The sequence below is a fragment of the Bacteroidota bacterium genome, from assembly GCA_005882315.1.
Taxonomy (GTDB): domain Bacteria; phylum Bacteroidota; class Bacteroidia; order Chitinophagales; family Chitinophagaceae; genus VBAR01.
In genome coordinates this window covers 2,364,528-2,422,198 of the sequence record VBAR01000001.1, presented here as the reverse complement: position 1 = coordinate 2,422,198, position 57,671 = coordinate 2,364,528, and the positions used below count along the sequence as shown (strand labels likewise).

Genomic DNA, 57,671 nt, shown 5'->3' with positions numbered 1-57,671 from the left:
AATGGTGTATTGGTGAAACACATGCTTTGAATAGGCAGCCCTGAAAGGAGTAATTATTTTTTCATTGCCAGCAAAAGCCTTGTCGTAGAAATCAGCTGCCTTTCTTCTTTCATCAGCATATTCATCGAGGTGTTTCAATTTAATATTCAATACAGCTGCCTGGATGGAATCGAGCCGGCTGTTGCAACCAACCACGTCATGGTAATACTGTTTGCTCTGCCCGTGATTAGCAATCATTTTCATTTTAGCAGCTAGTTCATCGTCGTTAGTGAACAAGGCCCCACCATCACCAAAACCACCTAAATTTTTAGAAGGATAAAATGAAGTAGCGCCTACATGACCAATTGAACCGGTTTTCTTTTTAGTTCCATCTTTAAAAATATATTCACTGCCGATGGCCTGGGCAGTGTCTTCTATCACAAATAAATTAAATTCTTTTGCAATTGCCATTATTTCTTCCATTGGTGAAGACTGTCCGTATAGATGAACCGGTACAATTGCTTTTGTTTTTGGTGTGATTGCTTTGCGGATAGAGGCTGCTTCTACACAGAATGATTTTTTATCTACCTCAACAAAAACCGGTGTAAGCCTCAATAAAGCGATCACTTCTGTTGTAGCAATATAAGTAAAGGAAGGAGTGATAACTTCATCGCCGGGTTGCAAACCGAGAGCCATCATTGCAATCTGCAAGGCATCGGTTCCGTTAGCGCAGGGTATTGTATGTTTTACACCAACATAAGCAGAAAGCGCCGCTGCAAATTCATGAACAGGTTTACCATTAATAAAAGCCGAGCTTTCGATTACATCTAATACAGCCCTATCCACTTCAGATTTAATTTTCTGGTACTGGGTTTTTGTATCTACCATCTGGATCGGTCGCATTGGAATGGGTTGTAATTTAAAGTGCCGCCTGCCCGTACCGAATCATTAATACGCATCATTTCCTAAATTGGTACGTTCGGGCGGGCAAAAATAGTAAAATACAGGTAGTTTAGACGTTTGCTTTTACTTTTGCCGGATATCTAAATACACCCCTATTGTTTGTTTTTCTCTACAATATTTTCTTACTGCTGTTCCGGGCCGGTACTCATATCGCCTCGCTATTTAATCCTAAGGCAAAAAAATGGGTAAGTGGGCGGAAAGATATTTTTGAAAACCTGGAAGCTGCTATTCCAAAAGATGAGAAAATAATCTGGATGCATTGCGCTTCGTTAGGTGAGTTTGAACAAGGAAGACCCGTATTAGAAAAATTAAAGGAACAAGGTACCGGACACAAGATTTTGCTTACTTTCTTTTCCCCTTCAGGGTATGAAGTGCAGAAGAACTATAAAGGCGCCGATTGGGTTTTTTATTTGCCAATGGATGGTGCCAGTAATGCCAGGCAGTTTCTTGAGATCGTTCATCCTTCGTTGGTGATTTTTGTGAAATATGAATTCTGGTATTACTATTTGAAAAAAATAAAGTACCGGGAGATTCCCTTCATATTGGTTTCTGCTATTTTCAGAAAAGATATGAGATCATTTAAATGGTTTGGCGGATTGCAGCTTAAAATGCTTTCACGTTTCAATCATATTTTTTTACAAAATGAAAGTTCAAAACAGATGCTGGATGAACTGGGGGCCGAGAAAAATTATTCAGTCGCTGGTGATACACGGTTCGATAGAGTGATTGAAATTGCCGACAATTTTAAACCTATTGAAAATATTGAGCATTTTTGTAAAGGAAAAAAAGTTTTAGTAGCAGGCAGTACCTGGCCGGAAGATGAAATAATACTTTCTACAGTTACAGAAACTTTAAACAGCAATGATATAATGTTGATCATTGCCCCGCATGAAATAACAGAAAATCATTTAGCAGAAATAAAAAAATTATTTCCCGGGTCCATCAACTACTCTCATCTCACAACTGACAACCCGATAGCTATCGGGTCACAACCGGCAACTCAACTCATAATCGACAATGTAGGCATGCTTGCAAGACTTTATCACTATGCACATATCACATTTGTCGGTGGCGGCTACAAACCAACCGGTGTACATAATGTAACCGAAGCAGCAGTATATGGCAAACCTGTTTTAATGGGTCCCTATATTTCAAAATACATAGAAGCGGTTGAACTGGTAAAAACCGGTGGCGGTAGTGTAATAAAAAATGCTGATGAATTAAATAAGGTAATTAATGAATTAGTGCTGGATAAAAATAAATACCATCATTCATGTGAAGCTTCATTTAAATATATAAGGGAAAATGCCGGGGCAGTAAAAAAGATACTCAACTATATTCAGGTAAATCGCCTTTTAACCAATTGATAGAAATGTGCAGCAGTTTCGCTGTCATCATTCCAGCCCAGTTTTACTTTTAATTCACGATTGATCCAGTATTCAGCCTCAGGATAGATATTAAAACTGTTGATCGTTTTAATGCAGCGTTCATACATGTTTTCATCTCCCCTGAATAATTCATTGATAAAAAGAAACCGGTCGTTGATACCAACTGCCTTTCTCAAATCTCTAACAGGAGTTTCCTTCAGAATTTGCATAAGCTCTGTTTTCCCATATTTCAATTTATCATTCAGCGATTCAGGCCCATTCAACATCGAATCATTTATCTCCTTTTCTTTTGGCTGGTGTGACAAAGTCGGTATTTCAGTCATCGGATCAAATACCATATCAAGCTGACCGTTTTTCTGCAATTTGGAAATCGCCCCGTTATCAACCAATATTGTTTCTTTTACTTCATGCACTAACGGTTTATCCTGCACAGGTTTAGGAAAATATCTTTCATGTTCGGATGGCATGGTAATAACCGGTGTTGTACGGGGGAGCATAACAGCTACTTTAGGCGTACCCAGCATTTGCTCTTTTCCTGATTGCATCGATTGAAGCTCAGCCGAAAGGATCTGAATAGTGATGAGCATCTGGTCAGGTGTGGCATTTTGTTCTGCCTGTTCTTTTAATTTATTTATTAAAGAATCAATTCGCTCCATTATGCTACATTTGAAACCCGTTAAAATATTTAAAACGGCTTTTAAAATTACAAACAGTTTGCCAATATATGCAAACTGGTTTTGATGATATCAATTCTTAACAATGTTTATTGAACCTAATTTCAGACCTGAACGCCGCGGATGGATAGAAGTGATTTGCGGAAGTATGTTTAGCGGTAAAACAGAAGAACTTATACGCCGGCTGAAGCGGGTAAAAATCGCTAACCTGAAAGTCGAGATATTCAAACCCGGTATTGATGTGCGATACGATGCAATAAAGATCGTGTCGCATGATGAAAATGCTATACAATCCACGCCAATTGATAACTCACAAAAAATACTATTACTGGCGCAGGATGTAGATGTAATAGGTGTGGATGAGGCCCAGTTTTTTGACAATGAGATCGCTAATGTTTGCGACGAACTTGCCTACCGTGGCATTCGTGTTATTGTTGCTGGTCTTGATATGGATTATCTCGGCAACCCGTTTGGACAAATGCCCAGCCTGATGGCCAAAGCTGACTATGTGACCAAATTACATGCGATCTGTGTGAAATGCGGAAATATAGCTAACTATAGCTATCGTAAAGTGCCCAATGATGACCAGGTAATGCTCGGTGCTAAAGACGTGTATGAACCGCGGTGCAGACAATGCTATAATATGAAGGTGGAGTAGTTACCAGGATATTGGTTTACTTAATCATGAATGTTATTATTTACAAATATTACTTTCGCATAACTCATCATTTACAATTTGCGCCAGGTACTTACCTTATTTAAAAAAGATCTGTTGCTTGAAGTTCGGCAGCAATACAGTTTCTACGGAATACTGTTGTATATCAGTGCTACTATCTTTGTTTTATTTAATGCAGTGAACGAACCCGAAGCGAAAGTATGGAACGGGTTATTCTGGGTTATCCAGTTATTCATTTGTATAAATGCAGTAGCAAAAAGTTTTCTGCAGGAAAGCAAGGGCCGGATGTTATACTTCTATTCTATTAGCAGCCCTGTTCATTTTGTGATATCAAAGCTGTTATTCAATTCCCTGCTCATGCTGCTAATGAGTATGCTGAGTTTGTTATTGTTTACATTGTTTCTTGGTAATCCATTGGAAAAAACGCTGCCTTTTATCGGGCTGGTCTTACTCGGCGGATGGAGCCTCAGTCTTGTTTTTAGTTTTTTGGCAGCGATCGCTGCAAGGGCACAACAGAATGCTGCGATCATGGCTGTGCTCGGCTTTCCGCTTATCATTCCACAACTGATTTTGCTGATGCAATTATCAAAATCGGCTTTTGTGCCTTTGATGGTAATACCGTTTACAACAATACTTCTGCTTGTAGCACTTGATATACTGGTTATAGTCCTGGCTGTTATTTTATTCCCGTTTCTGTGGAAAGACTGATGTAGCTGATATTAGGATATTGGGTGATTTAGCCAATTTAAATAACTTCCTTATTAAATCAATTTCTTAATATCATAATATCTAAATATCCCAATTCCTATTCCCCGATTTCCCCTTATTTTTGCCCCACTTTATTCGTTGCTGCCCTTCATTGGGCTTCGTCCAATGACCGAACAAAAAAACTATATGTATAAATCCTGGTGGAAAATTACAGCAGTAGTCTTACTGGTTTATACAGTTGTTGGCGGCCTCCTTTTTAAAGTGCCCCAACTACCTGCACTCGATGAAACGATCCGCAACCTTTATTTTCATGTATGTATGTGGTTTGCAATGATGATCCTCTTTACAATTTCGGTTGTAAATGCTATACGCTACCTGCGCACCTTCAATCTTAAATATGATATTTATGCAAGGCAGTATGTAGCTGTTGGTATTGTACTTGGGATATTAGGTTATGCTACAGGCGCCATCTGGATGAGCTATACATGGGCAGACCCGAATAATCCTGCTACTGCCTCTTTTAGTACAATTGCAAGAGAACCTAAACTAATCGGCGCCGCTATCGCCTTGCTTGTTTATTTTGCTTATATGATTTTGCGTGATTCCATACAGGATATGGACAAACGAGCCAGGATCAGCTCAGTGTATAACATATTTGCTTATGCAATGCTGTTCCCATCTATCTGGATCATTCCAAGAATATTACCGAGCCTGCACCCGGGACAAGATGGCAACCCAGCCCTGGATGTGAAAAATGATATTGACGGATCAATGCGAATGGTATTTTATCCTGCTGTGATCGGATGGACTTTATTGGGTGTTTGGATCGCTACTTTAAAAATAAGAGTTGCTTTACTGAAAGATAAAACGATGTTATCATGAAAAGACTAAGATATTTTCTGGCTATGTTACTGTTGATGAGTTTTAGCACATTACTGAATGCACAAGGTTCTCCGGCAAATGATATGATGCGAAGTAACGGAAGGATCTATGTAGTGATAGCCGTGATACTAACGATTTTGATCGGGTTGGTTCTATACATAGTAAGACTGGATAAAAAAATAAGCAAGTTGGAAAAAGAAAAATAAACCTATGATGGGTTTTATTTTTTTCATTAATGGAATAACAAACCTTAGTTTTTGATAGCTCAATAGAAATTCAATTGTTGATCCGCCGCGGCGGACGCACTGCATTCAAGTAGTGACGATGCCGCTGGTTCAGAAAAAATAAATATAAAATTCAAAAGCATGTCTAATTACAGTTTCTTTGGCGCAGTCGAAAAAAGTTTCGATAAAGCCGCACAATTTACCAAATGGGATGCAGGCACCCTGGAACAAATAAAACAATGCAATGCTGTTTACCGGATGAATTTCCCTGTGAAAATCGGTGATAGCATACAAGTAATAAAAGCTTATCGTGTTCAACACAGTCATCACAAATCTCCCTGCAAAGGCGGTATCCGTTTTTCAACTTCGGTAAACCTCGATGAAGTAATGGCACTTGCTGCACTGATGACTTTTAAATGTGCAATTGTAGATGTTCCATTCGGTGGTGCAAAAGGTGGTATCAGCATCGATCCGAAAAAATATACGCCATATGAACTTGAAAAAATCACACGTCGTTATACTGCAGAACTGATCAAGAAAAATTTTATCGGGCCCGGCACCGATGTGCCTGCACCTGATTACGGAACCGGTGAAAGAGAAATGGCGTGGATACTCGATACTTATACATCTATGCGGCCCGGCGAGATCGATGCGGCAGGTTGCGTAACTGGTAAACCAATTACACAAGGTGGTGTTCGTGGCCGACGTGAAGCTACAGGCCTCGGTGTGTTCTATGGTATTCGCGAAGTATGTAAGATGGAAGATGTAATGAGTAAATTAGGATTGAGTACAGGAGTTGAAGGTAAACGTGTAATCGTTCAGGGCTTAGGTAATGTGGGCTATCATGCTGCAAAATTTTTCCGTGAAGGTGGTGCAAAAGTTATTTGTATAGCTGAACATGATGGAGCTGCTTTCAACGAAAATGGGTTGAATGAAGAAGAACTGTTTCAGCATAAAAAGAAAACAGGCAGTGTAAGAAACTTTCCGGGAGGCACCCATGTCGACAGCAGCAACGAAGCAATAGAAATGGATTGCGATATTTTAATACCTGCTGCATTGGAAAATGTAATTGATGGTGACAATGCACCCCGCATTAAAGCGAAAATAATTGGTGAAGGTGCCAATGGCCCATTGACTCCTGAGGCCGATGAAATATTCATCAAGAAAAATGTACTGGTAGTACCAGATATGTATCTGAATGCTGGCGGTGTAACGGTGAGTTATTTTGAGTGGCTGAAAAACCTGAGTCATGTACGTTACGGAAGAATGGAAAAACGTTTTACAGAAAATATGAATGCACATATTCTCGGGCAGATAGAAGGACTGACTGGTAAAACAGCAGATGAAAGAGAAAGAGATTTTATTTTACATGGCGCTGATGAGGTCGATTTGGTGTACAGTGGACTGGAAGAAACAATGATCAATGCTACACATGAAATAATGAGATGCTGGAAAAGCAATCCAAAAATTCCTGATATGCGTACAGCCGCGTATGTAGTTGCTATTAATAAAGTAGCAACAAGCTATGCCGAACTGGGCATATTCCCATAAAACCCGAATTACTTGCTTATTTATCCCATCTGTTTAAAGCGGATGGGATTTTTTTATGATAAAAAAAACCGGGTAACATTTCGCTACCCGGTTGCTATCAAAACCAAAATTTATCAAAAAGGCTTAGGTGCTTTTTTCAAATCATATTTCTGTTCATAGCGTTCGTTCAATTGTTTTTGCTTGTCATCAAGGTTTATTTTACGTCCCTGGATGAAGGCGTCAGTTACATTGTTTTTGCTCATATCCAATATATCACCAGAGCTAACAATAAAGTTTGCTTCTTTTCCTGCTTCAATGCTTCCTGTTTTATCTCCTACTCCCATAATTTTTGCTGCATTTAATGAGATAGCAGCTAACGCTTCTTCCTTTGTTAAGCCATAAGCAACAGCAGTACCTGCATTAAAAGGAAGGTTACGGCCGCGGGTCTGTGGGTCGTCATCAGATATTGCAAACAACACACCTGCTTTTTGCAAAGCCAATGCTGATTTATAAGGCTGGTCAACTGCATCATCTGTTGTAGTGGGCAGGCTGTGCATCTGCTGAAGAATGACAGAAACATTATGTTGCTTTAGTAAATCAGGTATCTGCCAGCTTTCACTGCCACCTACGATCACCACATCAAAGCCAAACTCTTTTACAAAGTCCAATGCAACCAGCATTTGTTTTACTGTATTGCCATGCACATAAAATTTCTGAGTTTTATTAAACAAGTTTTTTACCGCCTCGTATTTAATATTTGTTTCATCATGTGTGGTTGCAGCATTATAAGCTTTTGCCTCCCGGAAAAATGCTTTCAGTTTTTCTATTTGCTCCAGTCCTTCTTTTACCGGATCAGGTGGTGTTCCACCGCTTGCATTCGGACCACCCGGTCCACCGCCACCAAATCTGCCGAAGCTGGGACGTGGCATTAAAGAAGGCATAAATAAGTGCATGCCTTCATCTGTTTTCATAGAAGCATCTGTCCATGTCCATGCATCCAGTTGCACTACAGATGATGAACCGGCTAAAAAACTTCCTTGCGGAATAATATTCGCAGCCAATACACCATTCGAACGAAGTGTATTGATAACTTTTGAATCAGTATTATAAGCAACGATAGAACGTACATTAGGGTTCATATCACCAATTTCACGAACATCGCTGGATGCTTTTACAGCGCTTATCTCTACCAAACCTAAATCGCTTGATGGCAATATAAGACCTGGATAAACATGTTTACCCTTTACGTCAATAACTTCTGCACCTGATGCAGGTATTGCGATGTCCTTTCCTACTTTTTCAATTTTACCATCCTTCACCTGGATGATGCCGTTCTCAATTACAGTTCCGTTGCCCACATGAATGGTTGCATTTTTAATATACATAACACCTTTCTGTGCTGGTGCTGGTAATACATTGGCTTGCGAAAAAACCTTCATGCCAATTGTAATTACGGTTAAAAGAAAAAATATCTTTTTCATTATAAAGTTTTTAATTGTTATCTCATTCTTCTGTATCGATTACGAGCAATCCATGACTATGACCGTGGTCGCTGCAAGTATGCATAATTTGATAAGAAGGTACAGCAGGTATAGTTGGTGCTCCACCTCTTTTTTCTCCTGTCAGTTTTTTGACCAATCTTGCTCTTTCTAAATCAACTTCTTTCTGCAGTTGTTCATCTTTTGCCCTGTCAAAATAAACTGTACCATCAACAATCGTGTACAATGATTTTGCATAAATGCTCAGTGGATTATCACTCCACACAACCACATCCGCATCTTTGCCAATTTTCAGGCTTCCCACTTTATCCTCTACATGCAGCATTTTTGCCGGGTTGAGAGTTACCAGTTCCAATGCTTCAATTTCGGATAAACCACCATACTTGATAGTCTTAGCAGCTTCCTGGTTCAAGCGTCTCGCCATTTCCGCATCATCAGAATTGATTGCAACTACCAAACCCACTTTGTGCATAATGGCAGCATTATAAGGGATTGCATCTTCCACTTCCATTTTATAAGCCCACCAATCTGAAAATGTAGAAGCAAATGCACCATGTGCTTTCATTTTATCAGCTACTTTATATCCTTCAAGAATATGTGTGAACGTGTTGTAGTGATAACCCATTTTATCAGCCACTTCCATTGAACCTGTTATTTCACTTTGCACATAAGAGTGGCAAGTGATATATCTTTTGTTTTCAAGTACCTCAACTAATGCTTCAAGTTCCAGGTCACGACGTGGAGCATTTAAACCCGTCAACGGTTTTTTCTCTTTGGCCAATTTGTCCTTTTCAGCATTATATCCTTTCCATTCTTTCTGGTAATCCTTTGCACGGGTAAATGCATCGATCAATACCTGCTCTACTCCCATTCTTGTATCCGGGTAACGGTTATTACCACCGGGTATGTTGAAATTGGAACGCTTCACGTTCTCACCCAATGCAAATTTTATTTGTCCTGTCCATCCTTTGAATTTCATATCATCATCATTTGCACCCCAGCGTAGTTTCAATAATTGTGTTTGCCCTCCAATAACATTTGCAGAACCATGGAGGATATGTGATGAAGTAACACCGCCGCTCAACTGGCGATAGATATTTATATCATCAGGGTTAATATTATCAGCAATGCGAACCTCGGATGTTACTGATTGTGCACCTTCATTGATAGATGCAGCAGCAATATGAGAGTGTTCATCAATGATACCCGGAGAAACATGTTTACCTGTACCATCAATCACTCTTGCACCAGCTTCATTCAGATTTTTTCCAACAGCTGCAACTTTTCCATTTTTCAGAAGTACATCAGTATTTTCCAAAACACCTTCTTTTTCCATTGTCCATACCGTTGCGTTCTTTATCAGGATCGTTTCTTGTTTGGGTTGACTTGTTTCATCCCAACCATAAGGAAGGAATGGATAAGTTACTTTGCCAACAGAAGGAATTGGTTTTTTAACCGCACTATCAACTTTTACTTCTGCAGCTTTTACAAATACAGCAGTCCAGGTTAAAGTATTATTTAATGAATCAACACCTGTACCATTCCATTCAGTACCATTGCTGATACCGCTTAGTCTTGTTGCTGATGCAGGCAATGTGGCTTCACCACCGCCGCCAAATCTTCCACCACCGGGAAATCCACCGCCACCACTGGGTCTTCTTGTTGTATCGCCGGGTTGTGCAGCAGGTCTTTGTCTTACAGGTTTTGGTGCATAAGCAAGTTTTACTTGTTTGCCGTCAAAACTGAATCGTGTGTTCAATGTATCTTTTGCAAACATGCTGAGAGAACTTGCACTCTTTACATCCAGTGTATACTTCTCTTCGCCAGCAGGTGTGTTGATCGTAATATTATAGGTACCTGCAATATTGATATCATCTTTTACATTGTATTTGATCCCCTGCACATAGTTGTAAAGGATATTTGTTTTCTCGCTGAAGATGGGGCCGTTTGTGACAAGAAAATTTGCAAGTTTACCCGCATCAAGGCTTCCAACTTTGTCGTACACACCCAGGGTCATTGCAGGTGTTTTTGTCAAAGCTTCCATTGCTTTTGTTTCACTCAAACCATACTCCATTGCTTTGCGAAGATTGGCCCAGAAAGTTGCTGTACTTCTCAGGTCTGATGTGGTCAAACAAAAAGGAATTCCTGCCTTTTCAAATGCCGCAGCATTTGTAGGCGCCAGTTCCCATTGTTTCATATCTTCTAAAGAAACAAACCGTGCATCGTTAGGATCTTCCACATCCATTGCCTGTGGATAGTTCAAAGGCAGAATGAAAGTTGCATTCGTGGCTTTCATTTCCTTGATACGCTGATATTCATTTTGGCCTGCTTTAATAATGTATTGCACGCCGAATTCATCACCGATCCTGTCAGCACGCAGATCATCCCATTTATCATTGGCTTCAAATATCTGTGGTAAATTCTGGTTATCATTCCATGATTGCAGGGTAAGATTAAAACCTTCCATATAAGGTTTTGTTTTATACCATGCTGCATCGAGATAGGTTTGACGCATAAGGGCTATATATCCCATCTTAGAACTGGGATAAGCCTGTGTAGACGTGCCTTTGCTAAATGAATAATGAGCAGATGCTTTTTCTTTTACTATAACAAGGTTCTCTTTTTCAGTGGCGAGTGTTACCACCGCACCTGTGCCCCTTGCCACACCATCTTTTACATGGGTAAGTACTGTACCAAAACCAGCTTCACGCAATGGTTTTGCAGTTGCATCACTTACACCAAACACTTTATAAACATCCACATCAGATTTGATGGCCTGGTTCCATCCATAAGGTCCTTTTGCCGCAGTTTCAATCTGTGGTGCCTGGTTAAAATTAAATCCTCCACCGCCAGCACCCTGTTGACGTTGTGGTGTTCCGTAATCTGAATAAATGTCGATGAATGATGGGTAAATGTATTTCCCTTTACAATCCACCTCTACTGCGCCAGCGGGTACCGATCCGCCTGAAGCGACAGAAATAATTTTACCATCTTTAATTATCAATGTGGCATTGGATAATGTAGTGGTTCCGTCTTTTACAATTGTTGCATTTGTAAATGCATAATGACCATGGCGGGGGTCAGCCACACCATTCTCGGGAAAAGTTGGTTGCGCCGTAAGCACTGTACTTAGCACCAAACCACAACTCAGCCCAAAAGCTAATTTTAGTTTTCTCATTGCATGTTGTTTTTAAAAAGGACTTCGAATTTAAGGCAATCCGGCTAATCCCTGATTTTAAAATGATAAACGGATTTTTTAGACGCAAAATCCGTCGCTATCCTTTACAACAAAGTTTGGTTACCTTTGATTTTCTATAAAAATTGATTATGGCTATTGCCAAGACCTCATTACGATTGCCCGAGTTTACTCTCTCACCCCGCATCGACCAGGTTGGTGTAGAAGAAAGGGCTTCCAGGTTTACAAAACGAAGCATCAAGAAAGAAACAAAACTAAATGGATTGAAGCTGGTGCTGAATATGATCGATCTCACTACCCTGGAAGGAAAAGATACCGATGGAAAAGTAAAACAGCTTTGCTACAAAGCAATGCATTTACACGATTCCTACCCGGACCTGCCAACAGTAGCAGCTATTTGCGTTTACCCAAGTATGGTAAAAGTGGCCAAAAAAGCACTGGGTGATTCAGGTGTAAATGTTGCTTCAGTTGCTACAGCATTTCCCAGTGGTCAGGCGCCAAGCGATGTAAAGATCCGTGATACAAAATATGCTGTCGCAAACGGTGCTGATGAAATAGATATGGTCATTAGCCGGGGTAAATTTCATGCCGGTGAATATAATTTTGTATTTGATGAAATAGCAGCTATCAAAGAAGCCTGTGGCGATGCAAGACTGAAAGTAATTTTAGAAACCGGTGAGCTCGGCACATTTGATAAAGTAAGACGGGCAAGCGATATAGCGATGTATGCCGGTGCTGATTTTATAAAAACATCAACAGGAAAAATTTCTCCTGCAGCAACAATGCCAGTAACATTGGTAATGCTGGAAGCCATTCGTGATTTTTATTATGAAACCGGTAAGCTGATCGGCATGAAACCTGCCGGTGGTATTTCAAAATCAAAACTGGCCTTACATTATTTAGTAATGGTAAAAGAAACATTAGGGGAAGATTGGTTAACGAATGAATGGTTCCGTTTTGGTGCCAGCAGTTTAGCAAATGATGTATTGATGCAGATACTGAAAGAAAAAACAGGTGTGTACCAGGCTGCAAATTATTTTTCGGTTGATTAGAAAATGATATTGATTACTTGTTAACTCTTAATAATGCCAAAAGCAATTCCAAAAAAGAAAAACAATACTATCAAACTCAAGTTTGATACAAGCTGGCAATATGCTCCTGCACCAGAAAGTAAAAGTGCTGCTACTATTAATAAGCAATATGATTTGTATATTAATGGCGAATGGGCAAAGCCTTCCAACGGAAAATATTTTGATACGATCAATCCTGCTACTGAAGAAAAGCTGAGTGAAATAGCAGATGCAAATGCTGCTGATGTGGATACTGCTGTAAAAGCTGCACGCAGGGCTTATGAAAAAGTGTGGAAGAAAATGCCGGCAAAAGAAAGAGCAAAATATATTTTCCGCATAGCAAGAATTATACAGGAAAAAGCAAGAGAGCTTTGCATCATCGAATCACTGGATGGCGGTAAACCCATTCGTGAAAGCCGCGATTTTGATGTGCCTACTGCTGCCAATCATTTCTTTTATTATGCAGGATGGGCTGATAAATTAGAATATGCATTTCCCAATCGTACAACAGAGCCATTGGGTGTTGCCGGGCAGATCATTCCCTGGAATTTTCCATTGCTAATGGCTGCATGGAAAATTGCGCCAGCTATTGCAACTGGAAACACAGTTGTATTAAAACCCGCTGAAACTACCTCACTGACTGCATTAAAGCTTGCTGAAATAATCCAGGAAGCTGATCTGCCGCCAGGTGTTGTAAATATTATTACAGGCGCCGGCGCAACGGGTGCTGCAATTGTCAATCATCCTGACATCAATAAAATTGCATTCACTGGTTCTACAGATGTTGGAAAAATAATTCAGCGTGCCATTGCAGGTACTAATAAAAAAGCAACACTGGAACTGGGTGGTAAAGCTGCCAATATAATTTTTGAAGACGCACCACTTGACCAGGCAGTGGAAGGTGTTATCAACGGAATTTTCTTTAACCAGGGCCATGTGTGCTGTGCAGGCTCAAGATTGTATGTGCAGGAATCCGTTGCTAAGCAAGTAATAAGAAAACTAAAAGACAGGCTTGAATCTTTGATTGTTGGCGATCCATTGGATAAGAACACCGACATCGGCGCTATCAATTCTCGCCAGCAATTAGAAACAATTCATAAATATTTAAAAATAGGAAAAGACGAAGGCGCTGAAATGTATCAAAGCAGTTGTTCGTTGCCCGGTAAAGGTTATTGGTGCAAACCAACGATGTTTACAAATGTTGCACAAAGCAACCGCATTGCACAGGAAGAAATTTTCGGGCCTGTATTATCAATTCTTACTTTCAGAACAGATGATGAAGTAATTGAAAAAGCAAATAACTCCCCCTATGGGTTGAGTGCCGGCGTTTGGACAGATAAGGGTTCAAAGATTTTCAATATGACAAAAAGAATGCGGGCCGGTGTGGTTTGGGCAAATACATTTAATAAGTTCGATCCTTCTTCTCCATTTGGTGGTTATAAAGAAAGTGGTTTTGGAAGAGAAGGCGGCTTACATGGTTTATTACCTTATTTAAATCTTGTTAATTAAACCCCCATCCCCTAAAGGGGAGTTAGAATATGGAAAGACAAACAATGAAAAAATCTTCACTCACCATTAGTGAGAATGGATTAGAAAAGAAAACCAATTCAAAACGTCTTGAAGTTTTAAAAACTTACAAGATTTATATCGGTGGGCAGTTCCCAAGAACTGAATCAGGACGTTATTATGTTCCAACAAATGCGACTGGGAAAAAATTAGCTAATATATGTCTGAGTTCAAGAAAAGATTTTCGTGACGCCGCCGTGGTGGCGAGAGGCGCTGTAAGTAGCTGGAGCGGAAGGGCAGCATTTAATCGTTCACAGATACTTTACCGTATGGCTGAAATGCTGGAAGGAAGAAAAGCACAGTTCATTGATGAACTAATGCAGCAGGATAGCACAAAAGGTAAAGCAGAAAAGGAAGTCAATCTTGCCATTGACCGACTGATCTATTATTCCGGCTGGTGTGATAAGTTCCAGCAATTATTTAGTGCTGTAAATCCTGTTGCTTCTTCGCATTTTAATTTTTCTGTGCCAGAACCTACTGGTGTTGTTTCAATAATTGCTCCGCAAAGCGATTCATTATTGGGATTAGTTTCTGTAATTGCCCCTGTCATCGCCGGCGGTAATACCTGTATAGTATTAGCATCAGAAACAAAACCACTTTGCTCTGTTACATTTGCTGAAGTACTCAACTCCTCAGACTTACCGGGTGGCGTTGTAAATATTTTAACAGGAAAAGTAAAAGAACTGGCCGAATGGTTCGTTACTCATATGGATGTAAATGCAACCATTTATTGTGAAAATGATTCTTCTGTTCAGCAAATGATAAAAGAGAAAAGTGCTATGAACCTGAAGCGGATCTTCTTTTATGATAAAATTAAATGGAATACAGAGGAAGGGCAATCACCTTACTTCATCATGGATACACAGGAAATAAAAACTACCTGGCACCCGGTGGAAAACATTGCCGGCGCCGGAGGTGGATATTAAGTTACAGGTTTGGCCAAATTTTTGTTTTGTAAAAGCATATGAAAAAGATCTTCTTCGCTTTCCTGATTTTTATAGTTTATAAATCCAACGGGCAGGACGTTGTTGACAGCAATTCAATTATTGTACGTAAGGATCCCCGGATCGATCTGCTGGTGAAAAAGCAGGCTCAGATCAATGAAGAAACCACCAGGGATTCCCGTAAGACAGGCAAAGGTTTTCGATTGCTGGTAATTAATACCACGAAAAGAGATGATGCAATAGCGGCTAAGGCTAAAGTATATACAAATTTCCCTGAACTAAAAGCTTACCTGCTTTATCAATCGCCGTACTACAAACTGAAAGTGGGTAATTTTAAAGACCGTAAAGAAGCTGAGGATTACCAGAAAAAAATGAAATATTACTTTCCTTCCGGTGTATATATCATGAATGATATTATTGAAAACAAACCAGAAAAAGAGAATCTGGAAGAATATAAGGTTCAATAAACTACCTAAAAAACCATTCGCCAGTTGGCGAATGGTTTTTTACTTTTGCAGCATGTTAGACAGGATCAAACAACTCGCCAAAAAATATAGTTCAGAATTTATTGAGGTACGCCACCATTTACATGCAAACCCTGAATTGAGTTACCAGGAATTTGAAACTTCAAAATTTGTGCAAAGCAAACTGGCTTCATTCGGAATTCCGTTTGAAGTAATTGCAACTACAGGAGTAGTTGGACTGATTAAAGGAAAGAATCCGGAAAGCAGAATTATTGCTTTGCGTGCCGATATGGATGCATTGCCGATCAAAGAAGAAAATGATGTTCCGTATAAATCAACCAAAGATGGCATCATGCATGCATGCGGGCATGATGTGCATACAACCTGCTTGTTGGGTGCTGCAAAGATCTTAAGTGAAACAAAAAATGATTGGGAAGGAACAGTTAAACTGATCTTTCAACCCGGTGAAGAAAAAAATCCGGGTGGCGCCAGTTATATGATACGTGATGGTGTACTGGAAAACCCAAAGCCCTCTGCCATCTTCGCTATGCATGTACATCCGGGTTTGCAATTGGGTAAAATGAGTTTTCGCAGTGGTAAAGTAATGGCCAGTGCAGATGAAATTTATATTACTGTAAAAGGTAAAGGTGGTCATGCTGCATCTCCACATATGTGTATTGACCCGATACTTATTGCATCTCATCTTATCATTAGTTTGCAACAGGTGATAAGTAGAAATTCAAATCCATTTAATCCTTCTGTTCTTTCCATTACTTCTTTCCAGGGGGGAACAACAACCAATGTGATACCGAATGAAGTAAAACTGAAAGGTACATTCCGTGCAATGGATGAAAACTGGCGGGCAAAAGCACACGAACTAATCACAAGAAATGCAACTGAGTTAGTAAAAAGCATGGGCGGTGAAATTGATTTATTAATTGATAAAGGCTACCCGACTGTTTATAATAATGAACAGCTGCATGAGGTTGCTAAAAATGCTGCAAAAGAATTTATTGGTACTGCAAATGTGGAAGAAACAGAATTGCGTATGGGTGCCGAAGATTTCGGTTATTATGCACAACAAATTCCTGCCTGTTTTTATCGTGTAGGTGTAATGAATAAAGAAAAAGGAATTACCTCAGGTGTGCATACTCCTACTTTTAATATTGATGAAGACGCAATTGAAACAGGAATGGGTTTTATGGCATGGGTCGGTTGCAGTGCTAAACTCTAAGCTTTCTGTCTTTTTATTTAATCTTAACAATTCAAAATAACTGATGGTATAAAGTTTTCGTCATATAAATAAAAGCTATGACAAAATATTTTCTTTCATGTACTCTTCTGGCTTTTGTCTCAGGCAACTCTTTCTGTCAAAACACTAAAGAAAAAATGAATCAACTAAAAAAAGATCCTAAGACAATTGAAAATGCCGCAAAAGCAGATGCAGGTTTGATCAATAAAAAGAATGTTATTGATAGCACATCGACAATTACAACAAAAAAAGAAAAGAGAATTGATTGTAAATGTGCAAGAAAACAAAAAGCAATTTCAAATTAAAATAAAAGCCCGGATTACCGGGCTTTTATGAATTCTTCATATTTATTGGCCCTTTAAAACTTTCGCATTACATCAACTGCTCCTTTAAAGAAAGGCTGATCTAATATTTTATTACCGGCTAATACTTTCTGGTCTGGAACATACACTTCTGTTTGCTGTAATCTGAATGCCCCCGAGCTGATATACCTCAAAACGCTTGCAAATGCTGATTCATTTATATCGCCCCAATCCTTGTCAAGTCCATCCGCAACCTGGTTATTTAAAGCAAAGCCATCAAAGTAATTGCCTTCTCCATTTTTATTGACAGTCCTGAAAGAAACCGGGAATATGTACCAGTCACCAATTGGTATTGGGAAAAATCCAACAGGCTTGCCGTGTGTTTTTGTTGGTCCTACCAATACAACCTGCATATAAGGTTTAAGATTATTGATCAGCAATTCACTTGCAGAAGCTGTACTATTACTAACTATAAAAAATACACGGTCTAAGTTCAATGTTCCTTTCTTCTGGAAAAAAGTGCTTTCGTTGTATTGAGTGTATTTATCATTGAATTGTTGCTTCATCATTAATTGCCCATTACCTGCGGCATTGATAAGATAATTCGCTAGTTTTTCTTGCATAGAAACATAGCCTCCACCATTATACCGAAGATCAACTGCTACTTCATTTACATTTTCTGCAGCAAACCGAGCAAAGATATGTTGAAACTTGTTGTAAATATTCGTGGTATCACCAAGAAAAGAATTGAATACGAAATAACCTACTTTTTTTGACCCAGCAGTATAAACAGAATCAAAAAAGACGGGCTGGTCATTGTAGGCTCCGCCATTCAAGCTAATATCCACCAAAGAACCATCTGGCTTTTTAAAAGTAAAGCTGCTCGCAGGACTATTATAAACAGCATCAATAATAAAGTTTGCATTGGTTGTAGAAATATTTGTGCTGTTATTGATCTTTGTTATCTGCCAACCCCGACGTATACCTGCCATACCAGCAGGTGATGACTTTTCTACGTAACGAACTCGCAGGTCACCTTCAGCTCTAAAAAAAACATTCATACCAAAATCTAACGCAGCACCTGAACTTACATTATTCCATTCGTCTTGTTTTATTGCAAAACTCCACCGGTCGACAGGTTGACTAAATCCAGGTTCATTACTATAACTGCGAATAGCTGTCATAATTTCATTTGGACCGGCATAAGAACGAGCATTAAATGAAGCCGGTATTTGAGAGTCCCACAAATAAATATCCCTGGAGTAGATCAATGTAGAATCTTTGATCATTTCAGCAGTTACTACAGGTTGTTGCGGATCAGGATTTGGAGTATCATTCTTTTTGCAGGATATTAATATGCTTACCAAGGCAGCAAAGCCAAAGAGTTTTAATTTCACGTTATATAGTTTTTGATTATCTAAAAAAAATAACGCTGCTATTCCGCAAAAATTTTTCCAGATTTCTTGTAGTAAAAGCTTTTAACAACTCCAATGTCATTTATTTGTAACGCTAATTTTCCAATTAGAAATGCTGTTCAAACTCAGAGGTTTTTTTTATTAAACAGACACTAGATTTGTACAGAATAATGGCACTTTCCATCAAAATCCCTCGACAATTATAATTTTGTACATTGCATCCCATTCAGAATAAGTGCAGAAAGACGAACAATAAAATCAGGCTATGTCCAACGAATTGCGCAAACAACAGGCTCTTGAATATCATGCAAAAGGGAGACCCGGAAAAATTGAAGTAGTTCCTACCAAAGAAGCAAAAACACAAAGAGACTTATCGCTTGCCTACAGTCCCGGTGTAGCTGAGCCTTGTCTTGAAATTGCGGCAAATATTGACAATGTTTATAAATACACGGCAAAAGGAAATTTAGTAGCGGTGATAAGCAATGGAACCGCTGTTTTGGGCTTAGGCGATATTGGTCCTGAAGCAGGCAAGCCTGTAATGGAAGGCAAAGGTGTATTGTTTAAGATCTTTGCCGACATTGATGTGTTTGATATTGAGATAAACGAAAAGGACCCGGTGAAATTTGTACAGATCGTAAAAGCATTGGAGCCGACGTTCGGTGGAATAAATTTAGAAGACATCAAAGCACCTGAATGTTTTTACATTGAACAGGAATTAAAAAAATTACTTCATATTCCTGTCATGCATGATGACCAGCATGGTACTGCAATTATTTCTGCTGCTGCATTGCTGAATGCATTGGAAATTCAAAAGAAGAAAATCGATAAAGTAAAAATTGTAGTAAATGGCGCCGGTGCTGCTGCTATTTCCTGCAGCCGGCTCTATGAAGCATTGGGCGCAAAGCATGAAAATTTCCTGATGCTGGACCGCAAAGGTGTGCTACATCATGGCAGAACAGATCTGGACGAAATAAAAAAACAATATGCCATTGGAAATAAAGATATGACGCTGGCAGAGGCGATGAAAGATGCGGATGTATTTATCGGTTTAAGTTCGGGTAATTGTGTAACTCCGGAAATGGTAAAGAGCATGGCTAAGAACCCGATCGTATTTGCAATGGCCAATCCTAATCCTGAAATAAGTTGGGAAGATGCAACAGGTGCAAGGAAAGATGTTATCATGGCAACTGGCCGAAGCGATTATCCTAACCAGGTAAATAATGTACTCGGCTTCCCTTATATTTTCCGTGGCGCATTGGATGTTCGTGCCACTGCTATTAATGAAGCTATGAAACTTGCAGCAGTAAAAGCATTAGCAGATCTCACAAAAACTCCTGTGCCTGATATTGTGAACATGGCATACAACGAACAGAACATCCTGTTCGGCGCAAATTATATTATTCCAAAACCACTTGACCCAAGATTATTATCAACCGTAGCTCCTGCTGTTGCAAAAGCTGCAATGGAAAGTGGGGTAGCCAGAATTAATATTGAAAACTGGGACACTTATATTACTACACTTAACAAACGTCTTGGGTTGGATAACCAGGTGATGAGAGTATTGGGTAACAAAGCCCGTCGTGATCCCAAACGAATTGTATTTGCAGAAGCTGATAATGTAAAAATTTTAAAAGCTGCGCAAATTGTTTTTGATGAGGGTATTGGCTACCCTATCCTGTTAGGTGAAGAACAGAAGATCAGACGTATTGCTGAAAGCAACGGAATAGACCTGGAAGGTTTACCAATACTCGACCCGAGAGGCGAAGAAACAGAAGAAAAAAGAAATAAATATTCAGAAATATTTTTAGCTAAAAGAGGAAGAAGAGGTTTCAATGCTTATGAGTCTAAAAAAGTAATGCGTGACAGAAACCATTTCGGATGCATGATGGTGGAATGCGGTGATGCGGATGCAATGATCTCAGGTCTTACAAAAAATTATCCTGATACGATCCGTCCTGCATTGCATTGCATCGGCACAGAGCCCGGTGTTCAAAAAATTGCAGGCATGTATTTAATGCTTGCAAAAAAAGGCCCGTTATTTCTTGCAGACACAACAGTAAACTTCAATCCTACTGCAGAAGAACTTGCTGAAATAACTTTACTAACAGCAAAAGAAGTAAGGAACTTTAATATCATTCCACGGATTGCGATGCTGAGTTATTCAAATTTCGGAAGCAGTAATTCGCCAGAAGCACAATTAGTGGCAAAGGCAAGACAAATAGTGAAATCTAAAATGCCAACTTTGTTGATTGATGGTGAGATGCAGGCCAGCGTAGCTTTCAATAAAGAGTTGATGAAAGAAAACTATCCCTTTAGCGAACTGGTAGACAAAGATGTGAACACTTTGATATTTCCTAACCTTGCATCGGGCAATATTGCCTATAACCTGATGAAGGAACTGGAAGCTGCTGATGCAGTTGGCCCGATATTATTAGGATTAAATAAACCTGTTCATATTTTACAATTAGGTAGTTCTGTACACAGCATTGTAAATATGGCACTGGTAGCAGTATCAGACGCACAAATAAAAAGCAAAACAGCTACCGCAGAGATTGTAAAAAAATCTCCGTGGTGGAAACGGTTCCGGAAAGCGAGCAGGGATATGTAAGTTCAGATTGAATATTACCGTTGAATATTAAGCGCTGAGCATTTCTCCCCAAGCAATTCTTGTGTCTTGTGCCTTGCTCGTTTTTCCTGTATATTGCACATTAACGCATGACTATTTTCCATGACATAGGCCAGTACCTGCTGATGCTAAAAGGCATGTTCCATAAACCGGAGAACATGAAGATGTACTGGAAAGAATTTATGCATCAATGTTCTGATATCGGCATTGGTTCTTTACCCATCGTTTGTATCATTTCTGTTTTTATGGGTGCTGTGTCAACGGTTCAAACAGCCTACCAGTTGGTTTCACCTTTAATTCCTCCTAGTACCATTGCACAGATCGTTCGTGATACAATGATCCTTGAATTTTCTCCTACACTTATCTGTATAGTACTGGCAGGTGTAGTGGGTAGTAAAATTGCAAGCGAACTTGGCAATATGCGTATCAGCGAACAGATAGATGCATTGGAAATAATGGGTGTAAACTCGAAAACCTATCTCGTAATGCCGAAAATTCTGGCAGCATTGGTAGTTGTTCCAATGCTGGTTGTTATCTCAGGTGCCTTAGGCATCTGGGGTGGTCGCCTTGCTGGTGAAATGGGAGGTATTATTTCTCCAAGCACTTATGATAAAGGTTTACTTGAATACTTTGTTCCGTTCAATGTAATTTTTGCAATGTGCAAGGCCTATACATTTGCATTTATTATTTCCAGCGTACCCGCTTATTATGGTTATTATGTAAAAGGTGGTGCCTTAGAAATAGGAAGGGCCAGTACAAAAGCTGTTGTTGTAAGCTGCATACTTGTTTTATTAGCCGATTATTTATTAGCAGCATTATTACTTGAAGCCTAAAAGATTCCTTTGATCGAAATAAAAAACATAAAAAAATCATTTTCCGATAAAACTGTGATCCAGGATGTAAGTTCTGTGATGAAGTCAGGGCAATGCAATCTCATCATCGGGTCAAGCGGCAGTGGAAAAACGGTATTAATGAAATGTATGGTTGGCTTGTTTGAACCCGATCAAGGAAGTATTGAGTTTGGTGGTGAAAATTTTACTGCCATGACAACTAACCAGCGGACGGAGATACGCAAACAGATCGGTATGCTGTTCCAGGGTTCGGCTTTGTTTGATAGTTTGACGGTTCAGGAAAATGTGATGTTTCCACTGAGCATGTTTACTAAATGGAATTTTAGAAAAAAACTGGACAGGGTAAACGAAGTATTAGACCGGGTAAACCTTAAAGATACCAACAAGAAATTTCCGGCCGAGCTTAGTGGTGGAATGAAAAAAAGGGTAGGTATTGCAAGGGCCATTGTTTTAAATCCCAAATATCTTTTTTGTGATGAACCCAACAGCGGTCTCGATCCGCAAACATCGCTAGTAATTGATAAGCTGATACAGGAGATCACAACAGAATATAATATCACTACTGTTGTAAACACTCATGACATGAATAGTGTGATGGAGATCGGAAATTATATTCTTTACATGTACCAGGGACACAAAGAGTGGGAAGGCAGCAATAAGGAAATCATTTTCAGTAAAAACCAACGACTCAATGATTTTATTTTTGCTTCTGATTTTTTGAGAGATGCCAAAGAAATGCGGATGCTTGAGGAAACAGGAAAAATGCCGAATGACAGGAATATGGATGATATGATAAAGTGATTTATTGATGTGCGAATTTGAGAATGTGCGGATTAAAAAGACCCACAATGAAAAAGATTCTTTTTGCATTTTCTTTGCTTGCCCTGTTCATTTTACTATCCTCTCATGAATTCTGGTTACAACCCAATAAATACATTTATGACCGTGGCGAAGAAATAAATATCCGTTTTATTGTTGGGGAGGATTTTGAAGGTGAGAACTGGCAAGGCGACAGCTCAAGGATCAATAATCTTATATTTTATTATGGTGGTGTAAAGGATATTATTTCACCAAACTTTTTTGCTGAAAAAGGCGATTCCCTGCAATTGAGACAATATGATGAGGGGACAAGTATGGTTACCTACAACAGCAAAAATTCTTTTATCACTTTAAATGCAAAAGATTTCAATGAATATCTTGAAGAAGAAGAACTAACTGATGCGGTAGAATATCGCAAACAACATGACGAAACGGACAGCAGCGGTTATGAGTTTTACCAGCGAAGTATAAAAACAATTTTCCAGGTAGGAAATATAAAAGATGAAACCTATAAGCTAGCCACAAGCTTACCGCTGGATATTATTCCGCTTTCACATCCTTATAAAATATCAGATGGTGATTCGCTAACTGTTAAAATTATTTTTAAAGGCAAACCACTGACCAATGCAATAATCAAAGTTTGGAATCGTCGTGGTAATGAAACTTTGAAATGGACAGTTATTTCCGATAAAAAAGGTCTTATAAAATTTCCGGTAGCAACAAAAGGAGAATGGATGGTAAGCTGTGTGAAAATAGTTAGGATATATGAGCCTCCTACAAACTGGCAGAGCTACTGGGGAAATTGTACATGGGGATACTATTGAAAAATACTACTAAATGGGTAGCTGGTATTTCCGCTTAATAGAATAGTTTTACGAAAACTTCCGGCATGAGAAAGCAATTTCTTCTTTTTCTTTTTACAGCAATTACATTGACCGCCTGGGCGCAGGATTTTCCTGGATTAAGATCAACAGATAAAAAAAAGTTGCTTGCAAACGGTATAATGATCCCTTTGCCTACGTGGCTACCGGAAGGTTTTAAACTGGATACATTTGAATTGAAGACGAATAAGAACACACCCATTCAGGATAAAATGCTTTATGTGCAATACACAAAAAAAGTAAATGACAGTACATGGCAGTCGTTTATAGTAGAAGCTGGTTTTGATGGATTGGGCAGTTTAGGGTATCCCCCGGAAGCAATTCAATCTGCTGTTGGTAAAATTGATTTGTATTATCAGCCTTATGAAACAAGTGTTATTGGAAAAAGGGAAAAACAGGAAGACATGATCTCTACCGAGTGGTTTGAAATAAACAAAGTTGCCTTTCATGTTTTCTGTATCGTCACTATGCCCGGCGGTGAATTCGAAGCGCTGGGTGATGAGGACGAGGGGGAACACAAATACCAATACAAGGCAATAAGTAAAGATGATTTCAAAAAAATCCTGCAAAGCCTTCAGGTTTTAAAATAACTATACCAAAGCTTCATACAGAATTTCCACCGGATGCTTCGCAATCCGGCCTGTTCCATCTTTTACCTGGTGACGACAACTGGTGCCCGGAGCAGCTATAATAGTTTGTTCGTCCGCAGATCTTACTGCGGGAAATAAAACTAACTCTCCAACTTTCATTGATAGATCAAAATGTTCTTTTTCATAGCCAAAACTACCCGCCATACCGCAACAACCGGAAGGGATCGTTTCAACAGAATAGTTTTCCGGGAATGATAATATCCTTTCGGATGATAAAACAGATGCCAATGCTTTTTGCTGGCAATGTCCGTGCAGCTTTATTTTGTGTTGTTCTTTTGTAAATAACTGCTTGCTGATATTTCCTTTCTCCATTTCTGTAGCGATAAACTCATCGATCATAAAAACATTCTTAGACAAATCCTTTGCTGCTTCCAGGTTTTCATCGTCGGCCAGATCAATATATTCATCCCTGAAAGTAAGAATCGCAGATGGCTCCACTCCTACCAACGGTGTTTTATCATTTATTAAAGAAGAAAGAAGTTTAATATTTTTATTTGCAATTTTTTTTGCAGCCCGTATCAATCCTTTTGACAACCATGCACGACCACTTTCCTCATGCTCAGGAATAATAACTTCATACCCGAGTCTTTCAAGCAACTGGATTGCCTTTATTCCTATTTCCGTATCCAGGTAGTTAGTAAACTCATCATTAAAAAAATAAATCTTTCTCCTGGTTCCTGGCTCCGAACTTCTAGCACCCGACTTGTGACTATCAAACCATTTCTTCAGCGTCATCTTATACATTTTTGGCATGCTCCTTTCCACAGCGAATCCTGATAATGACTTAACCCATTTACCAACCAGCTTGTTTGTCATTATAAAGTTGTAAGCCCCTGGCCAGATACTTCCCAATGCAGCGGACTTGTTAAACCATGCAATAAGCTTCGAACGAAACGGAACTCCATTTGCATCATAGTAGTGTTGTAAAAACTCAGCTTTCAGTTTTGCTACATCCACATTACTCGGGCATTCGGATTTACAACCTTTGCAACTCAAACATAAGTCCATTACATCATATATTTCTTTGTGATCATAACGGTTCATCTTATCTGAGTTCGTTAGAAACTCACGAAGAATATTTGCCCTTGCCCTTGTTGTGTCTTTCTCATTCTTTGAAGCCATATAGGAAGGGCACATCGTGCCGCCGCTTAAATGTGTTTTACGGCAATCACCACTCCCATTACATTGCTCTGCATGTTGTAGTATATCCTGGTTATGAAAACGGAATACGGTTTTAAATTCAGGAGTCTTTTGGCCGGGTACATACCGGAGCATCGTATTCATCGGAGGCGTATCAACGATCTTGTTTGGATTGAAAATATTATTGGGATCCCATGCTTTTTTAATTTCCTTTAACAGGCTATAATTTTTGTCGCCTACCATTTGCCTGATAAACTCACCCCTCAACCTGCCATCTCCATGTTCACCACTTAATGAACCGTTATATTTTTTTACCAGTGTTGCAATTTCCTCGGCAATTGTTCTGAATAATTTATTCCCTTCTTCTGTTTTGAGGTTTATGATCGGACGCAAATGCAACTCACCCGAACCAGCATGTGCATAGTGAACAGAATACAGGTTATACTTTTTTAAAATTTCATTGAACTCACGGATATAAGCTGGCAGATCATTTACATCAACTGCTGTGTCTTCAATTACTGGCACAGCCTTTTCATCACCCGGTAAATTACCAAGCAATCCCAAACCAGCTTTTCTCAACGTCCATATTTTTTTTGCATCACCACTAAATAATAAAGGGAAATAATAACCCAATCCTGCAGCCTGCATTTCCTCTTCACATTTTTTTGCATCAGCTATCACCTCCTCTCTTGTATTTCTTGCAAATTCGATTACCAGTATCGCCCCGGGATCGCCTTGTACAAAAAAACGGTTCTTCTGTTGTTCAATATTATTTTTTGTACACTCCAATATATAATGATCGATCAACTCACTTGCACTGATATTATATTTTACAGCAATTAAATTAGCCCTTAGTGATTCATCAATAGAATTAAAATGCACACAAAGCAATCCTGTTTCTTTTGGTGGAAGCGGAACAACATTTAATTTGATCTCTGTAATAAAGGCCAGGGTTCCTTCTGAACCAGCAATCAGTTTACAAAAATTAAAATCTTCTGAACCAGCAGTAAATGGTGCCGTTTCTAATAATAAATCAACTGCATAGCCGGTATTTCTTCTCTCAACTGATTTTTTAGGAAATTCCTTCCTGATCTCAAGCTGGTTATCATAATTACTTAACAAGCCTCTTACTGTTCTATAAATATTTGATTCGAGACCTTCGCTTTCACACTTCTTATGAAATTCATCGATCGATAAGGACTTAAATACTGCTTCACTCCCATCACTCAGCAATGCTTTTACCTCCAGCAGATGTTCTCTTGTGCTTCGGTACACAATAGAATTGGATCCGCAACTATTATTGCCTATCATTCCGCCCATCATTGCCCTGTTGGCGGTTGATGTTTCGGGTCCAAAAAATAAGCCCTGTGATTTTAAAAATAAGTTCAGCTCATCCCTGATAACCCCGGGCTCTACTCTTACCCACCCTTCCTTTTTATTCAATTCAATGATTTGGGTAAAATTTTTAGAAACATCCACTATAATTCCGCTCCCCACCACCTGGCCAGCCAGAGAAGTGCCTGCTGTACGGGGAATTATTGAAGTATGATTATTACTTGCAAAGGCGATCAGCTTTTTTAAATCTTCTATCGTTTTAGGAATGGCAACAGCCAGCGGCATTTCTCTATATGCGGAGGCATCCGTTGCATACAGTGTACGCATCGTGACGTCAAAAAAAAGCTCGCCATCCAGTGTTTGTGCAAGTCGCTTCAGCTGATCATTCATGTGTCCGGAAAAGATAGTTGAAAGAATGCAAATTTAAACCGATTGAAACAGGAATAGCCAAAGCTCAAGGGGTATTTTTCAGGCTATATAAATAATCCTTCACTGCCGTTTACCAACATTTGTTAAAGATGATTATATTGGTGTATAATCCTTTTACAGAAAATTTGCTGTGAATTTTAAAATATTATCTTTACTCAAATCATAACCATGCACAGTCCGGATATTGCTAATATCGTAGAAAAAAGATTCCTTGAACAGGAACCATTAAAAGTAGAATTTAAAACCCGCCAGCCTATTATTGGTTTGTTTATTAAATTCAGGGACTATGATGAACTGAAAGCAAAAAACTTTTGGCGCATCGTTCCTGAAGCAAGAATCAAAGACTACAAGAAGACACAGGATTTTAACCTGAGCCGGATATTTAACGGACAGGAGTTGACAAAACTTACCATTCCCAAATAGATTAATCTATTTCAAATACAATGAGGTTCTGAAATCAGGACCTCTTTTTTATGCCTTGGCTTTATGATACTTTATATCGTTTGTCCAATTAAATAAGATTATTGGAATAAAGACAAATCTGCGAAATCTAAATTTTAAGGTTGGGTGTCATTCAACTACCATTATTAAGGGGCTGATTCTTAGATTATTAATTCTAAAAAAAAGGATTGGGTATCTATAATGGTCATTGAATTTGATTTGCAACAGACCAAACTCGCATCTACATTTACATCATCAAATCAACATGCTTCCACCCGGTAATTCAAATCCGGTTAATGAGTAATAGTTTCTGATTCTTCCTTGCCTTCTCCGATTCTTGCCTGCCCGGTTGCTCCATAAAAATTTTTAAACAAACATTTTTGTGTAACTATTAAAACTTAAAACTATGAAACAGATCTTTCGTAACAACCGCTTTATCGCAATTGCATTGATGACGGTATTTTCAGTGGCAGTAGCTCAGCCTGTTTTTGCTAATGGTGGTAAAGACAAAGAAACGGTAACCCGCTTAAACTATGTGGGCACTATCAACAGTCACCAGATTTTTCAGCTGAATGTAACAGGAGATGAAACCAATAATGAGTTCACCATCCTGATAAAGGACGAGTTTGGCAACCAGATTTATAAAGAAAATATTAAATCTGAAAACTTTACCAAACGTTTCCTTTTCGATGCTGAAGAGTTGAGCAATTCTTCGCTGCATTTCGAAGTACTGAGTAAGAAAACAAAAAAATCAGTAGTGTATGAGATCCGCAGTAGCGTATCGATGGTAAAGAACGTAGCTGTAACCGAAGTAAAATAGGATAACAATTTAAACTTTACTCTTGAAAAGAAAAGGGACATCCGTAAATGGATTGTCCCTTTTTGTCTTTTATACAACTCAGTACAGTGTTACTAAAACTATCGGAGAAATACTTACAATCGTAGATTTTCAATGACATAATTACTGTGGAAAAGTTAGTAGTATGAGCACCACATCGTTAAGTTGTCATAGAGGTTTTACTAACCTTAATTAGTAGGATATAGAAAAGATGCTGAGTACTTTTGCTTCAGTTATTCGAAATAAGCGAATGCTTTAACACCGGTAAATGAAAAAACTAAAACTGACTCCGGCAATGTTTCTGCATCAAGCTTGACCCGATAATACCTTGTAAATTTTTCCGAGATCCAAATCCTGGTCAGCATTAATCACGAAAAACACAACGATGAAAACGTATCTATGGAAAGTAATTTTATTGTACCCTATTTTAGCTTTGACTATACCAGGATCATTTGCTTATGCAACCCCTCCTGATCACAAACCCATAAAAAGCGGTATCAATATTAAAGCAAGCTTGGCATTAAAATCAATAACTGATTTTCACGATACACTTGCTGCATCTATTATTAATACAAAGAAACTAGTGTTAGTCCCCGAGATAAAGCTTCATTCTTCAATGGAAGGTTTTGTAAAGGACTACATGAAACAGAATGATGAAATGCTGGATTATATCCTGCTTAACCGTAACTCAAGTTTTACAACAATTGAGAAAGTTCTTGAAAAATACGGATTGCCTGAAGAGTTAAAATACCTTGCTGTTATAGAATCAAAATTAAAATCCAATGCAACCTCAAGGGTTGGTGCAGCTGGCATGTGGCAATTAATGCCCGGGACAGCAAGGGAGCTGGGTCTAAAGGTGGCCGGCAAAACAGATGAAAGAAGGTATGCTTATAAAAGCTCTGTTGCTGCTGCAAAATACCTTAATGACCTATACAAACAATATGATGACTGGCTATTGGTGATCGCAGCTTATAACAGTGGACCTGGTTATGTAAACAAAGCAATAAAAAGATCAGGCAGCCGTGAATTCTGGAAGTTGCAATACTTTTTACCGAAAGAAACAAGAATGCATGTAAAGAAATTTATCGCTACCCATTTTTATTATGAAGAAAAAGGAAGTCTTGTAACGCTTACAAAAAAGGAAAGAGAAAAATATCTTTTAGCTTTAAAAGAATTTGAAGCTATTCAAAACGAAGATAAAATTCCAGGAACTGAACCCGATTCAACAAATGGCTTTTTTAACTGGACCGTTGTTACCCAAGATGAGCATTTTAAATTAAAAGCAATATCAAGAAGATAACAATTCCTTATTGATATTGTATGTAAACAGGCTGTGGTTTTAGTTGCAATAATTCCTGGCGTGTAACCATGCGGCCGTTATTCTTTATATCATTTTTATAAAACAGTTTGAAGCCTGTGTATTCAACAGGTTCTTTATAAATAAACTGCTTATAAGTATTTACCTTTTTAGCCGGGAATCCCCAGCCATCCATGTGCATGATAAATTGCACTTCAGGTCTCAGTTTTATCTGATTGTACTGTTTTACCATTCCTTGTGTAAAACGATGCACAACAAGAATTTTTGGCGGCAGCTTATTTTCCTTTACAATAGTAGCAAGATAATCTGCAGCATAGTTAATATCGTCAGCATTAAACTCCCCGATCACTTTACCAGGTTTTTGACCACCTTTCATTGAAAACTCAGGGTCAATTCCTAAATGCACATTCGGAAGCTTGAGATATTCTTTCAACTCAGGTATTTCTGCCTGCAAATCGCTCAGACCAACTTGTATATCGAGAAAGACAATCGCATCAATTTGTTTTGCCATATTCAATACGGAGTCAATTTGTGAAAATGGCATTCGCAACCTGTACTTCCCACCTTTGCCCGGCAAACTTTGGGCAGTGACTGCTATATAATGCAATGCCGGCTGAACTTCTAGTACTGAGTCTGCTTGTTGCCATGCTGCTACTTCTTCTTTTAATTTATTTAGCACATCAGTTTTGGGCAACTCTCCGAGGATACCCATTTGTTTAGAATATAAATTCCCGTAAAAAGCAATTATTCTTTTGTAAGGAAGTATTGCCCCATCCAATGGCATTGTTTCCCCTGTTACCCAACGACCCGATGAATCACCATTGATAATATGATTCATTTTTTGCTTATATAAATCTGTTGCAGGAGGGTTAGTATTTTCAATTTTTGGTGGTAATGATGAAACGGCAGGTTGAGCCGAAATTGAATGAGTTTTTGACGCTGGTTCATCAGAAGAAAAGCTGAAGCCAGAAAAAAAATAAACGGCAACTGCTGATAAACCGACTATAAAAGTTGCAACAAGATACCTTGTAATGATAGAAGTAGAACTCCCTGGATTAACGTATTTCATGAGGACTGGATTTGAAAATATAATAATAAAAGCTTTAATCTATTATACAGCATTATAACGCCGTATTTCTGCCTCTATTATATAAGTCATAAAAAATTATGCCACTCTATAAAAGAAAAAGCCCCAACTTTTGTCAGGGCTTTTTTATTATGCTCTTTTCTTTTCTGCTGGTTTTTGTCTTTTCGATTTCCTCAGCGCCGCATCGATTGCTTTACTCAGGTTTTCAAAACTGGGTTTCAATTCAAATTTTTCATCGTTGATAAAAAAGGCAGGAATCTGAGCAGGGATCTGCTTTATACCTCTGTCAATGCCTTCTCTCAAATCATCCTGCACTTCCCAACCATAGGTACCGTTTACAAGATCTTCTAAAAATCTTTTATCAACCACACCAGCTTCTTTGCTGTGCAGTTTAAGGCTGGTAGTTCCGAGATTGCGTCTCTTCTCGAAAAGTATATTATGCATCTCCCAGAACTTGCCAGTTTGTGCGGCGGCAACTGCTGATTCGCTTGCTTTCAAACTACGCTGGTGTATACGTGTAAGCGGAAAGTGACGAAAATTGAAGCGAATCTTTCCTTCGTATTTTTCCAGTAACTGTTTTACTACTTCATTTACTTTTGCGCAATCCTCATTTTCATACTCCCCAAATTCCATTAATGTTACTGGCGCATCTTCATCTCCAACAAATACATCTCTTGGTTTAATAATAATAATTTCTTCTTTTTTAAATGCCATGGTTTTTTTCTCCTTTCTTTCCCGCATTTGGCGGGATGATTTTTATATCGTTGTTTTTTTCTCTTTTACTTTTCCATTTGTTTTAGTTGGTTCCTCATTTCTGAAGACAACTGTGTTGTCAAACACATCTACCAGCACAGGCTTGGATTTATCAATGTCTCCAGCGATTATTTTTTTACTCAAAGTATTAACGATCTCCTTCTGGATCAATCGTTTAAGTGGTCTTGCGCCGAATTGGGGGTCATATCCCTGTTCGGCAAGATAATCCAAAGCATAATCACTAAAAACAAGATTTATTCCACTATCAACAAGAATACGCTTTAAATTGTTTAATTGGATGCCTACTATACCGGCAATTTCCCTCTTCATGAGGGGTTGGAACATGATTATCTCGTCTACTCTATTAAGGAATTCGGGTCTGATAGTTTGACGTAACTCGTTCATAACCTCTACTTTAGTTCGATTTACGACTTCTTCTTTATTTTTTTCCGTAATGCCATCAAAATTTTCCTGGATCACCTGGCTGCCCAAATTGCTGGTCATAATAATTATCGTGTTTCGAAAATTGACCACCCTTCCTTTGTTATCCGTCAGTCTTCCGTCATCCAGCACTTGCAGTAGCACATTCCATACGTCGGGATGGGCTTTTTCAATCTCATCCAACAATACAACACTGTAAGGTTTTCTGCGAACGGCTTCAGTCAATTGACCACCTTCATCATAACCCACATATCCGGGAGGTGCTCCAACCAATCTTGATACGGTATGTTTTTCCTGGTACTCACTCATATCGATCCGGGTCATCATACTTTCATCATCAAATAAATATTCGGCCAATGCTTTTGCCAGCTCTGTTTTGCCAACACCGGTTGTGCCTAAAAATATAAATGAGCCAATCGGTTTTTTAGGATCCTGTAAACCTGCACGGCTACGACGAACGGCATCTGCCACAGCAGTTATTGCTTCCTCTTGTCCTATTACTCTTTCATGCAAATGTTTTTCAAGATGTAACAGCTTTTCTTTATCACTCTGTAGCATTTTGCTTACAGGTATGCCTGTTGCCTTTGCTACATTTTCTGCAATATCTTCAGCATCTACTTCTTCTTTTAAAAGACGTTTTTCGTTGGTACTGGCCAATTGCTGATTAAAGTCTTCAATTATTTTTTCCTGTTCTTTTATTTTTCCATAACGGATCTCAGCTACTTTTCCATAGTCTCCTTCCCTCTCAGCTCTTTCAGCCAGTTGTTTTAAACTTTCAATTTCTGCTTTTGCATTCTGCACCTTCTCTACAAGTTCCTTCTCTTCTTTCCATTTTGCTTTTAATGTATCTCTTTCAACTGAAAGATTTGCAATATCTGTATTCAGCCCTCTTAGTTGAATTTCATCATTTTCTCTTTTGATCGCTTCACGTTCTATTTCTAATTGTCTTATCTGTCTTTCGAGTTTATCCAACTCTTCAGGCATTGAATTCATTTCCAAACGAAGTTTTGCTGCGCTTTCATCAATCAGGTCAATGGCTTTATCCGGTAAAAAACGATCAGTAATATACCGGCTGGATAATTCCACTGCAGCAATAATTGCTTCATCTTTTATACGAACATGGTGATGTGTTTCGTAACGATCCTTTAAACCACGCAGAATAGAAATCGCATCTTCAACAGATGGTTCATCGATCATCACTTTCTGGAAACGGCGTTCAAGGGCTTTATCTTTTTCAAAATATTTCTGATACTCATTTAATGTAGTTGCACCTACTGCTCTCAACTCGCCTCTTGCCAATGCAGGCTTTAAAATATTTGCGGCATCCATAGCACCTTCACCACCACCAGCTCCTACCAGTGTATGTATTTCATCAATAAATAAAATGATCTCGCCATCGCTGGTGCTTACTTCTTTTATCACTGACTTCAATCTTTCTTCAAACTCACCTTTATATTTTGCACCGGCGATCAGCATTCCCATATCCAGCGCATAAATGATCTTTGATTTCAAATTTTCCGGTACATCGCCATTCACAATACGCATTGCCAAACCTTCTGCGATGGCTGTTTTACCAACACCGGGTTCACCAACTAATATTGGATTATTCTTTGAACGACGGGTCAGAATATGAAGTGTTCTTCTTATTTCTTCATCACGGCCAATAACCGGATCAAGCTTACCGTTCCTTGCCAGTTCATTCAGATTTTTTGCATATTTATTCAGCGCATTATAATCCTGGCTTTGTGTCTGCGAGGTTACTTTATCACCTTTACGTAAATCTTTAATTGCTGTTATCAAACCTTTTTCAGTAAGCCCTGAATTTTTCAAAAGCTTAGCTGTATTATCATTTCCCTGAACGATGGCTAACAGTAAATGTTCCGGAGTTACAAATTCATCATTAAACTGTTTTAAAGCGGCGCCTGCACGCAGTACAACATTTCCTGCATCACGGCTTACCTGTTGTGCAGGATCGCCTGATGTTTTGGATAATTTTGAAATAAGTTCATCAAGTTTAGTATCAACAAGATTAATTGTAACATTATTTCTTTTTAGCAAATAATCAACAGGCGAATCCTGTTGCTCGATCAATGCCTTTAAAATATGCTCGGTTTCAATAGCAGGGCTTTGAGCATTAAATGCTAACTGCTGTGCTGCTTGCACAGCTTCGGCTGCTTTTATGGTAAAATTTCCAAGATTCATATCGAATGTTTTTAATTGTTTATTTAACGAACAGTTCCATCTCCTCTGGCCAAAAACCAATAATTTTAAACATTAGTGTCAAATCCCAATCCTAATCCAAGATTCAGAAACTATGTCACAAAAAATCCTCTTAGACTGCCTGAAAAGCACAGTTATAGCAACCTTCCTGCTAATCTTACAGCCTTTGAATGCCCAAAACAAATGGGTCGACCTGGACGATATTCTCCAGCAAAAGCAACAATTGCTTGGCAAGGACCTGGTAATGATGGTGGCCAATAAGGACACTATCGTTTATAAAAAGGAGCTCGGTGATTTCAAAAGCAAAACCCCTGCCCCAATTGCGAGTGCCAGCAAATGGTTCACGGCTGCATTGGTAATGATATTGGTTGACGAAGGAAAAATTTCATTGGATGATAATATCGTAAACTATATACCTGAGTTTGGAAAATATTTCAAAAAATATATCACCGTCCGGCATTGCCTCAGCCATATGACCGGTATTAAAGAAGAAGGTGGTGTGATCAAGAATTTATTCCAAAGAAAAAAATACGAGTCGCTGGAAGAAGAAGTAAATGCAATAGCCTCAAGAGAAATACAGGCGGCACCGGGAACAGAGTTCCGGTATAGTGGATATGGATTAAATATTGCCGGTCGTATATGCGAAATAGTAACAAAGAAAAAATTTGATCAACTTATCAAACTAAAATTATTTGGCCCATTGACTATGCGCAGTTCCAATTTTACTGAAGCGAATATGGGCCCGATCAATCCTAGCGGCGGTGCTAAATCAACTGCAGAAGATTATATGAAATTTTTGACCATGCTGCTGAACCGCGGAAATTATAAAGGCAAACAGATCATCAGTGAAGCGTCGATCGATGAGATGATGAAAATAAATACGAAAGCTGAACAAATAAAATATGCCCCCAAATCTGCAACAGGTTTTAATTATGCATCAGGAAGTTGGGTGATTGAAGAAAAAGATAATAAGGCAACAGCACTTGCAAGCCCTGGATTATTTGGCACCTGGCCGATGATCGATTTCTGTCGCGGCTATGCTTATCTTGTTGTTGTAAAAAATTTTCTGGGAGAAGAAAGAGCCGATGCCCATTTGCAGATAAAAGAAGTTGTAGATGAACAATTCAAAAAGAATGATTGCAGCAAAGAATAAATCAGTGTAATCAATCTTATTCTTCTACTTCCTGCATTTTCATAAGCCCGATCAAGCTTTCTTTCCATTTTTGGTAAGCATCATTATAAATACTTTCCTGCAGCGGTTCAACTTTTTCAACTGCTTTCATATTTGTAAATGCTTCAGCAGGTGTTACAAAAAAGTTTGCACCAATACCTGCGCCTATTGCTGCACCAACGCTTCCATCACTGTTATATAATTCTACAGGCACCGCTGTTGTATTCACAAATGCTTTTACAAACGTTTTGCTTAAAAACATATTTGCTTTGCCTGCTCTTATCACTGTTGGCTTAATGCCGTTCTTTTTCATTATATCCAAACCATAACGAAAAGCAAATGAAACTCCTTCCTGTCCTGCACGATAAACATGCAATGGTGTATGAAGGTTCCAGTCAAAGTTGAGGATATGTGCACCAACAGTTTTGTTATTCAGCATTCGCTCAGCACCATTACCAAATGGAATCACTTGTACCCCTTCGCTGCCGGGATAGATTTTATTAGCTGCATCGTTCAATGCTTTATAATCTCCATTATTGGTGAAATTATTTTTGATCCAGTTATTGGTGATGCCTGCGCCGTTAATGCAAAGCAACACACCAATTCTTTTATTTTCCTCCGTATGGTTCACATGTGCAAAGCTGTTAATGCGGGATTGCTTATCAAATCCCAATTCATCACTTACTCCATATATTACTCCGCTTGTTCCTGCATTGGCAGCCACATCTCCGGGTTCCAGGACATTTAATGAAAGTGCATTGTTTGGCTGATCGCCGGCCTTATAGGTAACAGGAATACCTGCTTTTAATGCCAACGCATCAGCAACATCTTTCTTCAATAGACCATGTGATGAAAAAACGGGCTGAATGGAAGGAATGATACTTTTATCAAAGCCAAAATATTCAAAAACGTCTTTGCTCAGTTTCTCTTTCTTAAAATCCCAGAAGATACCTTCACTTGCAGCTGATGAAGTAGTCGTCATATCACCTGTCAGTTGCATAGCGATAAAATCTCCGGGCAACAATATCTTGTCTATTTTTTCATAAATAGCCGGCTCATTTTCTTTTACCCATGCCAGTTTCGATGCAGTAAAATTTCCAGGGGAATTCAATAATCTTGACAAGCATTTTTCGTTACCAATTTTTTTAAATGCCTTCTCACCGATCTTGACCGCACGGCTATCACACCAGATAATTGAGTTACGCAAAACATTTTTGTCTTTGTCTACACAAACCAATCCATGCATCTGGTAAGCAATACCGATAGCACCGATATCCTTTGGGTCATATTTACCGCTTGCATTTAATCTCAAAATAGCCTGTTGTACATCATGCCACCAGGTATCAGGCGATTGTTCTGCCCAACCTGGCTCTTTTGCGATAATAGGTGATTCCGAATCCGGATATTGTGCAGAAGCGATGGTTTGCTGGGTTGCTCCGTCAACTACGGATACCTTTACAGATGAAGTGCCGAGATCAATGCCGAGTAATAACATACAATTGGTTAAAGTAAAAATTAGGGTTGCTAAGATAGCTATTCGGATAATAGTATAGCATTAAATATGCCCGAAGCTTTTTGTAGCCTGCTGGTCGTTTTAGGGGCACTAAACTACCGGAATCCGGGTTTATCTTTGAGAGGTCCCGGCACTCAGCTAAACCGCTTATACTCTAAATTTTAAAGCTATGTACGAACACCGTAAACAGCCTTTGGCCAAACCAGTCGTTTTTTATGTCCGGATTTTCAAAAATATCCTCGTTGCCCTGGTAATAATATTTGCTTCGCTGATGATCGGAACTTTCGGCTATCAGCATTTTGAAGGCTGGCAATGGCTTGATGCTTTTCAAGAGGCATCGATGATATTGAGCGGAATGGGTCCTGTAAAGGATATTTATACCCCTGGAGGTAAATGGTTCAATTCACTCTATGCAATATTCAGCGGTGTGGTTTTTATTACCAATATTGGTTTGATACTGGCGCCGGCATTGCATCGTTTATTTCATAAGCTGCATTTAGAAGATGATTGAAAAGTTTATCAGAATGCTTTTAACTCACCCTCTTTTTTAACTAACACCACACGATTACGATCGGCTTTGTAGATAGCTTCATAAAATTTTACCAGCTCAGCATAATCAGAAGCGGGATAAACGCCGCCCTTGTATTCAATTTGGCGATGATAAAATAGTTTTCCCTCTTTTGCTTGTACAGATACTTTGTAGGCAGCAAACTTGCTGCTGATGTTAACATCCTGCGGAACTGACTCCTGCGAATACCCAGCCGGCAGTTGAATTTCGATACTATCAACATCTTTGTATGCAAAACCAAGATCAATATCAAATTTTCTGGTTGAATCAACTGAAAGACGACGATAGGTTTTGTTCATAATGTTGGGAACAATGAATAATCTTTTACCTGTAATTGTAGCATAATTAAATACTGTGATGTCCAGCGATTCATTCATTCCCGGAATTTTTCCCTTCTGTTCTTTATAATCAAATGAATTGATATTATAAGTAGAGAAATCAAATCCACCCTGTAATCTTTCTTTCCATTTATCTTTTGCCAGCCTGTTAATAGCTCCCTGCAGATCATCCTGCTGCATGGCCATATATTGCGTATTGGCTTTGAAATTAAGAGTAGCATCATCACTTAATACAGCTTGTATTTTTCTTAATTGTAGGTTTTCATTCATCGTATACTGAGGAGTCTTTACCAGCACACCTCCCTCTTCAGTGATAAGCAATGCATGACGATTGCCGGTAAAATCACCCATATAACCTGCCGACTTATATTGATCAGTACACTCCAACCACATCGTGTCTTTATTATTCGGCACACAAAGAATAACATGATTGAACTGGGTCGTTGAAAAATCAGTGAAGATATCATCCTCATCATCACCAGCTTTTATGATCGTATATAAAGATGAGATGCCAGCCTCTTTCAGCAAAGCATACATATAGTTTGATAAAGCCTTACAATCACCATACCTGTTACCTGCTACATATTTTGCATCAAATGGCTGCAAACCACCAATACCCAATTGAACACTTATATATCTTGTATTGGCCTGGAGATATTCGTATAGTTTTTTTATTTTTTCTTCGTTTGAACTTAGCCCTGCAACCAGGTTTCTTACCTGTTGTTTAATTGCATCCGGTAATTCATCACGGTTCTTTTTTAACTCGTAAACAAATTTTCCAAATTCTTTCCATGAACTATTACTCCCTTTATAACCTTCGAATTCAAATTCTGCCAGCGCTAATCTTATATTCGGCACTATCCGGGTAAGAGAAGGACTGAAAGACTCTCTTTGTATAGCCTGCATCGTTTCGGTCTTCCATTGATATGTTTTCTTATCCTTATCACCGGGAGTTATTACAGGCTCTTTTTCAAAATTCACTTTTTTAAATACCAGTGTAGCTGATGATGGTAGCATAACTGTGTAATCTGATTTTTCTACCGATACTGCATAACCCCGCTGTGGATAATAAGGCGGTATAAATAAAGTACCGTCATACACAACTTCGCATTCATACTCCACCGTATATGGAAAAACTTTATAATAAAAATTATGCAGCTTCACACGGTTATCTTCAAATAAGCTGAAATCACTGATATTGCTTACATCTTTTATTTCATTCTTTTTCAATTCTCTCATTTTCTTACCATTGGCATCATACAATTTTCCATCAATGCTTTTTATGGAAGAAAGTTTGTCATAATGTTCTACAAACTGCGCATAATCTTCACCTGCTTCATTAAGAATGGTAACTGCATATCTTTCGGTCACCCTCATCTTTCCAAGACTTTCTATTTCCACCCTTGTGGAATAATTCCTGTAAACAACATTGGCATTTTTCAGCAGATCCTTTGAGATTGCCAAAACGGAATAATCATCATCGCCAGAGGCAAATGCTGCGCCTGTGATAAAACAAAAGGTCATCAACATCAAAAAACATTTGATCATGAATTATTTTTTCTTTTTAAATACAATTTGCTCAGTTTGTTTTGCAACCACCATATTAAAAAACTCACGCAGCAGATCATACTCTTCCGGGGCAAATACAGTACGCTTTATTTGCAGGCGGCAGCGTAATGAAATAGTACCTCCTGATTCACTGATCCGGTATTCAAATAATCCTTCGCCTTCATCATTTAATTTCAATACCATCGGTTTTGGCATTTCGTCGACTGTATAGCCAGTCGGTACATCCATTGATAAAATATATGTTTCATCCATTGTATAAGGCATTTCGACAGGATAATATCTTTCTGCTGATTTAAAAGGATTGTTTTTATATCCTTCACCAAACATCGGGTTCAGGTAAATAATATCCTCTGTTCCCGCGTCAAGAAGGAAATCGTAGAATATTCCAACAGGATCATCTTTTTTATTTAGTGAATCGATCCTGAAATTCTGGATATCCACTTCTGCATTAAATCCCTTTTTTATATCAGCCTTTACGGATTCCTTACCTTTTTCTTTGATAGTACTGCGTATGTCTGAAGACTCCGCATAGCCGGGTATCTGCTGCACGGCCCCGCTTAATTTTCCATTTTCATTGATGATAAATACAGAACTCAGTTTTTTTTCATTTAACATGTCGGTATTAAGCTCAATGGCCTCTGGTTCGCCGTTGATTATCCGTGCATGCCCGTTATAACAAAGCGGATCTAATCTGCCAAAACCCAGCACAGGGTCTGATGCGTCGAGATAATATTTTTTCCCATCAACAACCAATTGGGCAATTACAAAATTAAACCTGTCAAGTAATGGATACATTGCGTAAGTCATGCCGCGGTTTCTTAAGCCTAACAACACAGGATCGGTCGTAAAACCTGCCGTCCTCAGTATACCTACTAACAACAAGTTTATATCTGCTACATTCCCGTTCTTTGTTTTTAAAAGATTGCGCAAATTCTGTGAAAGAAATTTGGCATTATGATCTGTGCAGGTGTAATTATCTCGTACGTATTCGAAAATGAGTTTTGCTTTTTCAAGATTTGCCTCTTTAATCAGTTTTGCTTTTATTGGTATTTCATCAGCAAGATATCCATGATCATTTCTAATTGGCAGACCGAAATACTCATTCCTTTCCAACTCATCATTTAGTTCTTTCCAGGTACCCATAATGCTTCGTGGTTCCAGCGGTGACATATGGGCATTGAGCTGAAATTCAATTTTTGAAATATGATTCCTTAATGTTGAAGTGTATGCTTCCTTTTTTAAAGCATTTACATTTTTCATTACCCAGCGGAAGTCATTTACTACTGCATTAAAAGAAAACCGTTCCGGTGCAGCGCCACCTCTTGATGTGCTTCCTGCAAAAATATCATTGCGTTCTTTTCTTTCGTTGATATCAAAAGTGCGGTAGCCTTGTGTAAGAGTGATATAAGAAAAGAATTCAGGGATGCCCACTGAATATTCGCTCCATAATACCGGGTACTCACCCTGGAATGTCCATGACTGAAGATTTCGTAAAAAATCAGATTTAACCTTATACTCGACTTCAATGATACAACCCTCTTTCAGGTTAGGCAACGTAAATTTTTTGACTGCAACATTTTTATCAATCTTGTCTTTAAACACTGATCCTTTATCCATTTTCGTTTCAACCACCTTACCATTTTCCAGGTTATAGGTTGTTGCTTTCACATTCACCAATTCTTCTTCAGCACTACCGGATGTATACAGCGGCACTTCAAAATTAGCTTCGTCATATGCATTTTTATTAAGGATATGGATCCTTACCTGTCTTTCAAATTCAAGAGAGAACCATCCGCTGTTATTACCAACAAAACTACTATTGCCTACATCTGCAATAACGACTGCATAGGCGTTGCTGTCAATAGAATAAACCTTTTTAAAATCCTCAGCAGAAACTTTTCCGAATTTAACCGGGCCCTTTTCAGATTTTTGGGCAATGATAAAGGGGGAAAAAAGAAATAATAATCCCGGAAGGAGTAAAACTTGTTTTCTCATGTGGTGTGTATTAGTGAACGTTTGCAGTTAATTATTTAAATTAAGCTAAATGATTAAAAATTAAAAATCTGCTGGTATTATTTTTTAATTTGTGACTGTGGGTAACAAAACTCAAAATACGGCGTGGATAAAAGAGCAAGCCTGGCGACTTGGGTTTGATTTTTGCGGCATTGCGAAATCTCAAAAACTGGATGCTGATGCAAAACGCCTGGAAAACTGGCTCAGTAAAAGTATGCAAGGCGGTATGCACTACATGGAAAACTATTTTGAAATGAGGGTTGATCCATCCCGGCTGGTACCCAGTGCTAGATCGGTGATCACATTATTGAAAAACTATTTTCCACCACAACTACAGAACACAACCGCCCCAAAAATTTCCAAATATGCTTTTGGCAAAGATTATCATGATGTAATTCGCCAGCAATTAACAGAACTAATTGGGCTGATGAAGGAAAATATCGGTGAAGTAAATGGAAGAGGATTTGTAGACAGTGCACCGGTACTTGAAAGAACATGGGCCCAGAAAAGTGGTTTGGGTTGGGTTGGTAAAAATGGGAATTTGATCAATAAACAAAGCGGCTCATTTTATTTTATTGCTACGTTGATCACAGATATCGAATTGGAATATGATGATCCGTTTGCAAAAGATTATTGCGGCACCTGCACAAAGTGTATTGATGCCTGCCCTACAGATGCAATCCTGCCTGATAGAGTTGTTGATGGAAGTAAATGTATTTCCTATTTCACCATTGAGCTAAAAGATGCATTAATACCGGGTGAAATGAAAGGCAAATTCCAAAACTGGATGTTTGGTTGTGATATCTGCCAGGATGTTTGTCCCTGGAACCGTTTTTCAAAACCACATAACGAAATTGAATTTACACCTCTACCTGAAATATTAAACTTCACTACTAAAGAATGGGAAGCGATGAGTGAAGAAAGTTTCAAAAAAATATTTTCCGGTTCGGCGGTTAAAAGAACAAAGTATAAAGGCCTGCAACGTAACCTGAAGTTTATCCAACCCGGTCAGAACCCATAACCAACTTTAATTGATAACGCCTGCAGGTTGTATTTATATGTTTCAATGTTTTCCGGGCAGGGCCCTATAAGGCAGGGATAAGTAGTTTTTATTTCTTCGCTATAAACTTTATTTGAATAACCAAAATACAAAAGTATAGCATCATTAGTTTTACTTACGCTGATCTTATATCCAAAGCCTGCATTCCAGAATAAACCATTCTTTGTTTCTGATACAGACCCCCAGTTCCAGTCATTGTAAGCATTATCCCGCCATGGAAAATTGATCCCTGCACCGGATGAAAAATAAATATTCTTTTTAGGCGCCACACGAAAACCTCTTTCCACTGAAAGAAAAACGGGAATGCTTCTCTGGTAATACCAATCGATACCTGTACCAATACCTGTGAACCATTTATTAAAACGAATTCCGTTTATCGTTTGTATCTGCGGGTTACTACCGTTGCTGCCAACTAAAAGGCCGACATAGTTTTGAGTAGAAAAAGCCACTTTGTTTTGTGCTTGCACACTACAACATACTGTAAGAAACATAAAAGCAATAATATTTTTTTTCATACAGGTATTTTTATCTGTCAACTGAAATTTTACTTCTCTGAACTAGGTTTGAAGAATTGCTATAGTCATATTGATACAAGCCATCCTTCGCAACTACTACAAGATTATTATTCCATGCAATGGCATCATAGGTTTCAATACCAGGTATATGTTTTTTCAAAGTAAGATTGCCGGGAGAACTTGCATCATACATTTTCAACCCATCTCTTCCATCGCAGACAAATAAGAGATCGCCATCTTTTGATAATCCATGTGGATGTGTCAATGCATAGGTACGCAATAATGATGGGGCGGAAAGATTAGTAATATTCACAACATCCAACTGGTTGCTAAAACCCTGGCAATTTGTACCATCATGTAATGTTACATAAGCATAATTACCATCAGATATCACCGGGTCACAGGCACGGGCATGCTGAAACTGTCCTTCACGTACCGGTGTGGCCGGGTTAGTTATGTCATAAATAAACATACCGGAAGCAGAGCCGAGGAATAATTTATTCCTGAAAGGATAAATGGTTTCTATTTGCCAGCCAGCATTGCTTGAAGCAACCTGATGCGGATTAAGAGCATTGTTGATATCAAAGCTGCGAAGTTCATAGTTGTTTACACAGTACATGTAATTGTTTACAATCGACATTCTTGCCATTGAGCCAGCTACGCCCGGCACACTAACACTACCACCTCCACCTGTACCTAAGGCAACACTTGAAGCAGAACTAAAAAGCATTGCATCTCTTTTATTCCAGTTATTATAGGTGTAATATTCAACAGAAGTATCTTTCTTGATCCAATCAACTACTACATTATTACTGTCTGCAATAAACCCATATCCATAAGTCCTGAATGGAAAAACAAAAGGAATAAATTTTTCAAACCGTACTGATAATGGATTGGTGATATCTATCACTACCATATCGGTAAATAAATCCGCATATAATGTATTTCCTTTTACGGCAATATCCAGGTTACCCGGAATATTGATAAATGCTTTGACGACAGGATTAGATGGGTTTGTGTTGTCAATAATATGCACGCCTTTATCAATATCATTCAGAAAAATATAATTACCATACATGTAAAGCTTACCCGGTGACTCGATAGATTGTGGCGCATTGCTTTTAATATTGGCATACACTTCCGTTTTGCTTTTATATACCGGTCTCATCAAAGTATAGGTATGCGTTACTTTATCTTTCAGGCATGAATAAAAAATAACTGCAGTTAAAAACAGGATCGGCAGTAAAATTATTTTTCTCATAAAATGGTATTTAAAAAGTTGACAATTGAGTTTCTCCGACCGTTGCATGGCCCTTACTTTTTTATTACCCAGTTCATTTTTATTCCGAAGGAGTTTAAGTAGTTATAATTTGGGGGGTCGGTCTTTTGCAGCATGCTGATGTGAGAATTATAAAAAATCCCGAGATTTAATGGATGCTTGTTATCCTTGAAAAGGCTTACTCCTAAAGCTGTATGATACACAAGATTAAAATCATTGTACATTCTTTTATCCTTAAAAAATTTCTTGGAACTTTTGTCGTATACCAGCGCATCGCTGGCAATAAGAAATGAAGGCACAAAACCATTTTCCCATACAATAGGGATTTTTTCTCCTTTATTAAGCTGCCATAATATTAATAAGGGTACCTGGATAAAATAATAGCGGTTCTTATAAACTGTTGACTGACCCGCCCTATAAAACCCATCTGTTGTTTGCGAACGTAAATCATTATTGATTACGGTTACGCTATCTACATATGCACCCACCATTTGCTTGGTGGTATACGCTGCAATATTTAACCCGGTTGAGAAATAAGTTTTCTTTCCAATCTTTCTTTTTGCGTATACTCCAAGCTGCCAATAACCTCCTTTCAACGGAATTGAATCAGCATGGCTTGTAGACATAGTTGACGGATTATTAGTGCTTGAATTGGGGGCTGAAAACAGATCCGCACTTTTAGCCCCTCCAATATCCAGTAATTCTCCTTTTGTAAGTTTTGTTGAACCAAGTGCACCATTCAAACCAATCTCCCATTTATTTTTACGGGTTGAATCTTTTTTCTTTTTCGATTCATTTGCTACTTGTTCAACTACTAGATCGTTTTTAACAACAGTATCTATTTTATCCTTTTTTTCTCCTATTGGTTTCTGATCATCTCCCTTTGTTTGCTTAACAACATCATTCGAAGGTTCAATGATGCCCGAATCATCAGCTTTATTGATTTGAGGTTCGTTGGTTGTTGCAGGAACATTGTTGGTTTTTGTTACGGCTTGCCCGTCATTTTTTATTTCCGTTGATGGTTTTGTTTTAGCGATCTGTGCTTTTTGCTCTTTCTGTTTTGGCTGTTCTGTACTTTCTGGAGATGTTTTTTCTTTTTCTACAGAAACAACCTCTTGCTTCGATTTTTCAGTTTCATTTTTAACATCAAAGTCATTACCTTTTTTATTTTCTTCAGGGTTTGTATCTAGAGTTGTGTTTTCGGTTTTAGCTGAAACAGGTTTATGGTTAATGGTAATTGAATCCTTTTTAGTATTGGGTTGATTAAATAAAAAATATCCTCCGCCGGCCAGCAACAGCCCGCCGAAAAGAAACCAAAAAATGATCACTCTTCTTTTTTTCTTTTCGCGGATACGGCGTTCCACTTCTACCCAAACCTGCGGGTTGGGCGAAAACCGCACCTCATCCATTTTTTGCTGCACCTTGTTTACAAATTTATCAGCGGACATAAGTTTCTTTTTTATCTGTTAATTCATTTTTGTTCACCCATTCGATCAGCAAACTTCTTGAACGGCTGTACTGCGAACGGGATGTGCCTTCGCTGATGCCCAGCAACTTTCCAATTTCTACATGTGTATAGCCTTCCACTGCATGCAGATTGAAAATTGTTTGATACCCTGTTGGTAATTGGCGTATCAGCTCAGCTAATTCTTTTGCAGACATTTTTACTTCTGCATCGTTCTCGGTTACCGGGTGCAGCGCATCTTCGCTGCTGAATGATAGATCAAGCCGGTAGTTTCTGTGTTTCTTTAAAAAATTCAGGGCTGTTGTCACCATTATCCTGCGGATCCATGCACCGAGTTCGCCTTCGTTCCTATAATTATGTAAATGCGTAAATACTTTTACAAATCCATCCTGCAACACATCTTCTGCATCAGCAACTGATTTGGTATAGCGATAACAAACCCCCAGCATCTGTTCGGCAAAACAGTCATACAACTGTTTTTGAGCAGATGGTATTGCTTTCAAACAATCCCGTACCAATCGGTTAAAATCCATTTCCTGAAGTTAATAAGTTGACAATTGTATCTCTGCTATCGTTGCATGTTAAAAAAAATCCCCCCGGATACCGGAGGGATTTAAAAATCTTATGAATTAAATTAAAACCCTTTTTTCTCAACAAACTCTGCCAGTTTAGAATCCAGCTCTTCGCCTCTAATGTTTTTGGCAACAATTTTTCCTTCCGGATCCAATAAAAGATTTTGAGGAATTGCCTGTATGCCATACATAACTGAAACTTCGTTTTTCCAACCTTTCAGATCACTTACCTGCGTCCAATACAAACCATCATCATGAATTGCTTTCATCCATTTTTCTTTTTGACCGGGGTTATCCAAAGAAACACCGATGATATGAAATCCTTTTTCTCTGAATTTAGCATATGCCTTAACCAGGTTCGGATTTTCTGCACGGCAAGGGCCGCACCAACTTGCCCAGAAATCAATCAATAAATATTTACCTCTTAAAGATGATAAAGCTACTGGCTGCCCGAGTGTGTCGTTTTGTGTGAAGTCCATTGCTATTCTTCCAACTCCTGTTTTTTTGGTTATCTCAATTTTTTCTTTGAACTCAACAGCAGAAGGAAGTGACCGGGTTGCTTCTGGCAAAGAATTAAACACGGGTTCTACTTTCTCTACATCAATATCCCAGCCTGCATATTGGTTCATAGCATACATTGCTATCGGCGATGAAGCATTGTTGCGGAGATAAGCTCCGTAAACTGCTTCTTTCCTGTCTGCACTGATAGCATCAATTTCTTTTTCTGTATTATCCTGTCCTACTTTATCTTTTGCTTTTGCAAACTCACTATATTTTTTATACAGTGGTTCCAGTTTATCATCAAAAGGTTTATTCTGCTTTTGCAGTTTTACATACTCAGCATGTGCATCTGAGCTTTTCACCTTTACATTACTAAAAGAATCTACGGAAACAATTTTTATTGTTCCTGGCTCAATGAACACAGCAGTCATGTCTCTTTTATAATTAACAGCAACGGGCTTTCCAGGATCGGTACTTTTATATTTCACCCTGATCCTTGCAGTTTGAGGTTCTACGGTTTTTCCTGTATAGCTATACTTGCCGTTGGAAACTTTTACACTATCATTTAAATAGTTATCACCCTGGCGGTAAGAAAAAAACACCCATTCAGGTTCCATTTTAAGATTGCTCAGTTTGCCTTTTATTTTAAACTCTTTGGCTTTGTCGTCCTGTGCTGATGACACCAACGGGGCCAGTATCAGGATAAACAGTAGTTTCTTCATGTTACTTGTTTTAGAGATGCAAGTTTAGCGAATTTATGCCCGGCAAAGCGGCCAGATTTACGAACGGCTAAAATTATACCCGGCTCACTTCATTTTTTCCTTATATGCTCCGGTTTTGTATCTTCGTGAGCCTCTGCACAATGCGGAGACAATTAAAACTGTATGATGAATACTTGCCATCATATGATTCGGAACAAACAAAAACATACAATTAATGACTCCAGATATTTTATACATCATCATTGGTGTGGGTGCCTTGGTCGTGGGCATTATACTGGGTAAACTACTGTTTGCCAAGAACACAAGAAAGAAAATAGAAGAAGCAGAACTCCAGTCTCAAACAATCCTTAGAGAAGCTGAACTGAGAGCCGAAAACATCCGGAAAGAAAAAGAACTGGAGGCTAAGGAAAAATTTGTGCAGATGAAATCGGCACATGACCGCGAGGTGAATGACCGCAGCCGGAAAATAAATGACTCCGAGAACCGCATCCGCCAAAAAGAACAATCTATCAACCAGAAAGAAACTAACCTTGATAAGTATATCAAAGAAAATGAGGCTATCAAGGAAAATCTGAACCGCCAGATAGAATTGGTAAATATTAAAAGAACCGAACTGGAGAAACACCAGGAAGAACATATTCGCCGTCTTGAAAAAATTGCTGCCCTCAGTGCTGAAGAAGCGAAAGCTCAATTAATAGAAAGTCTGAAGCAGGAAGCACAGACAAAAGCTATCGGAATTCAGCAGGAAATAATTGATGATGCAAAACAAAAAGCCAACAAAGAGGCCCGTAAAATAATTATTCAAACCATTCAGCGTACTGCATCTGAGCAGGCAATTGAAAATGCAATCACAGTATTCAATCTTGAAAGTGATGAAATAAAAGGACAGATCATTGGCCGCGAAGGACGTAATATCCGTGCTATCGAAGCAGCTACTGGCGTTGACTTAATTGTTGACGATACTCCGGAAGCAATTCTTCTTTCATGTTTCGATCCATTGCGTCGTGAAATTGCACGCCTTAGTTTACAAAGGCTGGTAGCCGATGGCCGTATTCACCCTGCAAGAATTGAAGAAGTGGTGGATAAAACCCGTAAGCAACTGGAAGACCAGATAATGGAAATTGGTGAAAGAACAGTGATCGAGTTAGGTATTCATGGATTGCATAAAGAGTTGGTAAGAATAGTTGGCAAAATGCGTTTCCGTTCTTCTTACGGGCAAAACCTGTTGATGCATAGCCGTGAAGTTGCCAATCTTTGTGCAACGATGGCAGCAGAACTGGGCATGAATCCTAAACTGGCTAAACGTGCAGGCTTGCTACATGATATTGGTAAAGTACCTGATGAAGAAAGTGAATTGAGCCACGCATTGCTGGGAGCAAAAATTGCTGAAAAATACGGTGAAATTCCAGCTATTGTAAATGCAATCGGTGCTCACCACGATGAAATGGAAATGCAATATGTGATCTCACCAATCGTACAGGCATGTGATTCGATAAGTGGTGCAAGGCCCGGTGCCCGCAGGGAGATAATGCAACAATACCTTCAGCGTATTAGGGACTTGGAAACGATGGCAATGGCATATACCGGAGTAGAAAAAGCTTATGCTATCCAGGCCGGACGTGAATTGAGAGTGATTGTGGAAGCTGATAAGGTAACCGACCAGGATTCTGAAAGACTTTCTTTTGAAATAGCCCAGAAAATTCAGACCGAAATGACCTTCCCGGGACAGATAAAAGTGACTGTGATCAGGGAAAAGAGGGCTGTGAATGTAGCGAGGTAATTGGGTATTAGGATATTAGCTACTGAAGCATAATGACATTGGCTTAATCAGGATTTTTTACAAATTCTCCAATTATCCAACTCCTAATTAACCACTTTCCCCCTATCTTTGCGACCCGTTAAAATCAAAGATTATGAACGCTATATCATACGTACACGAGCAACTTACAACTAAGAAAGAATTTCCTGCTTTTAAAGCTGGTGACAATATCACTGTAAACTATAAGATCGTAGAAGGAAACAAGGAAAGGATTCAGAGTTTCAAAGGTGATGTTCTCAAACGCCAGGGCACAGGGCCAACACAAAGTTTTACAGTACGTAAAATATCTGATGGTGTAGGAGTAGAGAGATTATTTCCTCTTTTCTCACCAAATATTGATTCAATTGAACTGAACAAGTCAGGTAATGTTCGTCGTGCTAAACTATTTTACCAGCGTAAACGTAGTGGTAAGAGTGCAAGGATCCGTGAAAAACGCCAGGCTCACGAAACAGCAGAATAATATTTTAAGACAAGATATTGATTCCCTCCAGCTAAAACCGGGGGGATTTTTTTTAACTTAACTCCCGCAGCTATTATAAAGAAGTAGTGCTTATCTTTGAAATCTTAATAAACACAATATGGAACCTGTATTATTAGCATTCGGAACCAATGAAATGATCATTATCGTGATTGTGGTTCTATTAATGTTCGGTGGCAGAAAAATACCTGAACTGATGAGAGGATTGGGTAAAGGTGTTCGTGAATTCAATGATGCCAAGAATAATGTAAAAAAAGAGATTGAAGAAAACGTAAGCGAAAATAAAAACCCCGCTAACTAATCTCCTCAACCCCTCCTGGGCGACTCAGTCCGGCAGGTATTTGTTTTACCACTATCAAAAAAGGGAAGCTTTTGTTTGAATACACTTCCATTGAGCAATACCATGCACAATTGCAAGAAGGAACTACCTCCTGTTTGCAGGCTGTTGAGTATTACCTCGAAAAAATAAAAAGTACATCCCATCTTAATGCATTTATTGAAGTGTACGCTGAAGAAGCTATTCAAAAAGCAAAAGAGCTGGATAAAAAAAGAAGTGCAGGGCAACCAACTGGCAAATTATATGGGGTTGTGATTGCTCTAAAAGATGTGATCTGCTATAAAGATCATCATGTATCTGCTTCATCAAATATTCTCAAAAACTTTAACTCTATTTATTCTTCTACTGCAACGGAAAGATTGATCGCTGAAGAGGCAATCATCATCGGCAATTGCAACTGCGATGAGTTTGCAATGGGCAGTACCAATGAAAATTCTTCATATGGCCCGGTATTGAATGCAACGGATGAATCAAGAGTACCTGGTGGCTCATCAGGCGGTAGTGCAGTTGCTGTACAGGCAGGACTCTGTATGTTATCATTGGGAAGTGATACAGGCGGCTCAGTAAGGCAGCCTGCTGATTTCTGTGGCATCGTTGGTCTGAAACCTACTTATGGACGTATTTCAAGATATGGTTTGATCGCCTATGCTTCTTCGTTTGATCAGATCGGAATTTTCGGAAAAAATATTTCGGATGTTTCCAAAACACTTGAAGTAATTGCCGGGGCAAATGATTTTGACAGTACAGTTTCGCAGAAAGAAGTTCCGGCTTATTCTTCTTTGCTTTCCAATGATAAGAAATTTCGGGTTGCTTATTTTAATGAAGCCCTGAATCATCCCAGTCTTGATAAAGAAATTTCATCGGCAATAAATAATACGATTGAAAGGTTAAGGCAGGATGGACACCAAGTAAATTCAGTTGAATTTGATCTGCTTGATTATATCGTTCCTGCTTATTATGTACTTACAACAGCTGAAGCATCTTCTAATCTTTCAAGATTTGATGGAGTAAAATATGGGCATCGCACAGCTCAAAAAGATATTGACCTCACTGAGTTTTATAAACAAACAAGAAGTGAAGGATTTGGAAAAGAAGTAAAACGCAGGATCATGCTTGGCACATTTGTGCTTAGCGCCGGTTATTATGATGCTTATTTTACCCGTGCACAAAAAGTGCGGAAGCTATTGAAACAAAAAATTGAGCAGGTGTTTAAAGATTATGATTTCATTATCATGCCTACCTCACCTACTACAGCATTTAAGCTGGGTGAAAAAATGGATGACCCAATTGCTATGTACCTCGCTGATATCTACACAGTAATGGCTAATCTTGTTGGTATTCCTTCTATTTCTATTCCACTTTACAAACACAGCAATGGTATGCCCTTCGGCCTGCAGGTGATGGCTAACAGTTTTGATGAACTATCTTTGCTTCAGTTTTCTGAAACAGCAATGAACAGTCTTGCTTCAGAAAAATAAGCAATCAATCATGCGGTTAATCCCGACAGTTTTATTTCTAATTATTAGCCACCTGAGCATTCAATCTATAAATGCACAAGGCAGTGTTGTTGATAGATCTGTTCCCAAAGACACCATCATAAAAAAAGACTCAGCAGTTATTGTTCAGATGAATGATTTAAAAGCAGGGTTTAAGGATCTATTCATCAGCGATAAAAATTCAGACGGTCTTGATGTAACCACACTCAATCCAAGAGCTATCAGTTTTGTTGAAGATTATATGCAGAAAAACAGCAAGAAGCTGAATGATATGAAAGGCTGGGGCAAACCTTATTTTGATATGATGGATGTGATACTATCTCAACATGGCATACCGAGAGAAATGAAATACCTCGCTGTAATTGAATCGCATTTGAAATCATATGCTGTTTCGTGGGCAGGTGCTGTAGGCCCATGGCAGTTTATGCCCGCTACTGCAAGACGTATGGGCCTCGTCGTAAACTATAGCATTGATGAAAGAACAAACTATTTTAAAAGCACACATGCCGCAGCCAGTTATTTAACCGAACTTTATTCACAGTATGGTGATTGGTTATTGGTAATTGCAGCATATAATGGTGGCCCCGGTAATGTAGATGCTGCTATCCGCAGAAGTAAAAGCAAAGACTTTTGGTTATTACAAAACTATTTGCCAACTGAATCGAAGAATCATGTAAAAAAATTTATTGCCACGCATTATATTATGGAAGGCCAGGGTGGCATTACTACAGTAACCAAACAGGAAGCAAGTGAGTTGAGATTAAATACAGCTAAATCACCCAATGAATTAACTGCTGAAGAAAAAAATAATTCAAAAACAATAACACTTACCGGCCGCTATAACTCAGTTGTATTGACAAGTAAAATAACAATGGATATACTAAGCTTTAACCGCTACAATCCCGATTTTGATAAAACTCTTGCAGCAGGAAATAGTTTTGAATTGAGATTACCTATCGATAAGATGGACCTGTTCGCTGCGAAAAAATCGGAGATACTGTATGAAAGCACTATGCTACTTATGAATTCTGTGAATGACCCGAAGAAAGGATTCTAATTTTATATAGCTAAAGCTTGTTGTTTCTCATAAATCTTCTAAGATTAAAAAGTTCGAACGAAACACCTTCAGTAATGACTGCTAGAGGATCATTGTAGTAATTAATTATTATTAGCGTATTTCTTCTGACTCTATCTAATGATAGAAAAGCTCCAGTATTATTTATAAAAACCATAAGCCCTTTATCACTTTTCCTCCTTTTAAACTCAACCGGAATTAATGCATGTGAAATTGGGCCTACCGATACGATTGTATCAAGCAATGTCGTCTTATGATGTCTGATCACTACTGTATCCTCGAAGAATGTCGAGCCTAAACAAACTACTGTTTTCTTTTGTCCAAATGATTGATTCGCTAACAAAATCAAACCTATAAATAATAAATATTTCATTACTATCATTTTTTACTTTAGAGACATTGAGTAATTTACAAAAATCAATCACATCAATACTTTTTTCATCGCTTCTGCTTTCATTTCACATTCCTCCCACTCTTGTTGTGGATCGCTATAAAAAGTAATACCGCTGCCTGCCGGAAAAGAAAGATATTTTTTATCCGCATTATAAAGAATACTTCTTATCACTACATTAAAATCAAAATCACCTTCAGGGCTAATATAACCAACGGCTCCGGAGAATAAACCCCTTTTTGTTTTTTCATATTGCTCGATCAGCTCCATCACTCTCTTTTTCGGTGCACCTGTCATACTTCCCATCGGAAAAGTGGATCGAATGATCTCACTGAATGGAATATCTTTTTTCACTTCGCCACTTACTGTACTTATCATCTGGTGCACTTGCGGAAAAGAATAGATGCCGAATAACTCATCGACTTTTACTGTGCCCTCCTCACAAACTTTTGCCAAATCGTTCCGCACCAGATCGACTACCATTACATTTTCACTTCTGTCCTTTGCACTGTTGTATAATCCTTGTTTTTGTTTTTCATCCTCTTCTTTCAGAGCAAGATTTCTCTTTGAAGTTCCTTTTATCGGTTGAGATAAAATTTTATTTCCTTGTTTTTTTAAATATCGTTCCGGGCTGGCACAGAGTAGCCATTGATCATTTAGTTTATACAAGGCAGAAAAAGGATTGGGAGAAAGTTCAGAAAGTTTTTTGTAAACATCGATTGGGTTTATTATTGCATCTTCTGCATAGAACTCCTGACAGAAATTTATTTCATAGCAATCTCCACGAAGTATATGCTGCTTTAGCTGAGTAATGAGTTCACAATACTGTTCTTTGTTTAACCTGTTTTTTATTTTTACAATACCTGGAGAAAAAACATCACTGACCTCACAGTTACTAATTGAATCAAAAACAAAATCCGGGTCTTCAGCTTCGATCATCATTTCATTTTCATTTAACCGGATGATGATCTCCGGTTCAAAAAAATACAGATCAGGAAAATCAATACTCTCCGGCTTTGCTGAACTGAGTTGTTCAATTTCATTTTTCAGATCATAACCCAAATGACCGAACAACCATCCGGGTTTTTCATTGATGAATTTCTGTAATTGTTCCAGCGCATTGCCCGCATTGCATTTTATACTTCTTTTTGCACCGGCTGCCAGCAGGCATTCAACTGAATGAGGTGATATCTGGTAATTATGATTATCCAGGAAACAAAAAATGCTGAACCGGTTGACCCAGTTCAGCATTTTTTGTTTGGTTTGCCTGAAATCTGTAATAGTAAATGTTTGTTTACTCAAGCAAGCCAGTTTATTATCGGGAATTAATAATCGTCTTGTTCTTCGTCATCATCAAAATCATCACCACCACCAAAGAGATCTTTGAATTCATCGTCTACTTTAAAATCATCCTCTTCTTCAGCTTTACCGCCGGCTTTTTTACCTTTTGATTTAGGTACATCAAATTCCTCGAAGTCGGGATCCCATTCCTCTTCTTCTTCGGGTTTTTCCCAATCATCTTTTACATCTTCCGCATCATCATCGTCATCATCTTCATCAGTTTTTTTAGACGAAGCTTTGCCTGCTTTCTTTGCCGATGGTTTTACATCTAATTCCTCATTTTCTAATTCATCATCGTCATCATCTTCTTCCATTTGCTTTTTGGGTTTAGATGTTTCTTTGCCTTCATGATTGCTTCCAGCACCATGATTAGTTTTCCCGGCGGATTTAGTTGGCTTAACAGATTTTGACATAACCTAATTAAGATTGTTTCCGTAAAATTTCAGCGAAGTTTTTAATTGACCAAATTTTTAAAATACTTTTTTTGGCTATTTTTTTATTAACGTACAACCGCCCACGTAATTATCTTAATCCTGGTTATTTACTAACCTGGATCAGTTGATCACGGCCCGGGCCATTGGAGATGTAATGTACATTAACTCCGAGATATTTATTAATAAAATCAACGTATGAGTGCATAGTGCCCGGCAGGTCTGAAGCGGTCTTTGCAGTACTGCTGGGTATATCCCATCCTTTAAATTTTTTATACACCGGCTCAATTTTCACTTTTCCCATATTCATTGGTACTTCAGCGGTTTCTTTACCAGCAATTGAATAAGCTGTACAAACTTCAAGCTCTTTAAATGAATCCAGTACATCAGCCTTGGTCATAATGATCTTTGTAACACCATTTATCATGCAGGCAAATTTCAATGCTACAAGGTCGATCCATCCGCAACGGCGAGGCCGGCCAGTTGTTGCTCCAAATTCATTGCCAAGCTTTCTCAATTCTTCACCAATTTCATTTTCTAATTCTGTCGGGAAAGGTCCACCGCCTACCCTTGTACAATAAGCTTTTGTTACACCCATTACATCCCTGATCTTTTGTGGTGCAACACCCAATCCATTACAAACACCTGCGGTGATCGTATTACTTGATGTTACATAAGGAAATGTTCCAAAGTCTATATCGAGCATACTTCCCTGCGCACCTTCGGCCAACACTCTTTTTCCTTTGGTCAGCTGGTCATTGATGAAATACTCACCATTCACAATATTTAACTGTCTTAACAATTCCAATGCTTCAAAAAATTCTTCCTCCCAGGCGCTGATATCTTCTGAAAAAGAATAATTGTCTAACAAACGCTGGTGCTTAAGACGAAGTTTGATATAAGATGTAGTAAAGTTTTTATCCAACAGGTCACCAACCCGCAATGCGTTACGGCCTGTTTTGTCCATATAAGCCGGCCCAATCCCTTTTAAAGTACTGCCTATCTTTTGTGTTCCTTTTGAAAGCTCTGCTGCTTTATCTAATGCACGATGAGTAGGAAGTATCAGGTGTGTACGATCGGAAATGAAAAGGTTTTTTTTAACATCAATACCAAATCCGGCAACTATCTCACATTCCTTTTTTAATGTTACCGGGTCAAGCACTACTCCATTACCAATTAAGTTAGTTGCTTTTTTATGAAACACACCAGAAGGAATCTGGTGCAACACCACTTTTTTATCTTCTACATACAAAGTATGCCCGGCATTAGGGCCGCCCTGGAAACGGGCTATCACGTCATAATCTTTTGCGAAGTAATCAACTATCTTTCCCTTTCCCTCATCACCCCATTGTAAACCGAGAATTACATCTACCATATTAAAACCCCCAACCCCTAAAGGGGAGATAAGAAACTCCTCTTTTCGGAATTATTTTATGAATTAAAATTATTTTTTGTTTACCAACTGTATTGCTACTATTTAACTTCTGTTGCGACGCTCCCTTGTACTTTCTGTAATTCTATTCAAGATTATTTCCGACAGAACTTGCTATTACAAAATGAATCTTCAATCTAAGTCTCTCCGCCGTGGCGGAGGACAGGGGGTTTCAACGGCGGCAAAAATAAGGGAACAAAAAAAGCTACCGTGTAATTCCGGCAGCTCTTTTAAAGTTTCTTTCCACAGCACTATCTTATAAGAACAACCGTTCCTTTTTTCGTTATTACCCTTCCGTCACGGGTTACACCCTGCGCAATCCATGCATAAGTACCTGAGGCCTGTTCTCTTCCACCCAATCTTCCATCCCAGCCATCCCAGAGTTTATTTGTGCTGAAAACCATTTGCCCCCAACGATTAAATACTTTGAAATATTTTAATTCTTGTATACCCACAGGGAAAGGATAGAATTTATCATTTAGCCCATCTCCATTCGGCGTAAATCCTGTTGGCGGATAAAGATCGGGACCCTTATACACCTGAATTCTTATACTTGCTTCGCCGATACATCCCGCCTGTGAACTGGCAGTAACTATCAATATCACATCTCTATCAACAGTGATAACAGGATTTGGAATATCGGTTCTGTCCAAATCATAACCCGGTGACCAGCTATAATTTGGCGCAACAGAAGTAGCCAGCAGCTGGAACTGATCGCCTGCATGTACGATCGTATCCTGCGGATAAGTTCTCACTTTTATTGGTGGAGTTACATCTACCGTTACCTGGTCAGTTACAAGCGAAGGACAACCATTTGCGTCAGCAACGATCCTAACAGAATAGGTCATTGTATTATCCGGTTTTGAAACAGGGTTTGATACACCTATGCTGGTTAAAAATGTTGATGGAGCCCAACTATATACAACGCCGCCACTTGCCTGCAATTGATAGGTTTGTCCATAACAAATAAATCCATCAGGGCCAGCTGCGGGTATCGGCGCCGCATTTACCCTTACCAATGCTG

Annotated in this window: 48 protein-coding genes and 1 pseudogene (2 of these 49 cut by a window edge); 28 read left to right on the top strand and 21 right to left on the bottom strand. The window is 38.7% G+C overall.

The window, feature by feature from the left end:
* Nucleotides 1–882: the 5' portion of a DegT/DnrJ/EryC1/StrS family aminotransferase gene (locus E6H07_10010; GenBank protein ID TMI66212.1), read on the bottom strand. 264 nt of this gene lie to the left of the window's left edge; the window shows 882 of its 1,146 coding nt (coding positions 1–882); the start codon lies at nt 880–882; the stop codon falls past the left edge of the window.
* A gap of 155 nt (nt 883–1,037) precedes the next feature.
* On the opposite strand from E6H07_10010, the gene E6H07_10005 reads away from it, so the two are divergent.
* Entirely contained in the window at nt 1,038–2,309 is a 1,272-nt protein-coding gene (locus tag E6H07_10005; GenBank protein TMI66211.1) for a 3-deoxy-D-manno-octulosonic acid transferase, read from the top strand.
* Here E6H07_10005 and E6H07_10000 read toward each other — a convergent pair.
* A complete protein-coding gene (locus tag E6H07_10000; protein ID TMI66210.1) occupies nt 2,282–2,986 on the bottom strand; it encodes a hypothetical protein in 705 nt (234 codons plus the stop codon). The genes E6H07_10005 and E6H07_10000 overlap by 28 nt on opposite strands.
* A gap of 103 nt (nt 2,987–3,089) precedes the next feature.
* Here E6H07_10000 and E6H07_09995 point away from each other — a divergent pair, with 103 nt between their 5' ends.
* The 5 genes from E6H07_09995 to E6H07_09975 all read left to right on the top strand — a co-directional run bounded on the left by E6H07_09995 (nt 3,090) and on the right by E6H07_09975 (nt 7,045).
* Nucleotides 3,090–3,662 carry a thymidine kinase gene (locus E6H07_09995; protein ID TMI66209.1) on the top strand — a complete coding sequence of 191 codons (573 nt, stop codon included), beginning with the start codon at nt 3,090–3,092 and terminating at the stop codon, nt 3,660–3,662.
* A gap of 78 nt (nt 3,663–3,740) precedes the next feature.
* The gene (locus E6H07_09990) at nt 3,741–4,388 is read left to right on the top strand and encodes a cytochrome C biogenesis protein (GenBank protein ID TMI66208.1); all 648 of its coding nucleotides are present in this window, start codon (nt 3,741–3,743) and stop codon (nt 4,386–4,388) included.
* Between the two features lie 186 nt (nt 4,389–4,574).
* Nucleotides 4,575–5,270, top strand: a complete 696-nt coding sequence (locus E6H07_09985; GenBank protein TMI66207.1) for an ABC transporter permease — start codon at nt 4,575–4,577, stop codon at nt 5,268–5,270.
* A complete protein-coding gene (locus E6H07_09980; GenBank protein ID TMI66206.1) occupies nt 5,267–5,476 on the top strand; it encodes a CcmD family protein in 210 nt (69 codons plus the stop codon). Before E6H07_09985 ends, E6H07_09980 begins: the two co-directional genes overlap by 4 nt.
* A 159-nt stretch (nt 5,477–5,635) precedes the next feature.
* Nucleotides 5,636–7,045 carry a Glu/Leu/Phe/Val dehydrogenase gene (locus tag E6H07_09975; protein TMI66205.1) on the top strand — a complete coding sequence of 470 codons (1,410 nt, stop codon included), beginning with the start codon at nt 5,636–5,638 and terminating at the stop codon, nt 7,043–7,045.
* A 113-nt stretch (nt 7,046–7,158) separates the two neighbouring features.
* On the opposite strand, the gene E6H07_09970 is transcribed toward E6H07_09975, so the two are convergent.
* Together E6H07_09970 and E6H07_09965 are read right to left on the bottom strand one after the other, a co-directional pair.
* A complete protein-coding gene (locus tag E6H07_09970) occupies nt 7,159–8,505 on the bottom strand; it encodes an amidohydrolase (GenBank protein ID TMI66204.1) in 1,347 nt (448 codons plus the stop codon).
* Between the two features lie 22 nt (nt 8,506–8,527).
* The gene (locus tag E6H07_09965) at nt 8,528–11,701 is read right to left on the bottom strand and encodes an amidohydrolase (protein TMI66203.1); all 3,174 of its coding nucleotides are present in this window, start codon (nt 11,699–11,701) and stop codon (nt 8,528–8,530) included.
* 149 nt (nt 11,702–11,850) lie between these two features.
* Here E6H07_09965 and deoC point away from each other — a divergent pair, with 149 nt between their 5' ends.
* Genes deoC through E6H07_09940 form a run of 5 tightly spaced genes read left to right on the top strand, consistent with a single transcriptional unit; the run spans nt 11,851 to nt 16,997 of the window.
* The gene (gene deoC / locus E6H07_09960) at nt 11,851–12,771 is read left to right on the top strand and encodes a deoxyribose-phosphate aldolase (GenBank protein ID TMI66202.1); all 921 of its coding nucleotides are present in this window, start codon (nt 11,851–11,853) and stop codon (nt 12,769–12,771) included.
* Between the two features lie 33 nt (nt 12,772–12,804).
* Nucleotides 12,805–14,298, top strand: a complete 1,494-nt coding sequence (locus E6H07_09955; GenBank protein TMI66201.1) for an aldehyde dehydrogenase family protein — start codon at nt 12,805–12,807, stop codon at nt 14,296–14,298.
* Nucleotides 14,299–14,342: 44 nt separating this feature from the next.
* Complete coding sequence (locus E6H07_09950) at nt 14,343–15,281, top strand: aldehyde dehydrogenase (protein TMI66518.1); 939 nt, start codon at nt 14,343–14,345, stop codon at nt 15,279–15,281.
* A gap of 38 nt (nt 15,282–15,319) precedes the next feature.
* Nucleotides 15,320–15,766, top strand: a complete 447-nt coding sequence (locus E6H07_09945) for an SPOR domain-containing protein (GenBank protein ID TMI66200.1) — start codon at nt 15,320–15,322, stop codon at nt 15,764–15,766.
* Nucleotides 15,767–15,818: 52 nt separating this feature from the next.
* Nucleotides 15,819–16,997 carry an amidohydrolase gene (locus E6H07_09940; protein TMI66199.1) on the top strand — a complete coding sequence of 393 codons (1,179 nt, stop codon included), beginning with the start codon at nt 15,819–15,821 and terminating at the stop codon, nt 16,995–16,997.
* A gap of 376 nt (nt 16,998–17,373) precedes the next feature.
* Here E6H07_09940 and E6H07_09935 read toward each other — a convergent pair whose 3' ends face one another.
* Nucleotides 17,374–18,714: a hypothetical protein gene (locus tag E6H07_09935; GenBank protein ID TMI66198.1), complete on the bottom strand. Its 1,341-nt coding sequence runs from the start codon at nt 18,712–18,714 to the stop codon at nt 17,374–17,376.
* A gap of 283 nt (nt 18,715–18,997) precedes the next feature.
* Between E6H07_09935 and E6H07_09930 the strand changes: the two genes are divergently transcribed.
* From E6H07_09930 to E6H07_09910, 5 genes are all read left to right on the top strand, one after another.
* Nucleotides 18,998–21,340, top strand: coding sequence for an NADP-dependent malic enzyme (locus E6H07_09930; GenBank protein TMI66197.1), 2,343 nt, complete (start codon nt 18,998–19,000; stop codon nt 21,338–21,340).
* A gap of 107 nt (nt 21,341–21,447) precedes the next feature.
* Nucleotides 21,448–22,191 carry an ABC transporter permease gene (locus E6H07_09925; GenBank protein ID TMI66196.1) on the top strand — a complete coding sequence of 248 codons (744 nt, stop codon included), beginning with the start codon at nt 21,448–21,450 and terminating at the stop codon, nt 22,189–22,191.
* A gap of 9 nt (nt 22,192–22,200) precedes the next feature.
* Nucleotides 22,201–23,010, top strand: coding sequence for an ATP-binding cassette domain-containing protein (locus tag E6H07_09920; protein ID TMI66195.1), 810 nt, complete (start codon nt 22,201–22,203; stop codon nt 23,008–23,010).
* A gap of 23 nt (nt 23,011–23,033) precedes the next feature.
* Nucleotides 23,034–23,852 (top strand): DUF4198 domain-containing protein, encoded by an 819-nt coding sequence (locus E6H07_09915; GenBank protein ID TMI66194.1) that lies wholly within the window; start codon nt 23,034–23,036, stop codon nt 23,850–23,852.
* Nucleotides 23,853–23,917: 65 nt separating this feature from the next.
* Complete coding sequence (locus E6H07_09910; protein TMI66193.1) at nt 23,918–24,499, top strand: hypothetical protein; 582 nt, start codon at nt 23,918–23,920, stop codon at nt 24,497–24,499.
* On the opposite strand, the gene E6H07_09905 is transcribed toward E6H07_09910, so the two are convergent.
* Nucleotides 24,500–27,424: an FAD-binding protein gene (locus E6H07_09905; protein TMI66192.1), complete on the bottom strand. Its 2,925-nt coding sequence runs from the start codon at nt 27,422–27,424 to the stop codon at nt 24,500–24,502. It lies immediately after the preceding gene.
* A gap of 207 nt (nt 27,425–27,631) precedes the next feature.
* On the opposite strand from E6H07_09905, the gene E6H07_09900 reads away from it, so the two are divergent.
* The 3 genes from E6H07_09900 to E6H07_09890 all read left to right on the top strand — a co-directional run bounded on the left by E6H07_09900 (nt 27,632) and on the right by E6H07_09890 (nt 30,042).
* Nucleotides 27,632–27,886: a short-chain dehydrogenase gene (locus tag E6H07_09900; GenBank protein ID TMI66191.1), complete on the top strand. Its 255-nt coding sequence runs from the start codon at nt 27,632–27,634 to the stop codon at nt 27,884–27,886.
* Nucleotides 27,887–28,310: 424 nt separating this feature from the next.
* Entirely contained in the window at nt 28,311–28,724 is a 414-nt protein-coding gene (locus tag E6H07_09895; protein ID TMI66190.1) for a hypothetical protein, read from the top strand.
* A gap of 403 nt (nt 28,725–29,127) precedes the next feature.
* Nucleotides 29,128–30,042, top strand: a complete 915-nt coding sequence (locus E6H07_09890; protein TMI66189.1) for a lytic transglycosylase domain-containing protein — start codon at nt 29,128–29,130, stop codon at nt 30,040–30,042.
* A gap of 7 nt (nt 30,043–30,049) precedes the next feature.
* Here E6H07_09890 and E6H07_09885 read toward each other — a convergent pair whose 3' ends face one another.
* The 3 genes from E6H07_09885 to clpB all read right to left on the bottom strand — a co-directional run bounded on the left by E6H07_09885 (nt 30,050) and on the right by clpB (nt 34,543).
* Nucleotides 30,050–31,129, bottom strand: a complete 1,080-nt coding sequence (locus tag E6H07_09885) for a hypothetical protein (GenBank protein ID TMI66188.1) — start codon at nt 31,127–31,129, stop codon at nt 30,050–30,052.
* Nucleotides 31,130–31,276: 147 nt separating this feature from the next.
* Complete coding sequence (locus tag E6H07_09880) at nt 31,277–31,861, bottom strand: disulfide bond formation protein DsbA (GenBank protein TMI66517.1); 585 nt, start codon at nt 31,859–31,861, stop codon at nt 31,277–31,279.
* Between the two features lie 42 nt (nt 31,862–31,903).
* A complete protein-coding gene (clpB, locus tag E6H07_09875; protein ID TMI66187.1) occupies nt 31,904–34,543 on the bottom strand; it encodes an ATP-dependent chaperone ClpB in 2,640 nt (879 codons plus the stop codon).
* A 112-nt stretch (nt 34,544–34,655) separates the two neighbouring features.
* Here clpB and E6H07_09870 point away from each other — a divergent pair, with 112 nt between their 5' ends.
* Entirely contained in the window at nt 34,656–35,714 is a 1,059-nt protein-coding gene (locus E6H07_09870) for a beta-lactamase family protein (protein ID TMI66186.1), read from the top strand.
* Nucleotides 35,715–35,730: 16 nt separating this feature from the next.
* Here the strand turns inward: E6H07_09870 and E6H07_09865 are convergent, their stop codons facing one another.
* Nucleotides 35,731–37,227, bottom strand: coding sequence for a carbohydrate kinase (locus tag E6H07_09865; GenBank protein ID TMI66185.1), 1,497 nt, complete (start codon nt 37,225–37,227; stop codon nt 35,731–35,733).
* Between the two features lie 187 nt (nt 37,228–37,414).
* Between E6H07_09865 and E6H07_09860 the strand changes: the two genes are divergently transcribed.
* Nucleotides 37,415–37,756, top strand: coding sequence for a hypothetical protein (locus E6H07_09860; GenBank protein TMI66184.1), 342 nt, complete (start codon nt 37,415–37,417; stop codon nt 37,754–37,756).
* A gap of 8 nt (nt 37,757–37,764) precedes the next feature.
* Here E6H07_09860 and E6H07_09855 read toward each other — a convergent pair whose 3' ends face one another.
* A complete protein-coding gene (locus tag E6H07_09855; protein TMI66183.1) occupies nt 37,765–39,699 on the bottom strand; it encodes a DUF3857 domain-containing protein in 1,935 nt (644 codons plus the stop codon).
* A 3-nt stretch (nt 39,700–39,702) separates the two neighbouring features.
* Nucleotides 39,703–41,715, bottom strand: coding sequence for a DUF3857 domain-containing protein (locus E6H07_09850; protein ID TMI66182.1), 2,013 nt, complete (start codon nt 41,713–41,715; stop codon nt 39,703–39,705).
* A 97-nt stretch (nt 41,716–41,812) separates the two neighbouring features.
* Here E6H07_09850 and queG point away from each other — a divergent pair, with 97 nt between their 5' ends.
* Nucleotides 41,813–42,754 carry a tRNA epoxyqueuosine(34) reductase QueG gene (gene queG, locus E6H07_09845; protein TMI66181.1) on the top strand — a complete coding sequence of 314 codons (942 nt, stop codon included), beginning with the start codon at nt 41,813–41,815 and terminating at the stop codon, nt 42,752–42,754.
* Here queG and E6H07_09840 read toward each other — a convergent pair.
* From E6H07_09840 to E6H07_09820, 5 genes are all read right to left on the bottom strand, one after another.
* A complete protein-coding gene (locus tag E6H07_09840) occupies nt 42,742–43,308 on the bottom strand; it encodes a hypothetical protein (GenBank protein ID TMI66180.1) in 567 nt (188 codons plus the stop codon). The genes queG and E6H07_09840 overlap by 13 nt on opposite strands.
* Before the next feature lie 10 nt (nt 43,309–43,318).
* Nucleotides 43,319–44,617, bottom strand: a complete 1,299-nt coding sequence (locus tag E6H07_09835) for a hypothetical protein (GenBank protein TMI66179.1) — start codon at nt 44,615–44,617, stop codon at nt 43,319–43,321.
* Between the two features lie 5 nt (nt 44,618–44,622).
* Nucleotides 44,623–46,035: a hypothetical protein gene (locus tag E6H07_09830; protein TMI66178.1), complete on the bottom strand. Its 1,413-nt coding sequence runs from the start codon at nt 46,033–46,035 to the stop codon at nt 44,623–44,625.
* Nucleotides 46,025–46,585: a sigma-70 family RNA polymerase sigma factor gene (locus tag E6H07_09825; GenBank protein ID TMI66177.1), complete on the bottom strand. Its 561-nt coding sequence runs from the start codon at nt 46,583–46,585 to the stop codon at nt 46,025–46,027. The genes E6H07_09830 and E6H07_09825 overlap by 11 nt, the downstream gene beginning before the upstream one ends.
* A 101-nt stretch (nt 46,586–46,686) precedes the next feature.
* A complete protein-coding gene (locus E6H07_09820; GenBank protein ID TMI66176.1) occupies nt 46,687–47,847 on the bottom strand; it encodes an AhpC/TSA family protein in 1,161 nt (386 codons plus the stop codon).
* A 214-nt stretch (nt 47,848–48,061) separates the two neighbouring features.
* Here E6H07_09820 and rny point away from each other — a divergent pair, with 214 nt between their 5' ends.
* From rny to E6H07_09795, 5 genes are all read left to right on the top strand, one after another.
* A complete protein-coding gene (gene rny / locus E6H07_09815; GenBank protein ID TMI66175.1) occupies nt 48,062–49,627 on the top strand; it encodes a ribonuclease Y in 1,566 nt (521 codons plus the stop codon).
* Between the two features lie 133 nt (nt 49,628–49,760).
* On the top strand, nt 49,761–50,126 hold the full coding sequence (locus E6H07_09810; GenBank protein TMI66174.1) for a 50S ribosomal protein L19: 366 nt from the start codon (nt 49,761–49,763) through the stop codon (nt 50,124–50,126).
* 118 nt (nt 50,127–50,244) lie between these two features.
* A complete protein-coding gene (locus E6H07_09805; protein ID TMI66173.1) occupies nt 50,245–50,445 on the top strand; it encodes a twin-arginine translocase TatA/TatE family subunit in 201 nt (66 codons plus the stop codon).
* Between the two features lie 71 nt (nt 50,446–50,516).
* Nucleotides 50,517–51,959, top strand: coding sequence for an Asp-tRNA(Asn)/Glu-tRNA(Gln) amidotransferase subunit GatA (gene gatA / locus E6H07_09800; GenBank protein ID TMI66172.1), 1,443 nt, complete (start codon nt 50,517–50,519; stop codon nt 51,957–51,959).
* 10 nt (nt 51,960–51,969) lie between these two features.
* On the top strand, nt 51,970–53,034 hold the full coding sequence (locus E6H07_09795) for a lytic transglycosylase domain-containing protein (GenBank protein ID TMI66171.1): 1,065 nt from the start codon (nt 51,970–51,972) through the stop codon (nt 53,032–53,034).
* 10 nt (nt 53,035–53,044) lie between these two features.
* Here the strand turns inward: E6H07_09795 and E6H07_09790 are convergent, their stop codons facing one another.
* Both E6H07_09790 and E6H07_09785 read right to left on the bottom strand, forming a co-directional pair.
* Nucleotides 53,045–53,425: a hypothetical protein gene (locus tag E6H07_09790; protein TMI66170.1), complete on the bottom strand. Its 381-nt coding sequence runs from the start codon at nt 53,423–53,425 to the stop codon at nt 53,045–53,047.
* Nucleotides 53,426–53,473: 48 nt separating this feature from the next.
* A complete protein-coding gene (locus tag E6H07_09785; protein TMI66516.1) occupies nt 53,474–54,694 on the bottom strand; it encodes an anthranilate synthase component I family protein in 1,221 nt (406 codons plus the stop codon).
* A 204-nt stretch (nt 54,695–54,898) separates the two neighbouring features.
* Between E6H07_09785 and E6H07_09780 the strand changes: the two are divergent.
* Nucleotides 54,899–55,093: pseudogene (locus tag E6H07_09780) on the top strand (hypothetical protein).
* Nucleotides 55,094–55,321: 228 nt separating this feature from the next.
* Here the strand turns inward: E6H07_09780 and E6H07_09775 are convergent.
* Together E6H07_09775 and E6H07_09770 are read right to left on the bottom strand one after the other, a co-directional pair.
* Nucleotides 55,322–56,590 carry an adenylosuccinate synthase gene (locus E6H07_09775; GenBank protein ID TMI66169.1) on the bottom strand — a complete coding sequence of 423 codons (1,269 nt, stop codon included), beginning with the start codon at nt 56,588–56,590 and terminating at the stop codon, nt 55,322–55,324.
* Nucleotides 56,591–56,898: 308 nt separating this feature from the next.
* On the bottom strand, nt 56,899–57,671 hold the end of the coding sequence (locus E6H07_09770) for a T9SS type B sorting domain-containing protein (GenBank protein ID TMI66168.1). 1,951 nt of this gene lie beyond the right edge of the window; the window shows 773 of its 2,724 coding nt (coding positions 1,952–2,724); its start codon lies beyond the right edge, outside the window; it ends in the stop codon at nt 56,899–56,901.

Bases quoted from the DNA above. Each gene is read 5' to 3' on its own strand.
- E6H07_09905 (TMI66192.1), bottom strand. From the start codon at position 27,424: ATGAATGATCAGCTGAAGCGACTTGCACAAACACTGGATGGCGAGCTT.
- E6H07_09955 (TMI66201.1), top strand. From the start codon at position 12,805: ATGCCAAAAGCAATTCCAAAAAAGAAAAACAATACTATCAAACTCAAG.
- deoC (TMI66202.1), top strand. From the start codon at position 11,851: ATGGCTATTGCCAAGACCTCATTACGATTGCCCGAGTTTACTCTCTCA.
- E6H07_09820 (TMI66176.1), bottom strand. From the start codon at position 47,847: ATGAAGAAACTACTGTTTATCCTGATACTGGCCCCGTTGGTGTCATCA.
- E6H07_09865 (TMI66185.1), bottom strand. From the start codon at position 37,227: ATGTTATTACTCGGCATTGATCTCGGCACTTCATCTGTAAAGGTATCC.
- E6H07_09980 (TMI66206.1), top strand. From the start codon at position 5,267: ATGAAAAGACTAAGATATTTTCTGGCTATGTTACTGTTGATGAGTTTT.
- rny (TMI66175.1), top strand. From the start codon at position 48,062: ATGACTCCAGATATTTTATACATCATCATTGGTGTGGGTGCCTTGGTC.
- E6H07_09975 (TMI66205.1), top strand. From the start codon at position 5,636: ATGTCTAATTACAGTTTCTTTGGCGCAGTCGAAAAAAGTTTCGATAAA.
- E6H07_09790 (TMI66170.1), bottom strand. From the start codon at position 53,425: ATGAAATATTTATTATTTATAGGTTTGATTTTGTTAGCGAATCAATCA.
- E6H07_09925 (TMI66196.1), top strand. From the start codon at position 21,448: ATGACTATTTTCCATGACATAGGCCAGTACCTGCTGATGCTAAAAGGC.
- E6H07_09950 (TMI66518.1), top strand. From the start codon at position 14,343: ATGAAAAAATCTTCACTCACCATTAGTGAGAATGGATTAGAAAAGAAA.
- E6H07_09900 (TMI66191.1), top strand. From the start codon at position 27,632: ATGCACAGTCCGGATATTGCTAATATCGTAGAAAAAAGATTCCTTGAA.
- E6H07_09840 (TMI66180.1), bottom strand. From the start codon at position 43,308: ATGAAAAAAAATATTATTGCTTTTATGTTTCTTACAGTATGTTGTAGT.
- E6H07_09910 (TMI66193.1), top strand. From the start codon at position 23,918: ATGAGAAAGCAATTTCTTCTTTTTCTTTTTACAGCAATTACATTGACC.
- E6H07_09915 (TMI66194.1), top strand. From the start codon at position 23,034: ATGTGCGGATTAAAAAGACCCACAATGAAAAAGATTCTTTTTGCATTT.
- E6H07_09985 (TMI66207.1), top strand. From the start codon at position 4,575: ATGTATAAATCCTGGTGGAAAATTACAGCAGTAGTCTTACTGGTTTAT.
- E6H07_09855 (TMI66183.1), bottom strand. From the start codon at position 39,699: ATGATCAAATGTTTTTTGATGTTGATGACCTTTTGTTTTATCACAGGC.
- E6H07_09890 (TMI66189.1), top strand. From the start codon at position 29,128: ATGAAAACGTATCTATGGAAAGTAATTTTATTGTACCCTATTTTAGCT.
- E6H07_09940 (TMI66199.1), top strand. From the start codon at position 15,819: ATGTTAGACAGGATCAAACAACTCGCCAAAAAATATAGTTCAGAATTT.
- E6H07_10000 (TMI66210.1), bottom strand. From the start codon at position 2,986: ATGGAGCGAATTGATTCTTTAATAAATAAATTAAAAGAACAGGCAGAA.
- clpB (TMI66187.1), bottom strand. From the start codon at position 34,543: ATGAATCTTGGAAATTTTACCATAAAAGCAGCCGAAGCTGTGCAAGCA.
- E6H07_09965 (TMI66203.1), bottom strand. From the start codon at position 11,701: ATGAGAAAACTAAAATTAGCTTTTGGGCTGAGTTGTGGTTTGGTGCTA.
- E6H07_09970 (TMI66204.1), bottom strand. From the start codon at position 8,505: ATGAAAAAGATATTTTTTCTTTTAACCGTAATTACAATTGGCATGAAG.
- E6H07_09805 (TMI66173.1), top strand. From the start codon at position 50,245: ATGGAACCTGTATTATTAGCATTCGGAACCAATGAAATGATCATTATC.
- E6H07_09835 (TMI66179.1), bottom strand. From the start codon at position 44,617: ATGCAACGGTCGGAGAAACTCAATTGTCAACTTTTTAAATACCATTTT.
- E6H07_09810 (TMI66174.1), top strand. From the start codon at position 49,761: ATGAACGCTATATCATACGTACACGAGCAACTTACAACTAAGAAAGAA.
- E6H07_09895 (TMI66190.1), top strand. From the start codon at position 28,311: ATGAAACAGATCTTTCGTAACAACCGCTTTATCGCAATTGCATTGATG.
- E6H07_09775 (TMI66169.1), bottom strand. From the start codon at position 56,590: ATGGTAGATGTAATTCTCGGTTTACAATGGGGTGATGAGGGAAAGGGA.
- E6H07_09885 (TMI66188.1), bottom strand. From the start codon at position 31,129: ATGAAATACGTTAATCCAGGGAGTTCTACTTCTATCATTACAAGGTAT.
- E6H07_09830 (TMI66178.1), bottom strand. From the start codon at position 46,035: ATGTCCGCTGATAAATTTGTAAACAAGGTGCAGCAAAAAATGGATGAG.
- E6H07_09825 (TMI66177.1), bottom strand. From the start codon at position 46,585: ATGGATTTTAACCGATTGGTACGGGATTGTTTGAAAGCAATACCATCT.
- E6H07_09785 (TMI66516.1), bottom strand. From the start codon at position 54,694: ATGCTGAACTGGGTCAACCGGTTCAGCATTTTTTGTTTCCTGGATAAT.
- E6H07_09870 (TMI66186.1), top strand. From the start codon at position 34,656: ATGTCACAAAAAATCCTCTTAGACTGCCTGAAAAGCACAGTTATAGCA.
- E6H07_09880 (TMI66517.1), bottom strand. From the start codon at position 31,861: ATGGCATTTAAAAAAGAAGAAATTATTATTATTAAACCAAGAGATGTA.
- E6H07_09945 (TMI66200.1), top strand. From the start codon at position 15,320: ATGAAAAAGATCTTCTTCGCTTTCCTGATTTTTATAGTTTATAAATCC.
- E6H07_09850 (TMI66182.1), bottom strand. From the start codon at position 41,715: ATGAGAAAACAAGTTTTACTCCTTCCGGGATTATTATTTCTTTTTTCC.
- E6H07_09860 (TMI66184.1), top strand. From the start codon at position 37,415: ATGTACGAACACCGTAAACAGCCTTTGGCCAAACCAGTCGTTTTTTAT.
- E6H07_09930 (TMI66197.1), top strand. From the start codon at position 18,998: ATGTCCAACGAATTGCGCAAACAACAGGCTCTTGAATATCATGCAAAA.
- E6H07_09795 (TMI66171.1), top strand. From the start codon at position 51,970: ATGCGGTTAATCCCGACAGTTTTATTTCTAATTATTAGCCACCTGAGC.
- E6H07_09995 (TMI66209.1), top strand. From the start codon at position 3,090: ATGTTTATTGAACCTAATTTCAGACCTGAACGCCGCGGATGGATAGAA.